General features: G+C 63.2%; 50 protein-coding genes and 2 pseudogenes. 34 read left to right on the top strand and 18 right to left on the bottom strand.

Translation table 11 applies throughout. The features are described from left to right. The 8 genes and pseudogenes from E5W70_RS11100 to E5W70_RS11065 form a co-directional block, all read left to right on the top strand. A pseudogene (locus E5W70_RS11100) lies at positions 1 to 206 on the top strand (nucleoside-diphosphate-sugar epimerase); the annotation flags it as partial. Then, positions 203 to 1,282: an NAD-dependent epimerase/dehydratase family protein gene (locus E5W70_RS11095; RefSeq protein WP_292657637.1), complete on the top strand. Its 1,080-nt coding sequence runs from the start codon at positions 203 to 205 to the stop codon at positions 1,280 to 1,282. The pseudogene E5W70_RS11100 and the gene E5W70_RS11095, both read left to right, overlap by 4 nt. Beyond that, on the top strand, positions 1,279 to 2,571 hold the full coding sequence (locus E5W70_RS11090) for a TIGR04295 family B12-binding domain-containing radical SAM protein (RefSeq protein WP_292657635.1): 1,293 nt from the start codon (positions 1,279 to 1,281) through the stop codon (positions 2,569 to 2,571). Before E5W70_RS11095 ends, E5W70_RS11090 begins: the two co-directional genes overlap by 4 nt. Further along, on the top strand, positions 2,556 to 3,656 hold the full coding sequence (locus E5W70_RS11085) for a glycosyltransferase family 4 protein (RefSeq protein ID WP_292657633.1): 1,101 nt from the start codon (positions 2,556 to 2,558) through the stop codon (positions 3,654 to 3,656). The genes E5W70_RS11090 and E5W70_RS11085 overlap by 16 nt, the downstream gene beginning before the upstream one ends. A gap of 2 nt (positions 3,657 to 3,658) precedes the next feature. Beyond that, positions 3,659 to 4,789 carry a glycosyltransferase gene (locus E5W70_RS11080; RefSeq protein ID WP_292657631.1) on the top strand — a complete coding sequence of 377 codons (1,131 nt, stop codon included), beginning with the start codon at positions 3,659 to 3,661 and terminating at the stop codon, positions 4,787 to 4,789. After that, on the top strand, positions 4,786 to 5,880 hold the full coding sequence (locus E5W70_RS11075; protein ID WP_292657630.1) for a glycosyltransferase: 1,095 nt from the start codon (positions 4,786 to 4,788) through the stop codon (positions 5,878 to 5,880). Before E5W70_RS11080 ends, E5W70_RS11075 begins: the two co-directional genes overlap by 4 nt. Then, a complete protein-coding gene (locus E5W70_RS11070) occupies positions 5,877 to 6,986 on the top strand; it encodes a glycosyltransferase (protein ID WP_292657629.1) in 1,110 nt (369 codons plus the stop codon). Before E5W70_RS11075 ends, E5W70_RS11070 begins: the two co-directional genes overlap by 4 nt. Positions 6,987 to 7,009: 23 nt before the next feature. Further along, positions 7,010 to 8,056, top strand: a complete 1,047-nt coding sequence (locus E5W70_RS11065) for a UDP-glucuronic acid decarboxylase family protein (RefSeq protein ID WP_292657628.1) — start codon at positions 7,010 to 7,012, stop codon at positions 8,054 to 8,056. Positions 8,057 to 8,299: 243 nt separating this feature from the next. Here E5W70_RS11065 and E5W70_RS11060 read toward each other — a convergent pair whose 3' ends face one another. Beyond that, complete coding sequence (locus tag E5W70_RS11060; protein ID WP_292657626.1) at positions 8,300 to 10,132, bottom strand: hypothetical protein; 1,833 nt, start codon at positions 10,130 to 10,132, stop codon at positions 8,300 to 8,302. A gap of 159 nt (positions 10,133 to 10,291) precedes the next feature. Here E5W70_RS11060 and E5W70_RS11055 point away from each other — a divergent pair, with 159 nt between their 5' ends. The 11 genes and pseudogenes from E5W70_RS11055 (at position 10,292) to E5W70_RS11005 (ending at position 19,236) form a co-directional block, all read left to right on the top strand. Then, positions 10,292 to 11,395 (top strand): inositol-3-phosphate synthase, encoded by a 1,104-nt coding sequence (locus tag E5W70_RS11055; protein ID WP_292657624.1) that lies wholly within the window; start codon positions 10,292 to 10,294, stop codon positions 11,393 to 11,395. Next, the gene (locus E5W70_RS11050) at positions 11,392 to 11,988 is read left to right on the top strand and encodes a histidine phosphatase family protein (protein ID WP_292657622.1); all 597 of its coding nucleotides are present in this window, start codon (positions 11,392 to 11,394) and stop codon (positions 11,986 to 11,988) included. Before E5W70_RS11055 ends, E5W70_RS11050 begins: the two co-directional genes overlap by 4 nt. 14 nt (positions 11,989 to 12,002) lie before the next feature. After that, positions 12,003 to 13,106, top strand: coding sequence for a glycosyltransferase (locus tag E5W70_RS11045; protein WP_292657620.1), 1,104 nt, complete (start codon positions 12,003 to 12,005; stop codon positions 13,104 to 13,106). Further along, positions 13,106 to 13,906 carry a nucleotidyltransferase family protein gene (locus tag E5W70_RS11040; protein WP_292657618.1) on the top strand — a complete coding sequence of 267 codons (801 nt, stop codon included), beginning with the start codon at positions 13,106 to 13,108 and terminating at the stop codon, positions 13,904 to 13,906. Before E5W70_RS11045 ends, E5W70_RS11040 begins: the two co-directional genes overlap by 1 nt. A 2-nt stretch (positions 13,907 to 13,908) precedes the next feature. After that, positions 13,909 to 14,670 carry a TIGR04290 family methyltransferase gene (locus E5W70_RS11035; protein ID WP_292657617.1) on the top strand — a complete coding sequence of 254 codons (762 nt, stop codon included), beginning with the start codon at positions 13,909 to 13,911 and terminating at the stop codon, positions 14,668 to 14,670. Continuing rightward, positions 14,663 to 15,595, top strand: a complete 933-nt coding sequence (locus tag E5W70_RS11030; protein ID WP_292657615.1) for a beta-xylosidase — start codon at positions 14,663 to 14,665, stop codon at positions 15,593 to 15,595. Before E5W70_RS11035 ends, E5W70_RS11030 begins: the two co-directional genes overlap by 8 nt. A 20-nt stretch (positions 15,596 to 15,615) precedes the next feature. Next, positions 15,616 to 16,680, top strand: a complete 1,065-nt coding sequence (locus tag E5W70_RS11025; protein WP_292657613.1) for a glycosyltransferase family 4 protein — start codon at positions 15,616 to 15,618, stop codon at positions 16,678 to 16,680. A gap of 7 nt (positions 16,681 to 16,687) precedes the next feature. Continuing rightward, on the top strand, positions 16,688 to 17,677 hold the full coding sequence (locus E5W70_RS11020; protein WP_292657612.1) for a GNAT family N-acetyltransferase: 990 nt from the start codon (positions 16,688 to 16,690) through the stop codon (positions 17,675 to 17,677). Then, positions 17,674 to 18,441, top strand: a pseudogene (locus tag E5W70_RS11015) (class I SAM-dependent methyltransferase); the annotation flags it as partial. The gene E5W70_RS11020 and the pseudogene E5W70_RS11015, both read left to right, overlap by 4 nt. A gap of 222 nt (positions 18,442 to 18,663) precedes the next feature. Beyond that, positions 18,664 to 18,882, top strand: a complete 219-nt coding sequence (locus E5W70_RS11010; RefSeq protein WP_023676213.1) for a hypothetical protein — start codon at positions 18,664 to 18,666, stop codon at positions 18,880 to 18,882. A gap of 177 nt (positions 18,883 to 19,059) precedes the next feature. Beyond that, entirely contained in the window at positions 19,060 to 19,236 is a 177-nt protein-coding gene (locus E5W70_RS11005; RefSeq protein ID WP_292657610.1) for a hypothetical protein, read from the top strand. A gap of 11 nt (positions 19,237 to 19,247) precedes the next feature. Here the strand turns inward: E5W70_RS11005 and E5W70_RS11000 are convergent, their stop codons facing one another. Further along, positions 19,248 to 19,832, bottom strand: coding sequence for a sigma-70 family RNA polymerase sigma factor (locus tag E5W70_RS11000; RefSeq protein WP_292657609.1), 585 nt, complete (start codon positions 19,830 to 19,832; stop codon positions 19,248 to 19,250). Between the two features lie 291 nt (positions 19,833 to 20,123). Between E5W70_RS11000 and E5W70_RS10995 the strand changes: the two genes are divergently transcribed. From E5W70_RS10995 to E5W70_RS33085, 3 genes are all read left to right on the top strand, one after another. Further along, the gene (locus E5W70_RS10995; protein ID WP_292657608.1) at positions 20,124 to 20,327 is read left to right on the top strand and encodes a hypothetical protein; all 204 of its coding nucleotides are present in this window, start codon (positions 20,124 to 20,126) and stop codon (positions 20,325 to 20,327) included. A gap of 126 nt (positions 20,328 to 20,453) precedes the next feature. Then, positions 20,454 to 20,801, top strand: a complete 348-nt coding sequence (locus E5W70_RS10990; protein WP_292657606.1) for a DUF982 domain-containing protein — start codon at positions 20,454 to 20,456, stop codon at positions 20,799 to 20,801. 69 nt (positions 20,802 to 20,870) lie between these two features. Next, positions 20,871 to 21,170 carry a DUF982 domain-containing protein gene (locus E5W70_RS33085; RefSeq protein ID WP_366509689.1) on the top strand — a complete coding sequence of 100 codons (300 nt, stop codon included), beginning with the start codon at positions 20,871 to 20,873 and terminating at the stop codon, positions 21,168 to 21,170. Between the two features lie 40 nt (positions 21,171 to 21,210). Here E5W70_RS33085 and E5W70_RS10985 read toward each other — a convergent pair whose 3' ends face one another. From E5W70_RS10985 to E5W70_RS10970, 4 genes are all read right to left on the bottom strand, one after another. Then, positions 21,211 to 21,708, bottom strand: coding sequence for a hypothetical protein (locus E5W70_RS10985; RefSeq protein WP_292657604.1), 498 nt, complete (start codon positions 21,706 to 21,708; stop codon positions 21,211 to 21,213). Positions 21,709 to 21,792: 84 nt separating this feature from the next. After that, complete coding sequence (locus tag E5W70_RS10980; protein WP_292657602.1) at positions 21,793 to 22,383, bottom strand: LysE family translocator; 591 nt, start codon at positions 22,381 to 22,383, stop codon at positions 21,793 to 21,795. Between the two features lie 49 nt (positions 22,384 to 22,432). Further along, positions 22,433 to 22,618 carry a hypothetical protein gene (locus E5W70_RS10975; protein ID WP_292657600.1) on the bottom strand — a complete coding sequence of 62 codons (186 nt, stop codon included), beginning with the start codon at positions 22,616 to 22,618 and terminating at the stop codon, positions 22,433 to 22,435. An 84-nt stretch (positions 22,619 to 22,702) separates the two neighbouring features. Then, on the bottom strand, positions 22,703 to 23,533 hold the full coding sequence (locus tag E5W70_RS10970) for an SIR2 family protein (protein ID WP_292657598.1): 831 nt from the start codon (positions 23,531 to 23,533) through the stop codon (positions 22,703 to 22,705). 308 nt (positions 23,534 to 23,841) lie between these two features. Between E5W70_RS10970 and E5W70_RS10965 the strand changes: the two genes are divergently transcribed. The 9 genes from E5W70_RS10965 to E5W70_RS10925 are packed head-to-tail and all read left to right on the top strand — an operon-like array spanning position 23,842 to position 32,229. Continuing rightward, a complete protein-coding gene (locus E5W70_RS10965; protein WP_292657596.1) occupies positions 23,842 to 25,644 on the top strand; it encodes a methanol/ethanol family PQQ-dependent dehydrogenase in 1,803 nt (600 codons plus the stop codon). Beyond that, the gene (locus tag E5W70_RS10960; protein WP_292657594.1) at positions 25,625 to 26,488 is read left to right on the top strand and encodes a substrate-binding domain-containing protein; all 864 of its coding nucleotides are present in this window, start codon (positions 25,625 to 25,627) and stop codon (positions 26,486 to 26,488) included. Before E5W70_RS10965 ends, E5W70_RS10960 begins: the two co-directional genes overlap by 20 nt. 1 nt (position 26,489) lies before the next feature. Next, the gene (locus tag E5W70_RS10955; protein WP_292657592.1) at positions 26,490 to 27,023 is read left to right on the top strand and encodes a c-type cytochrome; all 534 of its coding nucleotides are present in this window, start codon (positions 26,490 to 26,492) and stop codon (positions 27,021 to 27,023) included. 38 nt (positions 27,024 to 27,061) lie between these two features. Beyond that, positions 27,062 to 28,036, top strand: coding sequence for a cytochrome c oxidase subunit II (gene coxB, locus E5W70_RS10950; RefSeq protein WP_292657590.1), 975 nt, complete (start codon positions 27,062 to 27,064; stop codon positions 28,034 to 28,036). Then, positions 28,033 to 30,009 (top strand): cytochrome c oxidase subunit I, encoded by a 1,977-nt coding sequence (gene ctaD, locus E5W70_RS10945; protein WP_292657588.1) that lies wholly within the window; start codon positions 28,033 to 28,035, stop codon positions 30,007 to 30,009. Before coxB ends, ctaD begins: the two co-directional genes overlap by 4 nt. After that, on the top strand, positions 30,006 to 30,611 hold the full coding sequence (locus tag E5W70_RS10940; protein WP_292657586.1) for a cytochrome c oxidase subunit 3: 606 nt from the start codon (positions 30,006 to 30,008) through the stop codon (positions 30,609 to 30,611). The genes ctaD and E5W70_RS10940 overlap by 4 nt, the downstream gene beginning before the upstream one ends. A 1-nt stretch (position 30,612) precedes the next feature. Beyond that, the gene (locus E5W70_RS10935) at positions 30,613 to 30,954 is read left to right on the top strand and encodes a hypothetical protein (RefSeq protein ID WP_292657583.1); all 342 of its coding nucleotides are present in this window, start codon (positions 30,613 to 30,615) and stop codon (positions 30,952 to 30,954) included. Then, positions 30,951 to 31,835, top strand: coding sequence for a cytochrome c oxidase assembly protein (locus tag E5W70_RS10930; protein WP_292657580.1), 885 nt, complete (start codon positions 30,951 to 30,953; stop codon positions 31,833 to 31,835). Before E5W70_RS10935 ends, E5W70_RS10930 begins: the two co-directional genes overlap by 4 nt. Further along, positions 31,816 to 32,229, top strand: a complete 414-nt coding sequence (locus E5W70_RS10925; protein WP_292657577.1) for a cytochrome c — start codon at positions 31,816 to 31,818, stop codon at positions 32,227 to 32,229. Before E5W70_RS10930 ends, E5W70_RS10925 begins: the two co-directional genes overlap by 20 nt. Positions 32,230 to 32,532: 303 nt before the next feature. Here the strand turns inward: E5W70_RS10925 and E5W70_RS10920 are convergent, their stop codons facing one another. The 9 genes from E5W70_RS10920 to E5W70_RS10880 form a co-directional block, all read right to left on the bottom strand. After that, positions 32,533 to 33,462 carry a hypothetical protein gene (locus E5W70_RS10920; RefSeq protein ID WP_292657576.1) on the bottom strand — a complete coding sequence of 310 codons (930 nt, stop codon included), beginning with the start codon at positions 33,460 to 33,462 and terminating at the stop codon, positions 32,533 to 32,535. Further along, the gene (locus E5W70_RS10915) at positions 33,459 to 33,854 is read right to left on the bottom strand and encodes a phage holin family protein (RefSeq protein ID WP_292657573.1); all 396 of its coding nucleotides are present in this window, start codon (positions 33,852 to 33,854) and stop codon (positions 33,459 to 33,461) included. The genes E5W70_RS10920 and E5W70_RS10915 overlap by 4 nt, the downstream gene beginning before the upstream one ends. Beyond that, positions 33,851 to 34,579, bottom strand: a complete 729-nt coding sequence (locus tag E5W70_RS10910; RefSeq protein ID WP_292657571.1) for a hypothetical protein — start codon at positions 34,577 to 34,579, stop codon at positions 33,851 to 33,853. Before E5W70_RS10910 ends, E5W70_RS10915 begins: the two co-directional genes overlap by 4 nt. Positions 34,580 to 34,850: 271 nt before the next feature. Next, complete coding sequence (locus E5W70_RS10905; protein WP_292657568.1) at positions 34,851 to 35,324, bottom strand: DUF2269 family protein; 474 nt, start codon at positions 35,322 to 35,324, stop codon at positions 34,851 to 34,853. Next, positions 35,324 to 36,610: an SDR family oxidoreductase gene (locus E5W70_RS10900; protein WP_292657566.1), complete on the bottom strand. Its 1,287-nt coding sequence runs from the start codon at positions 36,608 to 36,610 to the stop codon at positions 35,324 to 35,326. The genes E5W70_RS10905 and E5W70_RS10900 overlap by 1 nt, the downstream gene beginning before the upstream one ends. A gap of 34 nt (positions 36,611 to 36,644) precedes the next feature. Further along, positions 36,645 to 36,983, bottom strand: coding sequence for a hypothetical protein (locus E5W70_RS10895; protein ID WP_292657564.1), 339 nt, complete (start codon positions 36,981 to 36,983; stop codon positions 36,645 to 36,647). Continuing rightward, positions 36,983 to 37,345 carry a hypothetical protein gene (locus E5W70_RS10890; RefSeq protein WP_292657561.1) on the bottom strand — a complete coding sequence of 121 codons (363 nt, stop codon included), beginning with the start codon at positions 37,343 to 37,345 and terminating at the stop codon, positions 36,983 to 36,985. Before E5W70_RS10890 ends, E5W70_RS10895 begins: the two co-directional genes overlap by 1 nt. After that, on the bottom strand, positions 37,345 to 38,565 hold the full coding sequence (locus E5W70_RS10885; RefSeq protein WP_292657558.1) for a divalent metal cation transporter: 1,221 nt from the start codon (positions 38,563 to 38,565) through the stop codon (positions 37,345 to 37,347). The genes E5W70_RS10890 and E5W70_RS10885 overlap by 1 nt, the downstream gene beginning before the upstream one ends. Next, positions 38,562 to 38,960 carry a hypothetical protein gene (locus E5W70_RS10880; RefSeq protein WP_292657556.1) on the bottom strand — a complete coding sequence of 133 codons (399 nt, stop codon included), beginning with the start codon at positions 38,958 to 38,960 and terminating at the stop codon, positions 38,562 to 38,564. The genes E5W70_RS10885 and E5W70_RS10880 overlap by 4 nt, the downstream gene beginning before the upstream one ends. 218 nt (positions 38,961 to 39,178) lie before the next feature. On the opposite strand from E5W70_RS10880, the gene E5W70_RS10875 reads away from it, so the two are divergent. From E5W70_RS10875 to E5W70_RS10865, 3 genes are read left to right on the top strand one after another with little or no spacing between them, the layout of a single operon-like run. Next, complete coding sequence (locus E5W70_RS10875; RefSeq protein WP_292657554.1) at positions 39,179 to 39,391, top strand: DUF2934 domain-containing protein; 213 nt, start codon at positions 39,179 to 39,181, stop codon at positions 39,389 to 39,391. Positions 39,392 to 39,397: 6 nt separating this feature from the next. Next, positions 39,398 to 39,526, top strand: a complete 129-nt coding sequence (locus tag E5W70_RS10870; RefSeq protein ID WP_292657551.1) for a hypothetical protein — start codon at positions 39,398 to 39,400, stop codon at positions 39,524 to 39,526. Between the two features lie 8 nt (positions 39,527 to 39,534). Beyond that, complete coding sequence (locus E5W70_RS10865; RefSeq protein WP_292657549.1) at positions 39,535 to 39,723, top strand: hypothetical protein; 189 nt, start codon at positions 39,535 to 39,537, stop codon at positions 39,721 to 39,723. Here E5W70_RS10865 and E5W70_RS10860 read toward each other — a convergent pair. The 3 genes from E5W70_RS10860 to E5W70_RS10850 form a co-directional block, all read right to left on the bottom strand. After that, complete coding sequence (locus tag E5W70_RS10860; protein WP_292657547.1) at positions 39,709 to 40,470, bottom strand: GntR family transcriptional regulator; 762 nt, start codon at positions 40,468 to 40,470, stop codon at positions 39,709 to 39,711. The two genes, E5W70_RS10865 and E5W70_RS10860, sit on opposite strands and share 15 nt — an antisense overlap. Positions 40,471 to 40,540: 70 nt before the next feature. Next, positions 40,541 to 41,323: an SDR family NAD(P)-dependent oxidoreductase gene (locus E5W70_RS10855; RefSeq protein ID WP_292657545.1), complete on the bottom strand. Its 783-nt coding sequence runs from the start codon at positions 41,321 to 41,323 to the stop codon at positions 40,541 to 40,543. A gap of 99 nt (positions 41,324 to 41,422) precedes the next feature. After that, positions 41,423 to 42,002, bottom strand: a 580-nt coding sequence (locus E5W70_RS10850) for a PfkB family carbohydrate kinase (protein WP_292657542.1), incomplete at its 5' end; no start/stop codon positions are given.

Here is a 42,002-nt window from a genome sequence, read left to right as displayed (position 1 = left end):
CGGAAATCCTCGGCAAGGCGCGCTCCGGCGATATCCGCAATTGCTTTGCCGACATCTCGAAGGCGCGCGAACTGCTCGGCTTCCAGCCGCAGTACCGGCTGGAGCATTCGCTCGGCGATTTCGTCGCATGGGTGCGCAACACGGTCGCCATCGATCGCAGCGCCGAGATGAAGCGGGAACTCGAAGCGCGAGGGCTGGTGTCATGAGACCGGATTCACCCGATTTTCGCGAAGCGCCCGTCGCCATTATCGGCGGCAGCGGCTTTATCGGCTCCAACCTCGCCGACAGTCTGTTGTCGGACGGCGAACCGGTGCTGGTCATCGACAATCTGAGCCGTCCGGGCGTCAAGCAGAACCTCGAATGGCTGACGCAAAAGCACGGCAACCGCCTCGCCGTCGAAATCGCCGATATCCGTGACGCCGAGGCGCTGATGCCGCTGGTGGCGCGTTCGAAGGCGGTTTTCCACTTTGCCGCGCAGACCGCCGTCACCACGAGCCTGGTTCGGCCGGACGAGGATTTCGACATCAACCTGCGCGGGACATTCAACGTCCTGGAAGCCGCTCGCCACGGCGGCAAGCGCATCCCCGTCGTTTTCGCCAGCACCAACAAGGTCTATGGCCGCCTCGCTGACCTCGCCATGCGCGAAGAGGATGACAAATACGCGCCTTGCGACGCGGGCATCCGGGCGCACGGCGTCGACGAGACGCGCGGCCTCGATTTCTGCACGCCCTATGGCTGCTCCAAGGGCGCGGCGGACCAATATGTCCTCGACTACGCCAAGTCATACGATCTGCCGACGGCGGTGCTGCGCATGAGCTGCATCTATGGCCCGCGCCAGTTCGGGACGGAGGATCAGGGCTGGGTCGCCCATTTCCTGCTCAGCGCCTTCTCCAACCGGCCGATCACCATCTTTGGCGACGGCAAGCAGGTGCGCGACATCCTCCACGTTGCCGATGCGGTCGCGGCTTACCGCGCCGTGCTCGACCGCATCGAGGCGGTCAAGGGCCAGGCATTCAATCTCGGCGGCGGACCGGAAAACGCCGTCAGCCTGCGCATGCTGCTGAAGGAGATTCGCGACCTAACGAAACGGGACGTTCCAATCCGTTACGACCGCGAACGCACCGGCGACCAACCGTTCTTCGTCGCCGACACACGCGCGATCGAGGCGACGCTGGACTGGAAAGCACACGTCTCATGGCGAAACGGCATCCGCGACCTCGCCGACTGGCTGCAGCGTCATCGCCTCGACCCGCATCCCGAACCGGCGAGGTACGTGGCATGAAGGTCGCTCTGGTCAATCCGTCCTGGACGTACCAGGACAGCATCTATTTCGGCTGCCGCCAGCCGCATTTGCCGCTCGAACTCGGCTATTCGAAAGCCTTGCTCGAAGCCGCCGGCCACGAGGTGCTGATGCTGGACGGGCAGATCCAGAAGCTCGACAACGCCGCGCTTGTCGATCGCGTCGCCGCCTTCGAGCCTGATATGACCGTCGTCAGCACCGCGCCGACCTACCTGTTCTGGCGCTGCGCACCTCCCGAGTTGCGGGTGCCGGCCGATTTCCTCAACCATCTTGCCGGGCGCGGCGGCCGCACCGTCGCTGTCGGGCCGCATGGCTCGGCGACGCCGGCGCCGACTTTGCGCAAGCTTGGCGTCGACATTGTCGTGCGCGGCGAATGCGAGGAAGTGGTCGCGGAACTTGCCCGGCGCGACGACTGGAGCGCAGTGCCGTCCACGGCCCGTTTCGAGGATGGAAAACTGGTCTCGAACGGCGGCGTCCATGCGAGTTCGTTCATCGATCACCCGCCGCTCGAATGGCCGTCGGACTGGATTGCCGCGCATTCGCACCACCATCACCGCTTCGACGACGACCAGGTTGGTTTCGGTGCGGAGGTCGAGGCGTCGCGCGGCTGCCCATACAATTGCAGCTTCTGCGCCAAGATCGATTTCCGCGATGCCTATCGCCGCCGGAACCACGACGCAGTGATCGCCGAGATCGACCGGCTGATCGCACAGGGCGTCGGCTACATCTACTTCATCGACGAGATCTTCCTGCCGCAAAAAGCATTGCTGGAAGCGCTGGTCGATCGCGATGTGAAGTTCGGCGTGCAGACGCGTATCGACCTTTGGAAACCGGAACTGCTGAGGCTGCTCGGCGCTGCCGGCTGCGTCTCGATCGAGGCGGGCCTCGAAAGCCTGACGGTGGAAGGCCGCGCCATGCTGGCAAAACGCTGCCGGTTGGGCACCGAGGAACTGGCCGCGTTGCTGGTCGATGCAAGGCGCCATGTACCGTTCGTGCAGGCCAATCTCATCGGCGTGGTCGAGGACGATCCCGCGCTGGTCGACTATTGGCGGAAGCACCTGATCGACAACGGCGTTTGGGCCAACGAACCGGTGCCGCTTTATCCTTATCCGAGTTCGCCGAGCTACCGCGAACTTTGGGGCGAGCCGGACGATCTCGCCTGGGAGCGCGCGCATGAACATTATCTCGCATCCTTCCGAACGTTCAGCGACATCCAGGAGAAGCGTCCGCGTCCGCTGGCCGAATTGGAGGCCACATGTTGCGGACACTGAGCCCGCCACGGCGTATCCTGATGACTGTCGATGCGGTTGGCGGCGTCTGGCGCTATGCGCTCGATCTGGCCAGGCAACTGGTCGCCGGCGGAGACAGCGTTGTGTTTGCCGGGCTTGGTCCGGAACCGTCCAGGCAGCAGGCCGAAGAGGCCCAGTCGTTCGCGGCGCTGACATGGCTCAACACGCCGCCCGACTGGATGACCCGCAACGAGCACGACCTGGACGCATTGCAGCAGGAGCTGCGCCCACTCATACGTGACTACGCTGTCGACGTCGTCCATCTCAACGCGCCGACGCAGGCCGCGGCGCTCGATGTGCTCTGTCCCATCGTGGCGGTATCGCATTCCTGCGTCGTGACATGGTTCCACGCCGTCAAGGGACAGGCGGCGGACGGCGAGTGGGCCTGGCAGAAGGACCGTAACCGGCGCGGTTTCGACAAAGCAGGCATGGTCGTTGCACCCAGCCGCAGCCATGCCGACATGATCGAAACCTGCTACGGGCCGATCACGCGGCTGAGCGTCGTCGGCAACGGCGCACGGCCCGGCCCGAAGAGCGAAAGGCGGGAATCGGTCGTTTTCGCCGCCGCGCGCTGGTGGGACGAGGGAAAGAATGCGGCGGTACTGGACCAGGCCGCCTCCCTGACGCAATGGCCGGTCTTCGTCGCCGGATCATTGCAAGGCCCGGACGGCCAGCATGTTGGCTTCAGTCACGCAGTTCCCGTCGGACCGGTGTCACATCAGGAAGTGCGCTCGCTGATGGCACGGGCCGGCATTTTCGTATCGCCGTCGCTGTACGAACCGTTCGGTCTGGCCACGCTGGAAGCCGCAATGTCGAAGACGCCCCTGGTGCTCGCCGACATCGCGACCTATCGCGAACTGTGGGACGGCGCGGCCTTGTTCTACGACGTGCGCGATCCGGGCGATCTCGCCAGATGCATCAATGGTCTTTGCAGCGACGCGCAGCGCCGGCGAGAGCTCGGCGAGGCAGCCGCCCGCCGAAGCCGCAGATTTTCATTGGCAAGACAGGCGACCGCCATGCGCGGCGTCTACGACAAGGCGGCCCTGGCCACCATGGCGGATAGTTGATCATGCGGTTTTTGTTCTACACCCATTCGATCGTTTCCGATTGGAACCACGGCAACGCACATTTCCTGCGCGGTATCATGCGTGAGCTGGTCGCGCGCGGGCACCAGGCGATCGCATTGGAGCCCGCCGACGGCTGGAGCCGGTCGAACCTGCTGGCCGAGAAAGGGTCCTTCGCGATCGAGCGATTCCGGAAGGATTTTCCCGAGTTGATGCCGGTCACCTATGACGCTGCATTCGACCACGAAGCCTGGATCTCCGATGCCGATGTGGTGATCGTGCATGAGTGGACCGAGCCGGATCTTGTCGCGCGGCTGGGCAGGGCAAAAGCAATTGGCGCCCGTTTCACGCTGCTGTTCCACGACACGCACCATCGCGCCATCTCGGCCACGCAAGCGATTTCCGCCTTGCGGCTTGAGCATTATGACGGCGTGCTCGCCTTCGGCGAGGCTCTGCGGGAAAGCTATCTTCGCGCTGGATGGGGCAAGCGGGTCTTCACCTGGCACGAGGCAGCCGATGACCACCTGTTCCAGCCACATCCTGAAATCGAGCGTAGCGCCGACCTGATCTGGATCGGCAATTGGGGCGACGACGAGCGCAGCACCGAAATCAGGGAATTCCTGGTCGACCCGGTGCATGAGCTTGGCCTGAGCGGCACTGTCCACGGCGTCCGCTATCCACGCGAGGCGCTCGCCGACCTCGCCGCCGCCGGCCTGCGCTACGAAGGCTGGATCGCCAATGCCGACGTGCCGAAGGCATTCGCGGCGAACCGCATCACGGTTCACATCCCGCGGCGTCCATATCGCGAAAGCCTGCCCGGCATCCCGACCATCCGCATGTTCGAGGCGCTCGCCTGCGGTATCCCACTCGTTTCGGCGCCGTGGTCCGATGTCGAACGTCTGTTCAGGCCGGGCACCGATTTCCTGTTTGCAAACACCGGCTTCGAGATGCGGCATCATCTTCGCGCCGTGCTGCGTGACGCGGATCTCGCCGCTTCTCTGGCGAGATCGGGCCTCGAGACGATCCGCTCGCGGCACACATGCCGGCACCGGGCGGATGAATTGTTCGGCGTGCTCGCCGAATGCGGGCACCGCCAAGCCGCCGACACGATCCTTGCAAAGGAGGCCGCCGAATGAAGATCGCATTTTACGGGTCGAGCCTGCTGTCGTCCTATTGGAACGGCGCGGCCACCTATTACCGCGGACTGCTCAAGGCCCTTGCAAGGCTCGGCTATGACATCACCTTCTACGAGCCGGACGTCTACGATCGCCAGAAGAACCGCGACATCGAGGCGCCGGACTGGTGTGCCGTCGTCGTCTACGAGGCCACCCCGCATGCGCTGATGCAGGTGGCGGCGTGGGCGGCGGAGGCAGATATCGTCGTCAAGGCAAGCGGCGTCGGTTTCGCCGACGACGCGCTGTTGCGGGCGGTGCTCGATCACGCCCGTGCCGATGCCCTCACCGTATTCTGGGATGTCGATGCGCCGGCGACGCTTGGCCAATTGCGCGACGAGCCCGACCATCCGCTGCATCGCGCGCTGCAGGAAATCGACCTGGTGCTGACCTATGGCGGCGGCGACCCGGTGGTCTGGGCCTATCGGGCAATGGGGGCCGCCGAATGCGTGCCGATCTACAATGCGCTCGATCCGGAAACGCATCATCCGGTCGACAAGGACAGGCGCTTCGCCTGCGATCTCGCCTTTCTCGGCAACCGGCTGCCGGACCGCGAGGCGCGCGTCGAGGCTTTCTTCCTCGACCCAGCCAGCCGCTCGGCCGATCAGCGCTTCCTGCTCGGCGGATCGGGCTGGGGCGACAAGCAGATGCCCGCCAATGTCCGATGGCTCGGCCATGTCGGTACGCGCGACCACAATGCATTGAACGTCACGGCCAAGGCGGTCCTCAACATTAGCCGCGACAGCATGGCGGCCAATGGCTTTTCACCTGCGACGCGCGTTTTCGAGGCGGCGGGCGCCGGCGCATGCCTCATCACCGACGCCTGGCTTGGTGTGGACCTGTTCCTGAAACCCGGCGAGGAAATCCTGGTCGCGCGCGATGGCGAGGATGTCGCCGAGATCATGCAAAGCCTTAGCGCCGAACGGGCGAAGGCGATCGGGGCATCTGCGCTTCGGCGGGTGCTTGGCGAACATACCTATACGACACGGGCCGTTTTGGCCGACGCCATTTTCAGGCGCCATTTCGAGCGTCCGACCGTGGAGGCGGCCGAATGACGAAGCCGCTCGACATCGTCTTTCTTGGCCTGTCGCTCTCCTCATCCTGGGGAAACGGCCACGCCACCACCTTTCGGGGGCTGCTTAAAGGTCTCCACGAACTCGGCCACCGCGTCACCTTTCTCGAACGCGACGTGCCGTGGTACGCAAGTCACCGGGATCTGCGCGATCCCGATTTCTGCGCGTTACGCTACTATGAAACGACCGACGATCTTCACCGAAATTTTGCGCGCTGCCTGCGCGATGCCGATATCGTGGTCGTCGGCTCCTTTGTTCCGGAAGGCCCTGAAATCATCGACGTTGTGGCATCGCTGTGCACGGGTCAGTTCTGCTTCTACGACATCGACACGCCGGTCACGCTGGCAAGGCTTTCAACCGATGATTGCGAGTATATTGCCAGGCGGCAGGTCCCGTATTTCGACGTCTACTTCTCCTTCACGGGCGGGCCGACGCTTGCCCGTCTGACGGCAGAATTCGGCGCGAGGCGGGCCGAGCCGCTCTACTGCTCCGTCGACCCGGAACGGCATCACGGAACCGGTGATCCAATCCGCTGGGATCTCGGCTATCTCGGCACCTACAGCCCCGACCGCCAGGCGACGCTGGAGGCCCTGCTGTTCGAACCGGCGCGTCGCATGCCGGAGCGCCGCTTCGTCGTGGCAGGCTCGCAATATCCGCGCGAAATCGCCTGGCCGGACAATGTCGATCGCATCGAACACCTGCCGCCGGCAGATCACGCGGCCTTTTACAGCAGCCAACGCTACACGTTGAACGTCACGCGCAGTTCCATGATCGCGGCCGGATGGTCGCCCAGCGTGCGACTCTTCGAGGCCGCCGCCTGCGGCACGGCGATCATCAGCGATAGCTGGGCCGGACTGGACAGCCTGTTTCCGGAGCGGACGATCCACACGGCGCGCAGGACCGAGGACGTAATCGGTATCCTGTCCGGGGAATCCGATGGCGCCCGGCTTGCCATGGCAAAGCAGGCGCGCGTGCTCATCCTGGCAGCTCACACAAGCATCGCAAGAGCCCGCGAATTCGTTTCGCTGCTGGCGCGGGCCAAATCGCCACGTTCTGTTCTCGATCTGGACGTCGAGAGCGCAGCATGACCCGCAGACGGGAGAAGATAGAGATGCAGCTATCAAGAAAGGCGCAACGGACCAAGACCGTGCTTGTCGCCGGCGGCGCAGGCTTCCTCGGTTCGCATCTTTGCGAGACAATGCTCCAGGCCGGCTGGCGCGTGATCTGCGTCGACAATTTCCTTACCGGCCGCATGGAGAACATAGCATCGATCGCCGATCGTCCGGATTTTCGGCTGATCAAGCAAGACATTTGCCGACCGTTGGAGCTTGGCGAACCGGTTGACGGCATCTTCAACATGGCGTGCGCGGCCTCGCCGCCGCGTTACCAGGCCGACCCGGTCCACACGACGCAGACTTGTGTCATCGGGACGCTCAATCTGCTGGATCTCGCCGCCCGCAATGGCGCCCGGTTCCTGCAGGCGTCCACCAGCGAAATTTATGGCGATCCCGAACAGCATCCGCAGAAGGAAGACTATGTCGGCCACGTGAACTGCATCGGCCCCCGCGCCTGCTATGACGAAGGCAAGCGCACCGCCGAAACCCTGTGTTTCGACTATTTGAGAATGGAAAAAGCCGATATCCGTGTCGCGCGCATCTTCAACACCTATGGTCCCAGGATGGACCCTGCGGACGGACGGATCGTTTCCAATCTGATCATGCAGGCACTCGAGAGACGGCCGCTGACGATATTCGGCGACGGGCTGCAGACCAGGTCGTTCTGCTACGTTTCCGATCTGGTCGACGGCTTGGTCCGGTTGATGGAGGTCGATCCCAATCCGCGCCAGCCGGTCAATCTGGGCAATCCGGGGGAGTTCACCATCCTGCAACTGGCGGGCCTGGTGAGGCGCATGACCAGCACCGAATCGGCCTTGAAATTCCTGCCGCTGCCGCAAGACGATCCTCGTCGTCGGCAACCCGACATTTCCCGTGCAAAGAAGCTTCTCGGCTGGTCGCCAAAAGTGCCGCTCAGGCAGGGTTTGATGCGCACGATCGGCTATTTTGCCGAGCTTGAGACGGCGCAGATGATCGACAGAAGACGTCGAATTGCCGCCACCGTGCGTTCTGCATCAGGCCGGCTGCAAAACCTGCCGGCCTGATAGCGGGGAGCGTCTGGCCGCTGCATGATCGCGCGGTCGTTGCGGATTGGTCACTTTTTCTCGTCGCGGGAACAACCCGTCCAGCTTCTGGTTCTGCCAAGGTACCGGCATGGAGACGATTGTGCATCCCAAACGATCCGCCAAAGACATCGAACAAATGGCCGCAAGAGAGACGGCTGCCTTCCTGCGGCGCGCCTCCATCACCTATCTGGAATGTTGCGTGAGCCTGATGCTGACGCATCTTCAGAGGGAGGAGGTAGCGGCCATCCTCGAAAAGGAAGCGGATATGCTTCGCCGGCTGGACTGATCCCGCTCGAGGGGCGGCAGGTCGCCTTGGCTTTCCAGGAAACGAAGCAGCGCGGCAGCGTAACGTCTTGCCGCGGCCGCCAGCCGGATCTGTTCCCGATCATCGCCAGATCGTGCAGCCATGCTCCACAAGCCAAGCTGGAAGGCGAGATAGCAGGGCTCGTAGTAGTGGACCAGATTGGCATCGACGGGACGGGAGGCTCTCGCTTCCACAGCCTTGCAAAGCGCCGCAGTCGCCGCATTGGAGAGGCTATATTCAACGCGGGCGCCGGTAATGTCCCATGCGATGTCCTGGCAGCCGATCAGATCGTGGGATCGGCAATGGTCGAGGGCGTCGGTCTTGACCAGCCTTCCACCGCGCGAAAGGATGAACTCCCACGGATGAAGCCGCCCGTCGATCTCGACCCGCTGCATGGTCTTGGGTGGAACCTGTTTCGAGAGCCAGGTTTGCAGCTCCGCCGCGCGGGTTTCGCCCAGCGCCTCACGTGTATTCTGCACGGCCATGTCGGCAAGCGCCTCCAGCGAGGCGCCCGGCTCGGACGCGGGCAGATTGGCTGCGCGCCAGGACAGATAGCGCGCGAGATGAGCGACCACCTTTTCTTTCGAATGCCTTGCCCGGTCCAGCGTCGTACCGTCGATCCAACGTTCAACGAGAAAGCCATGGCACAGCCCGGCGACGTCCGGGCCAAAGCCTGCGTCATGCAGCCTCCTGGCAGTCTCGGCCTTGTGCATTCCGATTTCACCGAGGCCGACGAATTTGACCGACCATTTTTCCCGGCCTGCAGAAGCGACGAACTTCCGCCGCTCGAAGCCGCGGTGAACGGGTGGCCAATGGTCCTGCGAGCCATAGTGCAGGCGACGCCACTCTCCGCCGGATGTTTCGGTCAGGCTGGCCGCTGTGCGGCCGATCGTCCTGGCCACCCAATCCCGCAACGTCGGGACAGCGGATCCAGCGGGGAAAGTCCGTTCGAAATCCGCGGTGTGTTTTTGGCAAACCGTCCATGCCTCACGACTGTCCGCCGATGCCTCGGGACCCGGCCCACCCAAATGGCTGGGGAACAGATGGATGCGCCCGGCATCGATGCCCAGCGCTTGCAGCCATGCGACGACGGCGTGGAACGAACTGCCTGACAGGCCCGGGCCTTCGTCGACGATGGCAAAGCGGGCCGACGGCCTCGCCCTCCAGCGACCGATCAGCTCCGGATCGGCGGCAAGCCGCCTGCGAAACGGATGGCCGGTCGGACGGAGGCTGACGGGTGCCGGCGCGCCGATGGCTGCCGCCACCATCGCTGCCAGCCCCAGGCCGATGCTGCGGATGCCGATCACGCATGTGTTCGCATCGAGACCCGACTGCCGCGCGGCGACGAAATAGCTCTCCGGATAGAGCGCGTAATGGGCAAATCCTTCAGCCGTGCCGGTCAGGATTTCGCCATCGCAATCGAGTTCGGCCAGCATTCGCGGCACTTCGGCATCGACCGGGCCGTCGATGGCGAATGCGGCCCCCCACGATCTGCCCACGTCCCGGGCCAAGCCGACCAGGAGATTTGCGCCCGCGATCCGCTGTCGGGAATTCCTGTCCATGCCGTTGGCCTCGAATTCAGCATCGGCGAGGCCCTGGACCAGTTCCGAAGCCCTGATGAACAGGCCGACCAGGGCTGCGTGGCGTTCGATCCCACTTGGCATGTCCGCAATGTGCCCGGCCGCGTCGCAGGCCGAGCCGCGAACATGTCGCGCGCTCTCAATTCGCTTGTGGTCGCCATAGACGATCATTGTCCCGTCCCGGTTGGCCTCACCCCTCGCTGCACAACTCGGCGGGCGCTACTTTGATCCACTATCGGTTGCACGATTTTTGCAGCCGGCAAGGAACAATCCGGGAGGAAGGCGGTTTGGCACGAAGAACTTACCTTCAACAGCATAGGCAGCGGTTTCGTGGGATCGAAGAAAGTTCGAATCGGTATAGTCGGCGTCGGCAACTGCGCGTCCTCCCTTGTTCAGGGCATCACCTACTACCGCGACGCAAGGAGCAATGAGCTCATACCCGGGCTGATGCATGCCGATCTTGGCGGCTATCATGTCAAGGACATCGAGGTGGCCTGCGCTTTCGATGTCGCCAAGGGCAAGGTCGGACGCGATGTGGCAGACGCGATCTACAGCGCGCCGAACAATACTTTCCGCTTTGCCAATGTGGCGCCTACCGGCGCTCGCGTCGAACGCGGACCGACGCTGGACGGCATCGGCAAATATCTGCGCGACGAGATCGAGGAGGCCGACGAGCCGGTCGCCAACGTCGGCAAGATCCTCGCCGAAAGCGGCGCCGAAATCCTGGTGTCCTATCTGCCAGTCGGTTCGGAGGAGGCAACGCACTTTTATGCCGAGTGCGCGCTCGAGGCGGGCTGCGCCTTCGTCAACTGCATACCAGTCTTCATCGCTTCGCGGCCGGAGTGGCGCCGGCGCTTCGAGCAGCACGGCCTGCCGCTGATCGGCGACGACATCAAGAGCCAGGTCGGTGCGACGATCGTCCACCGGCTGCTCGCCAACCTGTTCCGTGAGCGCGGCGTGCGCATCGATCGCACCTACCAGCTCAATTTCGGCGGCAACACCGACTTCCTCAACATGCTTGAGCGCGAGCGGCTGGAATCGAAGAAGATCTCAAAGACCCAATCCGTCACCAGCCAGATCGACGTTCCCCTGGAGCCCGGCAATATTCATGTCGGGCCAAGCGACCACGTTCCATGGCTGACCGACCGCAAGTGGGCCTATATCCGGGTCGAAGGCACGACCTTCGGCGGCGTGCCGCTGAATGCCGAGCTCAAGCTGGAAGTGTGGGATTCGCCCAACTCGGCCGGCGTCGTGATCGATGCGGTGCGTTGCGCCAAGCTGGCGCTCGACCGCGGTATCGCGGGCGCGCTGACCGGTCCCTGCAGCTATTTCATGAAATCGCCGCCCGAGCAGTTCACCGACGCGGAAGCCCGCCAGCGCACGCTCTCTTTCATCGCCGGCAAGGACGAGCCGATGCTCGATGCCGCGGAATGACGACGACGTTCTTTCTGGTGCGCCACGCCGCGCACGACAATGTCGGCTGTTACCTTGCCGGACGGATGGCTGGCGTGTGCCTTGGCGAAGCCGGCAAGGCACAGGCCTCGCATCTGGCTGAACGCATGGCACGCGAGGCGATAGCGGCAATCTTCTGCAGCCCGCGCGAACGCACGCAAGAGACGGCCAATCCGATCGCGCTCGCCTGCGATGCCGGTGAAATCGTGATCCGCGAGGAACTCGATGAGATCGACTTCGGCACCTGGTCGGGAAAGACCTTCGAGGAGCTGAACCAGGATGCCGACTGGCGAGCGTGGAACGACCAGCGTCAGCAGGCGAGAACGCCGAGCGGCGAGACCATGCTGGACGTGCAGCAACGCGTCGTCTCGCTGATCGAGCAGGTCCGCGGAACATACCAGAACCAGTGCGTCGCACTGGTCAGCCATGCCGATGTCATCAAGGCCGCCGTGTGCAAAGTGCTCGGCCTGTCGCTGGGAAACTGTTTTCGCTTCGATATCGACCCAGCGTCGATCACCACGGTTGTTTGGGGGGACTGGGGGTCGAAGCTGATCAGACTCAACGAAGCTGCCTGACGAGGAATTGCCGGATGCGCATGGTCATTTTCGGTCTTACCGTGACATCGTCGTGGGGCAACGGCCACGCCACGCTGTGGCGCGGATTGATCCGGGCGATGGCCGGGCTGGGCTGGTCCATCACCTTCTTCGAACGCAACACTCCCTACTATGCCGGGACGCGCGACCTCGACCAGTTGGATGGCGGCAGCATTGTCCTTTATCCGGACTGGCAGGACATTCAGCACGTTGCCGAGCAGGCAATGAATGTGGCCGATGTGGTCATCGTCACCTCCTATTGCCCCGATGCCGTGAGCGCGTCGCGCCTTGCCCACCAGGCCTGTCGCGGCCTGAAGGTGTTCTACGATCTGGACACGCCGGTGACGCTGGCGCGAATCGAACAAGGTGAGCCTCCGGCCTATTTCGGGCCGGAAGGGCTTCGCGATTTCGATCTCGTGCTGAGCTATACGGGAGGAACCGCGATCGACGCATTGAAGTCGATGCTGGGTGCACGCCGCGTCATGCCGCTTTACGGCCATGTCGATCCAGAGCGACACCGGCCGGCCCCGCCCAGGCCGGAGTTTGCCGGCGACCTTTCCTATCTCGGGACCTATGCGGCGGACCGCCAGGCCGGGGTCGAAAGGCTGCTGGTCAGTCCGGCTGCGCGCCTGCCGGATCGCCGTTTCATTATTGGCGGCGCACAATATCCGCAAGAATTCCCGTGGAGCGACAATATCTTCTTCGTCCGGCATCTGCCGCCGGCCGACCACCCCGCCTTCTTTTCATCTTCACGACTGACCCTGAACGTGACCCGCGAGGCGATGGCCGAACGGGGCTGGTGTCCTTCCGGCCGGCTGTTCGAAGCCGCCGCGTGCGGTGCTGCGATGGTGAGCGACACATGGCCCGGACTGGAGGCCTTTTTCCGGCCCGGTGAAGAGATCGTCGTGGCCAACAGCACCGACGACGTGGTCGCCGCGCTCGACCTGTCCGACGCCGAGCTTGACGCGATCCGCCGCCGTGCGCGCGAGCGGGTGCTGGACGAACACACCTCGGCGCGGCGGGCGAAGGAATTCGACCGCATCCTGTCCGATGCACTGCACGGCTCCACGCTTGGCGAGCCGTGGAAGGAGGCAGTTTGATGTTGGGCATCGTGCCCGCAGCCGGACGGGGAAGCCGCATCCAGCCGCTCGGCTTTTCGAAGGAGCTTCTGCCGGTCGGCAGCCGCATCGACGGCAACACCGAGCGGCCTTGCGCGGTCAGTGAATACCTGGTGCGCCGCATGGTGCGCGCAGGGGCCGATAAGATCTGCTTCGTCATCGGTTCGGGTAAGTCGGATATCCTCGAATATTATTCTGCCGGCTATGCCGACGCGGCCGCTCTGTTTGTGGTGCAGCCCTCTCCGGTCGGCCTTTGCGACGCCATCTTCCGGGCCGCACCGCTCGTCGCGGCCGACGAGACCGTTCTGGTCGGGTTGCCCGATACGATCTGGTTTCCCGAAGACGGCTTCCTGGCCCTTCCGGACGACGGCCTGTCCTTCCTGTTGTTTCCGGTGGACCAGCCGGAGTTCTTCGATGCCGTCGTTGTCGATGAGGACGACCGGGTGAAGCAAATCAAGGTCAAGCAGCCGAATGCCCAATCGAACTGGATCTGGGGTGCGTTCAAGATGCCCGGCCGCACCCTTCACCAGCTCGCCGCGCTGTGGCGGGAACGGGACCGGTGCGACGAATATATCGGCACGCTGGTCAATGCCTATCTCGCCGCCGGAGGCGAAGCCTATGGCATCAAGGCTGGCACCGCCTATGTCGACGTCGGCACCTTCAACGGCTACCGCACCGCACTTCGCCTGCTTGAAAGCGCCGCCGGTACCAAGGACGACCAAGCCGCCATTACGCTGCCCGGCCACCAGCACGTTCCTATCCTCGCAGGCGAAGGAGGCTAGCCATGCTGCATTCCGATGCCGAAATCCGCCGCCGTATCGATGCGCTCGGCCCATGGTTCCACAACATGGAACTGGCCGGCATCGAAACCGCTCCCGACCATTTCCTTGGCAACTATCCGCTGATCAAATGGCGCAAATTCGCCGACGCGATTCCCGCCGATCTTTCCGGTAAGGCGGTGCTCGACATAGGCTGCAACGCGGGCTTCTACTCGATCGAGATGAAACGCCGCGGCGCCGGCCACGTGCTTGGCATCGATTTCGATGAGGCTTACCTGGCGCAGGCGCGCTTTGCCGCCGAGGTAGCGGACTGCGACATCGAATTCCGGCAGCTCTCGGTCTACGACGTTGGCGCCCTGCATGAGCGGTTCGACATCGTGCTGTTCATGGGAGTGCTCTACCATTTGCGCCATCCCTTGCTCGCACTCGATCTGATCCGGGAGCATGTCGCCGACGACCTGATGATCTTCCAGTCGATGCAGCGCGGCAGCACCAACGTGCCGGCGCTCGAGCAGAACTATCATTTCTGGACCCACGACCTGTTCGACCGGCCGGAGTTCCCAAAGCTGCATTTCATCGAACATCGTTACGCCGACGACCCGACCAACTGGTGGATTCCCAACCGTGCCTGCACCGAAGCCATGCTGCGCAGCGCCGGCTTCGAGATCGTGCTGCAACCGGAGCAGGAGGTCTATTTCTGCCGCACCGCCGACGTACCGGCCGGCGGCGGCGCCGTCTACCCGTCGAAAGGACAGATAAATGCTTGAAGCCGCGATGATCTGGAACGAGCCCAACAATAAATCCCACTGGGATCCCGAGCTCGACCCCGACTGGAGCCGCTTCGCCACTACGGCAATCCTGGCCGCCGACGCGATCGCGTCGGAGAATCCCGCCTTGACCAAAGTCCTTGGCGGCATCTCGCCGATCGATGCCGGCTTCATGACACGGATGAAGGAATTCGGCGTGCTCGATCATGTCGACGCGGTCGCCGTGCACGGCTTTCCGCTCGACTGGAACCTCTGGCAGATCCACGAATGGCCGCAGAAGATCGGCGAGATCTCGGCTGTTACCGATCTTCCGGTATGGGTCAGCGAGGTCGGCGTATCGACCTTCGGCGCCGAGGAGGTACAGGTCTGGGGCCTGCGCCGGACCGCGGAATTGCTGATCGGCAACGCACCGCGCATCCAATGGTACAGCCTCTACGACCTGCCGCGCGAGTGGGAAGCGACGACGCGCCATCGCGAGGCGGAAGGCTCGTCTTACTATCGCCATTTCTACATGGGCCTGCTTCGCCAGGACGGCACGCCAAAGCCCGCGCTCGAGGAATTCCTGCACCACGCGCCGGCATTGGGACTGGTGCAGTGGTTCCATTTCGAAGATCGCCGGCTTGACGACGCCGTCGCCTGGATGAAACGGCTCGGCGTCACCAATCTGCGCACCGGGCTTTCCTGGGCCGACAGCTTCAGGCCCAACGCGCTTGACTGGTTCGACCGGCAGATGGAGGCTTTGGCCGACTTCGACGTGACGGTTACTTTCTGTTTCACGCCGGAACACCGCGGAATGATGCCGCACCACAGCAGTCCGCCACTGGTGCCTGAGGAATTCGCCGAGTTCTGCGCGGCAATGACGCGCCGCTATGCCGGCAGCATCGCTGTCCCTTCCGCCGGCAGGCTGCGCGCCTCTGCAGCGTGAGGAGCTTCGGCTCTCCAGCCATGACGCTCACCGTCCTCAACGTCGCCTATCCCCTCGCCCCGGTCGGGCCGGATGCGGTCGGCGGCGCCGAGCAGGTGCTGTCGATGCTCGACCAGGCGCTCGTACAGGCCGGACACCGCTCGATCGTGATCGGCTGCCAGGGCTCGAGCGCTGCGGGCACTCTCATCGAGACGCCGGCCGAGCCGGGCGTGCTCGATGAAGCGGCGAAGCGCCGGGCGCAGCGTGCTCATCGCGCCGCAATTGCTACCGCACGCGCTCGCTGGCCAATCGACGTGGTCCATTTGCATGGCATCGATTTCGATGCCTATCTGCCGGGCGACGGGCCGACATTGGTGACCTTGCATTTGCCGCTCGACTGGTATCCGGCCGACGCTCTCAATCCGGCGCGGGAGGATCTGTGGCTGCATGCGGTATCGGCGGCTCAGCAAAGGACCGCGCCACCGGGAGCCAGGCTCATCGAACCGATCCCCAACGGAGTGGACATCGATGCGCTGAGTGAGCGGCAGGCCAAGCGCGACTTTGCGCTCGTGCTCAGCCGCGTCTGCCCGGAAAAGGGCATCCATCTGGCGCTGGACGCAGCCAAGAAGGCCGGTGTGCCGCTGGTCGTTGGCGGCAAAGTCTACCCCTACGAAAGCCACACCGCGTATTTTCGCGACGAGGTCGAGCCGCGGCTGGACGACCAGCGCCGCTTCCTCGGTCCGCTCGGCTTTGTCGCCAAGCGGCGCCTGCTGAACACAGCCCGCTGCCTGGTCATCCCGAGCCTTGCCGCGGAAACCAGTTCGCTCGTCGCAATGGAGGCGCTCGCCTGCGGCACCCCCGTGGTGGCCTTCCCGAATGGCGCACTGCCGGATGTGGTCGAGCACGGCAAGACCGGGTATCTGGTCGGGGATGTCGACGAGATGGCCGAAGCCATCGCTGCCGCACCCAGCCTGGACCCCGAGGCCTGCCGGGCCGAGGCGCGGCGGCGCTTTTCACTCGACCGCATGGTTTCCTCCTACATGGACGCCTATCGGGCGCTGGCACGGCTCGGCACAAACAGCGGGCAGTTCGCGACGGCGAGGTGAGCGGGACATGCTCCGCAGTGAGATCATCGACGATCCGACGGACCTCGAAGCCCTCGAGCCGCACTGGTGGGAACTCTGGTCGCGCAGTCCCTCGGCGACACCGTTCCAGTCTCCCGCATGGTTGCTGCCATGGTGGCGGACATTCGCTCCCGGCGAGCTAGCGACGGTCGCCGTCTGGCGTGGCGACGATCTGGTCGGCCTGGCGCCACTCTATCTGGAATGCCAGGCCGCCGGGGCGCGGCTGCTTCCGCTCGGCATTTCGTTGAGCGACTATCTGGATGTCCTTTGTATTCCCGAAACCGCCGAACCGGTCGCCGTCGCCATCGCCGACACGGTTCTTTCCCTCGGCTGGTCACAGTGGATCTTGCAGGACCTGCCTCCCGGCGGCGCTGGCCTTGCCATCAGGCATGCCGCGCTCGAATCGTGCCAAGCCGTCGATCACGCCGCTTGCCCGGTGCTCGCCCTCGCCGGCGACCAGACGCTTCAAGGCTGTGTTCCGGCGCGGCGGAGGCGCCAATTGCGCCGCGCCCACAGGGCCGCGTCGAGACGCGGCCGGGTCTCCATCGAACCCGCTTTGTCCGATCCGCAGACATTCCTCGATCACCTGATCCGCCTTCACCGCGCGCGCTGGGCCGGACACGGCGACGGCGTTCTGTCCTATACCCGCGTGGAAGAATTCCACCGTCAGGCACTGCCGCAGTTGGTCGCACAAGTGCTTGCCCGATGCTGGCTTATGACCATCGGTGACGCGATCGTAGGCGCCTATTACGGGTTCCATCATCGTGGCCGCGCCTACGCTTATCTCGGTGGCTTCGATCCGGCCTATGCCGAGGAAAGTCCCGGCGCGCTGCTCATCGGCCAGGCGATAAGGCAGGCGATCTGCGAAAGCGCGGAAGAGTTCGATTTTCTGCGCGGACAAGAGGCCTACAAATACAGCTGGGGCGCCGTCGACCGGTGGACGATGCGCAAGATCTGGACGCGGAGCAAAGGGCGATGAGCGCGACCCAGCCGGGATCGCGGCGGTCGACATCGGCAAGGCGGGTGCTGGAGGACTGCATGGCAGACGGTGCCGGCGCCGAAGCCGTCATCGCCAGGCTGGCTCTCCGTTTCGAGACAGGAATCGATGCCGCAGAACTGGCGAGGATTGCGCAAAACACGCACTCGGCCGATGCGCGAAAGACGGAAAAACTACAAGGGATTGCGGACCTGCTTCAGCGCAGACCCGAGATCTTCGCCACGCTGCAAAAAACAGGTGCTGCCGTTCGGCACGAGCGTGGCGAGGGAGAGACCGACGATGCGGTCGTCAAGCGGCTGGCGGCCGGGTTTGACGCAGCGGCGGCGATCTCCCCGGCGGCGAGCGTCCAGCTGTCGTCGCTGGGAAATGAGGAAAAGCTCTCGGCCGCTACGGCTGAGATCGTTGCGTGGCTGGAGAGGCGAGGCTTTACCGGCACTGACCGCGACATACTGGATATCGGCTGTGGTATCGGTCGGTTCGAACAGGCGCTCTCCGCTCTGTCGCACCGGATCGTCGGCAGCGATATATCCCCAGCGATGATCTCGATCGCCCGCCGGCGATGCGCCGGGCTCGGCAATGTAGAATTCCGCCCTACTCGCGGTTTCGATCTTGCCGATTTTCGCGATGCCAGCTTCGACCGCGTGCTGGCCGTCGACAGCTTTCCCTATCTGGTGCTGGCCGGCCTCGCGGAGCACCATTTCGTGGAAATCGCGCGCGTGCTGAAGAGGCCGGGCATGGCCGTGCTTTTGAATTATTCATATCGCGGATCGCCGGCGCTGGATCGCGCCGATGTCCATGACTTCGCCAATGCAAATGGCATGCAAGTCCTCATCGACGGCGAAAAGCCGTTCCGGCACTGGGACGGCGATGCCTTCCTGCTTACGATTTCCGGCGGAACATTGCGGCCCAACGCTGGTTCGGATGCCGAACGGGAAAAGCCGCTATTCGACAGTATGAAGGAGGACAAGATGGCGTCCGGCAGCAAGAAGCACATCGGTCGCGGCAGTCACGGCAAAGGCGCTGGCGCTGGCGCGATGACCGATCTTCCCAAGGACAAGATCGGAGAGAACGCCGTTCTGTCCAACAGAGACAAGAAGCAGCACACCAAGGAGCGTGGGCTCGACGGCAATCGGGTCAAGTCCGAGCAGTACCAGGATCATTCAGCGGATCGGCGGCCTGAAGACTGATCGTTGCGGCAGCATGTGGCTTGCGGCCGGCGGGCAACTGAAACGCCGCGAGAGCCCAACCGCTGACGAAGCTCAAGGGACCGAAGCCGGTCGCATGGCTGGCCTGCAAATTCTTGCAAACTCGCACTGTTGCCACCAGAGTGAGGTGAAGGGACCAACATTTGCCAAGAGAACGCGATGTCTCGCTCAAGGGAAGATTCCGTCACCACGCGTGCCGATCTGACGATAGACCGGGAAATCGCTTCCTTGCTTGCGGCCATCGAACAGGAAAGGGTTCCTGACCGGCTGACCAAACTTGCGATCGAATTGCAGAACGCGCTTGTGGAAAGACGATTGCGCGAAACCAGTAATTAGCGTGACATGTATTAGCGGCGCCTTTCGGCTTCGAAGTCCAGTTGTCCTTCGGATAGATAGCTGCGCCTTTCCATCAGCGTTTGCGAGGAACTTTCGCCAAGGTATTGCAGCACGCCGGCGCGTGCGCGGTTGAGCCGGCTTTTCACGGTTCCCACCGCGCAACCGCATATTTCGGCCGTCTCCTCATAGCTGACGCCCAGCACGCCTATCAGCATCAGAACCTCGCGCTGGTGCTCGGGAAGGCTCTGGATGGCCTGGTGGACTTCCTTGCCCTGTATGGACCATTCCTGCGTCGCTTCCGAGATCGGCCGCAGGGAAGCGCAGTCGAGCAGGCCGGGCGCTTCCCTCACTGCGGCCCTGACACGCGTGTAGTAAGTGTTGCGCATGATGGTGAAGAGCCATGACTTCATACGCGTTCCAGCCTCGAACTTGTCGATGTTGGCCAGCCCCTTGGTCAGCGTCTCCTGGACCAGGTCGTCGGCATCATCGGGAGTGCGGCAGAAAGTACGCGCGAAGGCCCTTAAAGCGGGTATGAGGTGGACGATGGAAACTTCTTCGGTTTCGCGGGTCGCGAAGGCGTAGGCTGTGGGTGGCAATGGTCCAGCTCCCGTCCAGAATGAGTTCGTGAGCGCAGACCTGTTAAATGCATTGGGCGAAAGATCGTTCCGGTGGGCGAAATCACCCAACCAAGAACCGGAGCGGCTTGGCTGGGCAGCCCGGCCGGCGGCGATATTTTTGACGGAACAACCACCGGGATCGCGGAGTTCAAATCAAGGTCGTCCGACAATTCGGGGCGCCACCATTTGGCGCGTCGAAATGCGATCTCGCAGCGAGCCTTGGCCGCGACCTCAAGGACGGCCCGCCACCTCAAGAAACAGGAGGAGTCCATGACAGGAAACAAGCACGCCAAAGGCAAAACGCCGGCCGATAGCGATCTTGCCAACGATCCCGGCATCGGCAGTTCCAGGGGCACGATCAAGGAGGGCGACCGGCTCGACCAGGGCAACAACACGTTCGAAGGCGATGTCGAGAACGACACCACGCCACAAGGCGGTATCAATCCTCGCCAAAAGATGCGGACCAACAAGTGACGCCAGGACCGGCGGCGCACGATCGAACAAACCCGCTGCAACCTGTGCAGCAATCCCGCGTTAAAGAGCATGGGCCTCGTGTCCGCCCCGAGCGTTGATGCGACAGGCTCTTTCGCGGAGACACAGATGACAAAAAGATCGTTTGGCCGCCCCGTTCCAATTCTCGTCGGCCTTGGTTTCCCTCGCTATGTCGAAAACATCTGGCAGGCCTATGACGTCTTAAATGAATGGCCGAGCCGCGGTCCGGCGCACAAGGCGGCGTTCGACGCCTGTCGCGCCGGGCTAGCTGACGAGGTCGACGTCGAGACGGTGCGCGCTGCGTTCGATACTTTCGCCCGCAAGGCGGGCATTCTGGCCCACGATATCGCAGCCGAAACACCAGCACGCCCCAAAACACCTGCGAAGGCCCACGATGTTTGGCTGAAACGCCCATCGGACGGCCCTGTAGACCCTGGGGACGCCCAGCTTACTTGAAGTGGCCAGCTTGCTTGAAGTGGCCAGCTTGCTTGAACCGGCCAGCTTGCTTGAACCGGGAGGAATAAGGTGCTGAGAATAGAATTCGATACTCCTGTTTGCATCTATTTCGGCAAGCCTGGGCGATCGCGATTGGTCAGTTCCGTTTTCGAAGCAGTATATTGCCTGAAAAGCGAGAAATGGCCGGCGCGCAATGCCCCACTGGCGCTGGTGGCGGCTGATGTATTGAATCGCGCCCGGACCGGTGAAATTACGGCCGGCAAAGCGCGGCAAGCATTTGTCGATGCCGCTTGGGAAGCGAACATTCTTGTCGAAGGCGAGCCGCATGACGCGCATGCTCCGACAGCCTTCATGTCGGACAGCGGGTGAACCGGTAGGCTGCCTCCCCGCAGTTCCGTCCAAAGCTTAGTTATCCCGAATGGTTGGCGTCCTCGGCCTTTTTCTGGCGCTGCTGCCTGAGGACCTCGTCGGTTCCGACGAGCTTCTTCGATCCGCCGGGGATCGTGGTGGAGACGACGGCCGGCGGATCGCTCGCAGGGAAGGAATCTTCCAGGCCTGCCTGCAACTGGTCTTCCAGCGTTTGCGGCTCTTCAGAGCGGCCGGGGGTCCTTCGAGTATCTACGTTCTCCAGCGGCTGTGTCATGTCCGGTGAAGACTTGACTTCTCGAATCCAGCGATAGAGCTGTTCGATGGCAAATTCCTTCATCGCATCGAAATCGGCTTTGTCGTCACGCGATGCCTCGATTTGATCCACCATCGTCTTCTCGAAACGTTCAAGGCTATCGCTTCCGCAGGCCCGGCATAGACGCACCAACGCCTCTCGCAATATGAGCGGCGCAAAGTGCGCCGTCGCCTCAAGCCTGAGCTGCTGCAAACGCTCCGGGGTGGCGGCTTGGAAGTTCGACATGTTCGACCTCTCGCCTTGTGGAGCATGTCAACGAAAATTGTCGATGGATGTTCCATCGGCGGCGGCCGGTGCATCGCTCGATCCTCAGCGGTGCGCTCCACCACCGACTGCCATGCGGATACCGAGACCGACGACGAAGCAGCCTGCCACCCGCTGCTGCCAGAGCCTTACCTTCGGTCGTTTCATGATCCAGGCCCCGAGCGTGCCGGATGCGAGCGCATATGCCCCCAGCACCAGCACACCGGTCATTTTCTGAGTGCCACCGAGCAGCAGCAATTGCAGCGTGACCGATCCGCGGGCGGGATCGACGAACTGCGGAAGGAATGCCACCATAAAGGTTATCGGCCAGGGATTTATCAGATTGGCGATCATCCCTTCGCGCGCAGCCGCGAGCGGCCCAACGGCCCCAGGCTCCTCGACAGCGACGCTGTCCGACCGCAATAATACCATGCGTGATCCAAGCCAAACGAGATAGGCCGCGCCCATCCAGCGAAGCATCGCGAAGGCAAGGGGCGATGCCTGGAGCAGCGACGATATGCCGAGGGCAAGGAGCGGCAGCTGGACCATACCGGCGCCCAGGGTCATTCCGAGGACGGTGAACAAGGCAACGGCACGGCCCTGTCCGATGCCGCGCGCCATCACCAGCAGACTGTCAGGCCCTGGCGGCATCTGCATCAGGATGACCGTCCCGAGAAAGGCCGCCCACGAGGCGATATCCATGCCGCTACTTCGACCCGGTTTCGTAAGACGGCTTCGCACCACCCTTCAACCGGCCGGCATCTCGCATCATCTTGAGCGCTTCGTCCCTGGTCAGGCCGCACCTGCGGGCAAAGAAATTGATCTCATAGACCTGCTCGGCCGAGAGGCAATCTTTGTCATCGACTCTTCGTTTGTGTTTGCGTCCGCTCATACGGCGTGGTCCCGTATAACTTAGCCTTCCCCAAACTCACATCGGGCCGACCGGTTCCCGCTGCGTCGTCACTCCCGCAGATTTTCAGTCGCTGTCTGGTCGGTCGACCTTATCCTTGAGTTCGTTCAGGAATGCGAGCAGCGCGTCCTCTGGATCGTCGGCATCCTCGGTCAGCATATCGATGCCCCAGCGTCCGAGGACGGCCTCCTGGACGATGCTTGGCTGCGGCATGAAGATGAAGGATTTCGGACGGTTCTTCTCGTAGCCCGACCGCCGCCAGGTCTGCCAAAGCCGATGCAGCAGCAGACGGATGTTCATGTCGGACATGCTGTAGCCGATGAACAGGATGGTGCGCCCTAGCGCGTCGGCTCGAAATTTCACATCGAGCGGCGAATCGAACGATAGCCGTTCAAAATAATCGGTCTCCGCCAGGACCAACGATTTATCGTCGTCGAAATCGCCGTGGAATTTGATGATCTGCGTCACCTCGCCGGTGGCCTTTGGCAAGTCCTTTGCATTGGCGACTTTGACAAAGGGCCGGCCATGGATCTCGAACGCAACCTCGAGGTTGCGATCATAATTGGTGGTGTAGATGATCGGAAAATCGAGCGATACGATGAGCTTGTGGATTGCCGACCGCTGCACTTCTTCCCGCGAGACGCTCCATTCGCGATCCATCCAACTGCGCAAAGGGCCGAGGCTCCCCTGCTTCAGTCGGTAATATTCGGCAAGGGCCTGATAGCTGGCCTCCGGTGCGCCGATCATGTCCTCGTGAAGGCCGAGCTCGTTTTGCATGTGCTCGATGAGCTTTTGCCAAGACGGCAAGCCGACGCTCATCGACACGCCGGCTCCAACGAACAGGATCGCTCGTCGCTCTTTTACCGATTGAGCCAATTGCTCGACTGCAGACGCCATTCGACACAACTGCGATAGGCGCCGCTCCGTTCCAGCCGAGCCCGGACCACTGCCGGAATAGATTTACTTCCGACAACATTCGGATCGGCTGTCCCGAGCGCCCGGCCGCCGACTTTTTGGCCAACCGAATCCGACATTTATTTCGTTGCATTTGGCACTTCTGCGCCGCTCACGCGTTGGAGAGTGTTCAACAAACACGGCGCAGCTGCAGCTAATGGAGCTCTGCACGAACAACTCGACAGCAAATGAGGCAAGCGCGACCGGTGGCGGCGAAAAATAGGGTGCCTGGTAAAAGGGGAAAGAGGCCAATGGCTGCAATACTGGGATGGAGGCTGCTGGCGGGGTTTGCACTGATAACCGCGGCGGTTGCTCAGCCAGCATCAAGCCCTGCGATAAATCCGCCGGCCGCAGCTGCTCCGCCCGACGACGGCCAGTGGGCGATGCCGGCAAAGAACTACGCCTCGACCCGCTACAGCGAACTTGCGGAGATCACCGAAGACAACGTCAAAAACCTGCAGGTGGCCTTCACCTTCTCGACGGGCGTCAACAAGGGCCAGGAGGCTGCGCCCTTGGTCGTCGGCAACACGATGTACATCGTGACGCCGTTTCCCAACATCCTCTATGCGCTTGACCTTACCAAGCCCGGCGCGCCGATGAAGTGGAAGTTTGAGCCCAATCCCGAGCCCGCGGCGCAGGGCGTTGCCTGTTGTGACGTGGTCAACCGCGGTGCGGCCTTCTTCGACGGGCGCATCTATTTCAACACGCTCGACGGCCATACCATCGCCATCGATGCGGCCACCGGCAAACCGGTCTGGAACACCCATATCGGCAACATCAATATCGGCGAGACCATCACCATGGCGCCGCTGGTGGTGAAGGGCAAAGTGCTGGTCGGCAATTCCGGCGGCGAAATGGGGGTACGCGGCTGGATCAAGGCGCTCGACGCCGGCGACGGGCATGTCGTCTGGACGGCCTACAATACCGGTCCTGACGCCGAGGTGCTGATCGGCCCCGATTTCAAGCCGCATTACGACATGGACAAGGGCAAGGATCTCGGCGTGACGTCGTGGCCGCCCGAGGCCTGGAAGATCGGCGGCGGCAATGTGTGGGGCTGGATCTCCTATGACCCGGACCTCAACCTGATCTTCCATGGCACCGGAAATCCCGGTCCGTGGAATCCGGATCTGCGGCCCGGCGACAACAAATGGACCGCCGGCATCTTTGCCCGCGATCCCGACACCGGCGCAGCCAAATGGTTCTATCAATGGACCCCGCACGATTTGCACGACTACGACGGCATCAACGAACAGGTTCTGCTCGACATGACCTGGCAGGGCAAGCCCCGCAAGGTGCTGGTGCGGCCGGAACGCAACGGCTACGTCTATCTGTTGGATCGCACCACGGGCGAGGTCCTGTCGGCAGTCCCGTTCGGGCCAGTCAATTCCAGCAAGGGCGTCGACCTCAAAACTGGCCGGCTGATTGTAAATCCGGACAAGAAGACCGGCACCGGCAAGGTGGTGCGCGACATCTGCCCGACCGCGTCCGGCCTCAAGGACTGGCAGCCTTCGGCGTTCTCGCCAAAGACCGGCCTGCTCTACATTCCGCACAATAACATGTGCATGGACGAAGAAGGCGTCGAGGTAAATTACATCGCCGGCACGCCCTATGTCGGCATGAACGTGCGAATGATTCCCGGGCCGGGCGGCAATCGCGGTGCTTTCACCGCCTGGGATGTCGCCGCCGCCAAGCCGGCGTGGAGCCTGAAGGAGAATTTTCCGGTGTGGAGCGGCGCCGTCGCCACCGCTGGCAACGTCGTGTTCTATGGCACGATGGAAGGCTGGTTCAAGGCGGTCAGCGCCAGGACCGGCGAACTGCTTTGGCAGTTCAAGACGTCGTCCGGCATCATCGGCCAGCCGATCACCTATCGCGGCCCGGACGGGCACCAATATGTCGCGATTCTTTCGGGCGTCGGCGGCTGGGCCGGCGCGATCGTATCCGGCGATCTCGATCCGCGCGACGCCACCGCCGCGCTCGGCTTCGTCAACGTCATGAAGGATCTGAAGGATGTAACCACGCCGGGAGGTACGCTGTATGTGTTCCGGCTCCCTTGAGACTATCGGCCGAGTTGCGCGCGCACGGATAAAATCTTCCCGCCGGTTTGGCGCCGCGGTCGGCGCACTGGCGCTCTCTCTTGTTGCCGCCGTTGCCGATGCGCGCGAATTGAGGATCTGCGCCGATCCCAACAACATGCCGTTCTCCAATGCCGCAAGGGAAGGCTTTGAAAACAAGATTGCCGAACTCGTCGCCGGGGAGCTTGGTGCGACGGTGTCCTACACATGGTGGGCACAGCGCCGTGGCTTCGTCCGCAACACGCTGAAGGCCGGCCTGTGCGATCTTGTCCCCGGCACGCCCGCCAATCTCGAGATGCTGCGCACCACCGCGCCCTACTACCGGTCTTCCTATGTGTTCGTGACACGCAAGGATGCGCCGGAAATCACGTCCTTCAACGATCCTCGCCTGCGCGATCTGCACATCGGCGTCCAGCTGATCGGTGACGACGGCGGTAACTCGCCGCCCGTCCAGGCGCTTGGCCGTCGCGGCATTATCGGCCATCTCATCGGTTTCCCCGTCTATGGCGACTATTCGGCGCCGAACCCGCCAGCACGCATCATCGAGGCGGTCGCGAATGGCGACATCGATATGGCCGTCGTCTGGGGACCGCTGGCCGGCTACTTCGCATCCAGGCAGAAGGTGGCGCTGCGGATCACGCCGGTTTCGCCGCGCGTGGACGGCCCGCAACTGCCGATGATCTTCGACATCTCGATGGGCGTGCGCCGTGGCGACGATACGCTGCGCAGCGAGGTGAACGCCGCCCTGACCAGACACCGCGCCGAGATCGACGCGATCCTGGCGGCCTACCAGGTGCCCCGCCTCGATCCTGTCGGAGGGCCTTGAAATGAAGCGCGGTCCTCTCTTGCTGGTGTTCGCAATCCTCGCGGTTGCCGGGTGCCAGCGTGAGGAACGCGACACGCGTCCACAGTCGGCGCTCGGCTCGGGCGACCAACCGGCAGCCGTGACGGCCCTCGAGCCGGGCGGCCAACGGCCGGCCTCGTCCGACACCAAGGCCGGCGTGTTCGAGGCCAACGCCTTCCACCTCAGCGAGGGCAAGCGTCTGTTCAACTGGTTCAACTGTTCCGGCTGCCATGCCAATGGCGGTGGCGGCATGGGCCCGGCCCTTATGGACCAGAAGTGGCTCTATGGCAGCTCGATCGAAAGCATCCACGCCACGATCAGGGACGGTCGGCCAAACGGCATGCCGAGCTTCCGCGACAAGATCCCGGACGACCAGATCTGGGAGCTTGCCGCCTTCGTCCGCGCGTTGAGCGGCAACGCGCCAAAATCCGCTGCGCCGAGCCGCGACGACGACATGATGCCCCATCCATCCGAAAATCGCCTGCCGGATGCCGCGACTCTGGGGAAGTCGCCGTGAACCGCCTTGTTTGCGGGGTGTGCTGCGGCGCAGCCTGCATGCTGCTCCTTGCAGGATGCAGCGGCTGGCAATCCGCGCTCGACCCAAAAGGCCCGGCCGCGGGTGAGCTTGCGTGGCTGATCTGGTTCTTCACAGCACTCTGCACGGTGGTCTGGCTTCTGGTGATGGCCGTGCTGATCGTGCCATTGGCCCGGCGCCCGGCGCCGGTCGGCGATCCGCTTGTCCTCGACGCTGCCGCCGAGCGCAGCAAAATGCGAATTGTCGTCGCCGCACTCGCCGCTACCGCCCTGATCCTGGTCGGCCTGACGCTGCTGAGCTACTTCGCTAACCGGACGCTCGCTGCTATCGGCTCGGATGCGGTGCTGACGATCCGGGTGACCGGGCATCAATGGTGGTGGGAGGTGCGCTACGAAAACGACCAGCCGAACCGCATCCTGACGACCGCCAATGAAATCCACATCCCGGCGGGCGAGCCGGTGCGGCTTGTAGTGGCCTCGACCGACGTTATCCATTCCTTCTGGGTGCCGAACCTCTCGGGCAAGCTGGACCTCATTCCAGGCCACGAGAACGTTCTCGATCTGAAGGCGGACAAGCCCGGCGTCTATCGCGGCCAGTGCGCCGAGTTCTGCGGCGCGCAGCATGCCAATATGAGCACCTTCATCATCGCCGAACCTCGGCCCGTCTTCGACGCGTGGCTGAACGATCAGCTGCGGCCGGCGGCCGCCCCCGTGTCGGCCGAGGCCAAAACCGGCCACGACCTGTTCCTCAAACGGCCATGCGTGATGTGCCACAAGATCGGCGGCACCATCGCCGGCGGCACGGTCGCCCCCAACCTGACCCATATCGCAAGCCGGCAAACGCTCGCTGCCGGAACGCTGGCGATGAGCCGCGGCAATCTCGCAGCCTGGATAGCCGATCCGCAAGGGATCAAGCCAGGTGCCCACATGCCCGTGGTGGGACTGAACGGAGACGAGCTGAATGCGATCGTCGCCTATCTCGAGGGCCTGAAATGAGCAGCGCCGACCTGGCCCATGAGCGGGACCTCGCGCAGCAAGGCGCCGCGGCGCGAAAGGGTGACCTCGCTCCCGAGCGCGACGGTCCTCGCGATACCGGCCTCGACGATGCCAGCCTTGACCGCCGGCTGGCGCGGACATGGCGGACGCCGCCGGGCATCATCGGCGCGCTGTCGAGCGTCGACCACAAGATCGTTGCCCGGCGCTACCTGATCACCGCTTTCGTGTTCCTGTGCCTCGCTGGCCTCAGCGCCGTTGCCATGCGCATCCAACTGTCGGGGCCGGAGCGCGGGCTGATCGGGCCCGACCGCTACAACCAGTTGTTCACCATGCATGGCGTAACCATGATGTTCCTGTTTGCGGTGCCGATCGTGCAGGCGACCGGCATCTACCTCGTGCCGCTGATGGTCGGCACCCGCAACATCGCCTTCCCGCGCCTCAATGCATTCAGCTTCTGGATTTATCTCTCGGGTGGCCTCTTCGCCTGGGTGTCGTTTGCACTCGACATGGCACCCGACGTCGGCTGGTTCTCCTACGTGCCGCTGTCCGGTCCTGAATTCGGGCCAGGCAAGCGCTCCGACGTATGGGCGCAGATGATCACCTACACCGAAGTGTCATCGCTGGCCGTCGCGGTCGCCACCATCGTCACCGTCCTGAAGCAGCGCGCGCCGGGCATGTCGCTCGACAAGATTCCGCTCTACGTCTGGGCGATGCTAGTCACCTCTTTCGTAATCGTGTTCGCCATGCCGGCGGTCATGATCACGTCGACGTTCCTGATCCTCGACCGGCTGGTCGGGACCCATATCTTCAATCCCGCCGAGGGTGGCGACGTGCTGCTCTTCCAGCACTTGTTCTGGTTCTTCGGCCACCCCGAAGTCTACATCATTTTCCTGCCGGCCACCGGCATGGTGTCCTCGGTCATCGCCGCTTTCGCCCGGCGTCCGGTATTCGGCTATCTGGGCATGGTACTGGCCTTGATTGCGGTCGGCTTTCTGTCGTTCGGCCTGTGGGTCCACCACATGTTCGCAACCGGCCTGCCGAAGCTCGGCGCGAGCTTCTTCACCGCATCCAGCATGCTGATCGCCATCCCGAGCGGGCTGCAGATCTTCTGCTGGCTGGCGACATTGTGGGACGGACGACCGATAATCCGGACGCCGCTGCTGTTCGTGTTCGGCTTCTTCTTCACGTTCGTCGCGGGCGGCCTGACTGGGGTGATGCTGGCGTCGGTGCCATTGGACCTGCAAGTACACGACACCTATTTCGTGGTCGCGCATTTCCATTACGTGCTGATCGGCGGGTCGGTATTCCCGCTGCTCGGCGCGACCTATTTCTGGTTCCCCAAGATCACCGGCCGGATGATGAGCGAACGTCTTGGACGCTGGCACTTCTGGTTTGCTTTCATAGGCTTCAATGCGGCGTTCTTCCCGATGCACATTGTCGGCCTGTGGGGCATGCCGCGGCGGGTCTACACCTATCCGGTGGAGCTCGGCTGGGGCAACATCAACCTGTTCATCACAGCCGGCGCGGTCGTCCTGTTCCTAAGCTTCGTTCTGTTCACGATAAACCTGGTGTACAGCGCCTCGAGCGGCGCTCCGGCCGGGGACAATCCCTGGAATGCGGGCACGCTGGAATGGGCGACGAGCTCTCCGCCGCCGAGCTATAATTTCGCTCGGATTCCGGTGGTTACCCACGCCGAGCCGCTCTGGGCCGAACGTGACACGCTGCCTGTCGCGACCGGGCTTCGCGTCGACGCGCGCGAACTTGTTATTTCGACCGTGGCAGAGGCGCATCCCGATGTGCGCGAGAAGTCGGCGCCGCCGTCGATCTGGCCATTGTTCGCCGCGCTCGCCGTCGGCGCCACCTTTCTCTATTCGATCTTCAGCCCGTGGGCGGTGGTCTGGGGAGCCGGGCCGATCGCCATCACTTTGGTCGGTTGGTTCTGGCCGAAAGGCGATCCGGAGGATGAGGAATGAAACAACGTCCTGCCGCCGATCTTTCCGAACTCCCGACCTTCGGGCTCGGACCGCGCAGCCCGACATGGTGGGGCACTCTCGCCTTCATGGCGCTGGAGGGCACCGGCTTCGCGCTTGCCGCAGGCGCCTATCTTTACCTCGCCTATGTGTCGCCCGAATGGCCATTGGGCGTGCCGCCGCCCAACCATTGGCCGGGCACCATCGTTACGCTGTTGCTGCTCGCCAGCGTGGTGCCCAATCACATACTGAACCGCTACGCCGAAGCCTGTGCCATGGTGCCTGTGCGCATCGGCCTGATCGTCATGTCGCTGCTCGGTATCGCACCGGTTGTCGTGCGGTGGTTCGAATTTCCGGCCCTCAACATTTATTGGGATACCAATGCGTACGGCTCAATGCTGTGGGTCCTGCTCGGCCTTCACACAACGCATCTGATTACCGACGTCGGCGACACGCTGGTGCTGACGGTCCTGATGTTCACGCGCCATGGCTATAGCGGCCGGCGTTTCGGGGACGTTGGCGACAACGTCTTCTACTGGGATTTCGTGGTCGCGACCTGGATCCCGATCTATCTGTTGATCTACTGGATGCCGAGGCTTGACTGAGATGCGTGCGCTTCGCTTGGGCACATCATGGGGCGGGCTGTTGTCCGGGCCTTTGGCCTGGGCGGTGTCGACGCAGCTGAATTACGCGTTCGTGGAGTGGCAGTGCGCCCATGGTATTCCCGTCATACCAGCCATTGCGCTGGTGCTGACAGTGCTGGCCTTGCTTGGCGGCGCGCTGTCGTGGCGGGCGCGACAGCAAGGAGGCGCCGCCTTTAAACCGGATCGTACGCGCAGCACAGAGGATTTCGTCGCCAATATCGGCATTCTCAGCGCGGTGCTGTTTGCGCTGGTAATCGTCATGCAAGGCGCCGCCTCGCTCATTCTTAACGGCTGCCTGCGATGAGCTTCGACGCGCTCTTCTCGACCGCGATCTGCTACGGTGCCGGCGCCCCGCAGGCCGGTTGGACGCTGGCGTTGCCGATCACGCTACCGCTAACTGTGGTCGCACTGCTTTACGCGGCAGGCGCCTTTCGGCTGTGGAGGCGGAGCGCCCGCAGCCGCCCGTTGCGGCTGCGGCAAGCCCTGCTGTTTGCGACCGGCTGGGCCATTTTGGCGGCAGCACTGGTCACTCCGCTCCATGCGTTGGGTGAGCGCGTCTTCACCGCCCACATGATCGAGCACGAGCTGTTGATGGCGATGGCGGCACCCCTGCTGGTCGCCTCCCGTCCCGCGGCGGCGATGATGTGGGCATTGCCGGTCAAGCTGCGGCTGGAATTTGGCGCAGCCGGACAGGCGAAGGTGCTTCGAACAGTTTGGGCCGCCATCAGCCGCCCTCTAGCCGCGACCTTCCTGCACGGGGTCGCGATATGGGCGTGGCACGTTCCGGTGTTGTTCGCGGCGGCGCTTGCACAGGGTGTCCTGCATTATGCGCAACATGCCAGCTTCTTCGGTACGGGGCTGCTGTTCTGGTGGGTACTGCTGCCGCGTTCAGGCCGCGAACAAGCCTATGGCAGCGCAGTCATGCACCTCTTCTTCACCTCGCTGCACACCGGCCTGCTCGGAGTGCTGCTCCTGGTCTCGCCAAGGCTGTGGTATCCGGAAAATGGCGCAGGCACAGACCTATGGAATCTTAGCCCGCTCGAGGACCAGCAACTCGCCGGTCTGGTCATGTGGGTTCCAGCCGGCCTGATCTATGGCGGCGCGGCGTTGCTGCTGGCCGGCCTGTGGATCCGCTCGAGCAGCCGAAAGGACCGGGAGGCGTCGCATGCGCTTCACGCTGTCTAAAGCCGTAATCGGCGCTGCGGTTATTGTCGTGCTCGTTGCAGCCCTGGCCGGGATTTTGTTGTACTTCGAGCAAAGCCGTCGGGTCGAGCAGAAGGCCGACAATGCGACCGGCGGCGTCGGCGCCCGCGCCATTCCGATCATGATGGCCAATGGCTGCGCCGGTTGCCACACCATCACCGGCGTTCCCGGCGCGAAAGGGTTAGTCGGTCCACGCCTCGACGCAAGCCTGGCCACCCGGGTCTATGTCGGCGGCGTCTTGCGCAATAGGCCGGAGAACCTGATCCGCTGGATCCGTGCGGCAAGGGAGATCAGTCCGCATACGGCAATGCCTTCGACCAGGATTTCTGAGCAGGAGGCGCGAGACGTCGCTGCCTACCTCTACTCGCTGAAATGACATCGTTGCTCGCCTAGTCGAGATCAAACCCTGCCGGCGGTCTACCGATGCCGGTTTGCCGGAACCGGCAATCGTCACCGCCTTCGGCTCGATGCCTTACTTGCCGACGAACCTTTCGGAACCGGCCCGCATCGGCGAGGCTGCGCGCGATCACGTCGGACATCGCGGCCAACGCGAGCGCCCACTATGGCCCGGCAATCTGCTGTGCGGATTGTTTCGCGGGCATCTCGGATATGAGCTTCTTTGGCGAGGCAACCGCGAGGCGACCCGCGGTTGGAATAGCCACGAACGACCGCAGCGCTATCACGTCGTTTCGGGAGACTCGTTCGATTTGGGAGCCTCGTCGGTCTCCGGCAAACGATCGCGAATGGCTTCCTCGGTCTTGCTTGCCGTCTTTTTCACGACTTTCTCGACGCGGTCGACCAACGTCTCGGCGTCGCCGCTGGAACCCTGTCGGTCAGCCTCTTCCTTTACAGTCTCATATGCTTCGGCGGCGACCTGCTTGGCTTGCTCCACGCCTTCTTCAAAGACTTCTTCGGCACTGTCACGAAGCTTGTCGCGGTAAGGGCCGAGTTGCGCGTCTTCTGCGGCGGTGTGAGGCAGCATCACGCCGATGGCTGTGCCCACGGCAAGGCCCACTGCGGCCATTGCCAGAGGTTCGCGCTGGAACAGGTCCTGCGCCGACTGACGCACCCGCCCCGTGATATCGGTGGCGGCCGAGCCGACCTGCCCGGCCGTGCTTGTCAATCTTTCTTTGGCGCCGCTCGCAACGTCTGCCACAGCCTCAGTCGCACCGCCTGCCACGGAAGCAACCGAACGAGCGGCATCGGAGAGCATGGAGCCGGCGGAACCTTCGCCCTCGGCACCGTACTCATCGCCGCTTGAGTCCTGCCAGGCCCCGCCCAAGCCCCCGTGGTCAGAGAAGTTTCGGGTGCCGTCAGGCTTCCTGCCGGTCGAATAGGCACCAAGTGCTGAACTGTCTAACGACGTGCCCTTGCCAAGCATCAGCCAGGCCAGGCCCGCGCCGACCAATGTAAGCGGCAACGGATTGTCCCTGACCTGAGTCTTGAGATTGCTGAGCATGGCGGATCCCTCGCCGCTGAACATCCCGGTGAATTCGTCGATCAGTTGGCCCGGTGTCATCTTGCTGCGGATCGAGTCTGCGGTATCTGCCACTCTGGCGCGAGCAATATCAGCATCGCGTTCCAACTCGGCTGCGGATTTGTCGGTCATCTTATCTGTTCCTTGATCACGCGTGCGTCGCGTTTAAGTTGGTCTTGTGTCCGGTCGGGGGTCAACTCTGAGGGGGCCATGCTTGCCTTGCCGGAGCGCAAGAGTATGACGCCCAGTACTGCCACCACGACGCCGACGAGCAGTGAGGACCATCCGGCTCCCAGCCCGGCGCTCGCCAAGGCAATCACCAGCGCCTGCAAAAGCACCATCAGGGCGGCGAGCAGGCAAATGGCGCCTCCCATTACCTCCACGGCGCCGGCGCCGGCCTTGCTTACCTTTTCCGACATTTCAGCTCGCAACAGCCTGCTTTCGGTTTGAAGCAGTGTTGTGACCTGCTGTGCCAGATCGCTGACAAGGGTTGTCAGGCTGCGAGTGTCCTGATTGTCAGTCATGGGTTTCGCTCCAGGCTTGCATTGGCCCAGTCATCGCCGGACTGATCGGATCCTAGTGGGGCCGGCTCAACTGCCTCTGCCGATCGCCATCCGAACTCATTCGAGCTAGGACCCGTCTCGGGCGCCCGGCCTGTTCCCGACTGGCCCGGTGCTCCGGTTTGGGCGGAGGGCGGCGAGCTCTTGATGAACCGTCCCAACGCCAGGCCTGCCAATACCGAACCGGCGATCAGCGCCCCCGAGTTTTCGCGGCCGAACGACTGAATTTCGCCAAGCACCTCGTCGAACGGTTTATCCTTCAGGGAGGAGGAAAGCCGCTCGAGCCCGCCTGCGGCGTCAAGGGCGAATTTCGAAGCGGTCCGTTGATCATTGTTGGCAAGATGCTCGCTTGCCGCGCGCAATGCGCCGCTGAAGGCCTTGAGATTGGCGCTCACGTCGCGCTGCGTTCCCTCCGCCTTGTTGAACAATGCTTGCTTTGCTTCCGAAGCGTAATCTCCGGCTTTCCTGGTGATCTCGTCACGCGCATCGTGGAGCGCTTCCGTCGCGGTCTGCTTTTCCCGTTGTAGTCTTTCCGAAAGCTCGCTTCTGGCGGTCTCGAAATCGGCCGTCTGACGGCCCTGATCGTCCTGGTCCTGCATGGTATCTCCTAGTGGAATCCGAGGAAGGAGAGGATTGCAAGCACGACGACGACGAGGCCGATGAGATAAATAACACTGTTCATGGCGCAATCTCCTCCACTGCGCACCGAACTTGCCTGTGCTTCCCGTGTTCCCTCAGACGTCGTCTTTTTTGGTAAGCGAAGCCTAACCAGCCCGAAGACGGGATCTTGTCCTGTGCCGATGGCGGTGAGCGCGCGGTTGGAAATGATACGGGACCGGACTCCGGTGCGACTTGCAGGTCGAGGCGCAGGTCCGCTCCGGCAGATATTCGCGCTGCATTGGCCGGAATTTTTCCGCAGTGCTTTGACTGGGCATTATCACAGTGGGACCTGCCTGCGACCTACCAGTCGATCGCAGGCCGCGCGATCATCAGCCAGAAAATCCCGAGTACGGCAGCGAAGGCGGGGAAGCCGAAGGCGAACCACAACCAGAAGAGCCGATGATAGCGCGGCGGCAACGGCGCGGCTGCAGCGGCGGCTTGCGATGCCAGCTTGCGCATCTCCATTTGCATCCAGACGACCGGGAGCCAGAACATCCCGGTGAAGATATAGAGCGCGATCGAAAGTACGATCCAGCCCTCCGACAGCGAGTAGCCTGCCTGCCACGCGAGCGCAGCTCCCGTCAAAGGTTGCGCGACCACGGCCGTCGCGGTGAAAAGGAAGTCGGCGACGACGACGATACGCGCCACCACCGCAACCGCCGCGGCATTGCCGGTCCGGTGGGCGAGCAGCATGAAGAAGGCGATGCCGGCGCCGGTGCCGAGCAGCACGGCTGCGCCGATGACATGCAGAAATTTCAGCAGGAAATAGAGCATCAACGCTCCTCCAGCACTGCCAGGGCCACAAAGTGCAGCACCAGGATCGGCAACACCTTGAGGAACGGCCCAAGCGGGTCGTTCCACAGATCGGGGCTCAGGAAGCTTCCGACGACCAGGTAGAAGAGAGAGAGCGCGATGCCGCCATAGAGGCCTTTTCGCGTCGCCGGCCGCCAGGCTATGAGCGCGCCGACGACGATGTCGGCAAGAGCACCGGCTATCACGGTCGGCGCCGACAAGATGCCGGCCCCCGTGCTTTGCATCAGATCGACGCCGCTGCCATAGCCGGTGGTCAGCGACACGATCCCCGTCATGATCCAGAAGACGGGCAGGACCACGAATATCGCCGGCTTGATGAAGTACAGCCGGGCAAACCATTTGTCCTGCACCGTTGCCGGATTGAGCGCGAGGAAGCCCGCCAGGGTTTTCGGGCGTATGCCGGTCGCGGCGGTCCAGTCCGAGGGATCTCCAACCGCTCCTCGGGCGATCTCCCTGGCCGCGTTGGTGCGCATCGGTGGGCGCCAGCCGAACATCGCGGAAAGGTCGCCGAGTCGGTAGAGAAGCCTTGCAACAGCCGCCGGCAAGACAAACCTCGCTGCCGGAGCCCAGCCGAGCCATCGGCGATAGCTGCCGACGACCTCGTCCATGCTCAGCTGTTCGGGACCGACAAGTTCCAGCACGACGCGAGACGGACTGGCGGGATCGAGAAGGAAGACGACGGTTGAGACCACGTCATCGAGTAGTACCACCTGGAGCCGGCCGGTGCCGGGCATGGACGGCAGCACTGGCAGCGAAGCGAGACCCCGAAACAATGCGCTGGCTCCGAAGACCGGCCGGCCGAGCACCACGGACGGGCGCAGGACCACCCAATCCAGATCAAGCGCCATAAGCGCCTGGTCGCCGGCCAGTTTCGTCGCCGAGAACGTCGAAGGCTGCGCCCGATCGACGCCTATCGCCGAGAAGTGGATCACCCGGGCAACCCCTGCCCGCGCACAGGCGAGAAAGAGTGCGGCCGCCGCATCGCGATGGACTTCGCGCGTCTTTTCGCGGGGGCTGTCCTGCAGAACGCCGACACAATTCACGACGGCGTCGACACCCCTGAGATGCGGCAACCAGTCTTCGGGCTGCAGCGCCACCGCCATGTCCAGCACCAGCAATTGGTAATTGCCGGCCCGGTTTGCGCCGGGGCTGCGGACCAATCCGATCACCTCATGCCTTTCGGAAAGAAGGCGTGCGACGACGGAGGCACCGATCAGGCCGGTGGCGCCGGTAACCAGGACTTTCACTGGACCCCATTCTCCGACGGCGGGAAAGTATCGTTCATTCCGGTTTATCGCCCTCGATACGCCCCTTCATACCGGAAAGTTCTTTCTTCGTGCACAACAACCGCGGCTGCGCTGGGTCGGAGATGTCGAGCTTGTCCCAGGGAATGCGGTACATGCTGTCACGACTGCGCAGTCGAAAGGCGTCGAGGACCGCAATGCCGATGGCCGAAGCGGACAGACGCTCGAAGGCCGCGTAGATGCCGACATGGTACTCGGTAAGTACCAGGTCGTCGCCATCCGGTTCGGCGCGTAGCTCCTCGATACGGCCGATGCTTTTGCCGCGCAGCGAAAGCACATTCCTGCCAGCCAATTGCTCGAGATTGACGGTGGCCATCATCCAGCTCCCGGAATACGCCCAATGACATGATCGCGCAGCCAGTCCTGCCAGTCGAAAATCGCCGTTTCGCGGACGTTGATGTCGAACTCGATGTCGACGCCGATGTCGCGCACCTTGTTCCAGGCGATGCGGTGCGGCTCGGCATGGCGCTTGCCGCCGAGCTTTGCCGCAAGCAGGGCCATCCAGCGCCCGGGTCGCTCGCCAAGCCGACGCGCCAGCGTGATCGAGCCGAGCTCGACCGCAACGATTTTAGGCGGCTTGCCTGGCCTGAGCTCGGCCACCAGCCCGTCCACCTTGCCGATCTTGACCTGCTCGCGGTCGACCACTTGCTTGTCCAGGATGTCGCGCAGCAACTCCATCACGTGCCTCCGAATATCTGCAAAGGAATGGTCACGATCGCGAGCACGAAACCGAGCGCGATGATGAAGATGACCGCGGCATTCGCGATCATGCCATTGCGGTGCTCGCCGACATAACGCTCGTCATTCAGCAGGAAGAGGAACGGCACCACGGTCAGCGGCAGGCTGGCCGCCGTCAGCGCCATGGAAAAAATGGTGAGCTTCAGCGGATCGAGACCCAGTGCGATCGGAATGGCGGCGAGAAAGAGCGAGATTGTGTAGACGGTGCTGAAGCCGGGATCATCGCGCGGTTTCAGGTCCTCGCCCCAGGTCCAGCCGAAACCCTGCGCCACAAGGTAGGCTTGCTGCAGGCCGATTTCGAGCGCGGCACCGAAGCAGGCAATGCCTAGTGAAGCAACGAACAGGACAAATCCCCAGAAACCGAAGATCGGAATCAGCATCAGTGGCAGTTGGTGGTAGTCATCGACCTGCTCTATGCCGTGCGCGGCCAGCACCAGCGCCGCCACAATCAGCACACCGATAGCGATTGTGCCGCCAAAACTCATGCCCAGGCCGGCAATGGCCCGATTGGCTCCGAGATAGCTCTTGTCCCACTCGTCCTCGATCGCTCCCGACGAATAGAACATGAACAGATAGGGCGAGATCGACGCACCAAGAATGCTGACCGCCATGAACCAGTAGCTGGCCGCGTCGTGATCCGGCAGTGTGGGCACGGCCCCGGCCGCGACCTGCCCCCAATCGGGCTTCAGCATGACTGCGCCAACCACGAAGCACAGCGTGACCAGCCCGAGGATCGCGACGCCTTTTTCGATGAATCCGAACGTGCCTTTCCAAAGGAACAGCCATGCCAGAACCGCGACTGGCAGCGCCCACCACTGAAAGCCGATGCCGGTGGCGAGCTCGAGCGCAATGGCAACACCGCCGATTTCGGCTGCCATGACCAGGAAGTTGACCAGCAAGGCCGCAAGCAACGGCCACAGAAAGGCATTGAAGCCAAACCGTTCCCGGATCCCGTCGGCGATGGTGTGATGGCTAACGGCGGCGAACCGGCCGGCCATCTCGACAAGGAAGATGATGCAGATCGTGCCCAGGACGACGGCCCAAATCAGCTGGAACCTGAACGCCGCGCCGGCCTGAGCTGCGGTCGCCATTGATCCGACCTCGAGAAAGCCGCCAACGCTGGTGACGACGCCGAGCGATATTTCGAGCAGCTTCTTCATGATTTCGGCGCGAAATATTTCGCGTAGGACGTGCCCAGATCGGCGGCGGCGGCCCGAAGATCCTGCTGCGCATGTTCCACTTCCGAGCGGTTACCGTTCTGCACGGCCGTCGCCGCGCGAATTACCGCTGCCGAAAGCCGTCCAACCGCCATCGTCAGACCGGCTTGCCCGCTGGGCTCAGGCGACTTGACGGACTGGATTTGCGCACCGGCATCGGCGAGCGCCTTCCCGACCGATTGCAAAGTGCGCGACGTGTATTCCGACGGGGCTCCCCCAGCGATCCAGCTCTCCAGGACCAGCGATGCGGTCTGTGTGGCGGAAGCCGCGGTTTTCGACTGCTGCTCGACCTGGTCGGAAGGCGAGCATGCCGTCAGGACAAACATTATCAGCAGCAAGCACAGGCGGTCTGGTCGAAGGCCGACGGCTGTAACGGCATTTACAATAGGTGCTTGTAGCGTTGCTGCCACACGATTGTTCTCCCCGCACCAAACGACTTCGGCGCGAAGTTGATCTAGAGCGCTGGGTGATCAGGTCAACCGAACCGCGATGAACGGCGCTGGCAGGGCGGAACAAACCAGCGATCGCCGGATTAGGGGATGAGGAGGCAAAGGCCATGGACAGGGAAGAGCGTATCAGGCAGCGAGCCCATGAGATCTGGGAACGCGAAGGCCGCCCGCAAGGACGCGAGCGCGAACATTGGGATCACGCCGTGCAGGAGATCGAAGCTGAGGGTTCCGAGGCCGAACGCGGCCCGGTCGTGCCCGATCCAACGGTCGAGGCCGGCTCCGATCAGGAGGCACGCGGCAGCAAGCGGCGGGGGAAGTGAGGCCCGATGCCTCGTCTCGTCGCCTGGATCGTGGTCGTACTGGTCGTGCTGTTCGCCGCCTGGCTGATGCTCGGGCGCGACAGAACCGGCGGCGCAGGTCAGCCCACGCCGCACGCAATTGATCAAAATGGATAGGAGCCGACATGACGGGAACCGATACTCATCCTGAACAAGACCCGGCGGAAGGATCGCGATCGATAGTGGAAAAGCAGCTCCGCAAGGAGCAAGGCGGCGAGGGTCAAAATCGCAAAGCCGAGCCAGCTTCCGACAAGTCCGGCAGCAAGACCAAGACGCCTTCGGAAGCGCGCAAGAAAGGCTCAGGCTTGGATTGAGCCGGCCGACGGCGGGCTCACACTGCCGTTTGCCTCGAAATAATGGGGATAGCGCTCCTGGACGATTTCGAGCACCTCGAAGATGCGGCGAAGATGCGTTCGCATCGCTTCTTCCGCCGCAAGCGCGTCGGCCTGCTCGAGCGCATCGACAATCCGCCGATGCTGGCCGAGGACCACCGACATGCTGTCGAGGCGCGGAAAAGACAGGAAGCGGAAGCGGTCCATGTGCAGCTTCGCCGCGCTGATGTCGGCCCAGATGCCGGGGAACCCGGCATGGCTGGCGATGTGCTGGTGGAACAGCTCGTCCGACCTGAAGAAGCGCCTGTCGTCCGCGATGGAGGCGAACGTCTCCTGGACCGCCAGTTCGCCTTTGAGCATGGCAAGCAGGTCGGCACGGCGCGGGTTCTCGACCGCGCGCTTGATCAGGCCGACTTCGAGCGATTCGCGCAGGAACTGCGATTTCTCAAGGTCGGCGATCCGGAGCGGCGCCACCATGCTGCCGCGCTGCGGATAGATGTCGATCAGGCCAAGACCGGCCAGCCGGGCGAGCGCCTCCCTGACCGGCGTGCGGCTCACGCCAAGGGCTTCCGACATCGCCTTTTCAGAAATCAGCTCGTGCGGCTTCAGGCGGAAGGTCAGGATCTGGTCGAGCAGAACCTCGAACGTCCTCGCCGCGACCGACGCGCCGGGGCCGGTTTCGCCCAACCGCCCCTCGGTGATGGTCCGCATTCCCAAAAGCCCTGCCATCGGCAATCCCCTTAAGGCTCTGCAGTTTCAAGCCGTTCATGAAATGCCTGCGCAAGCAGCAGCGCCGGCGTTACTCCTTGCGCGGAGAACCGCCGATGCGCGCCAGCAGCCCGCCATCGACGCGCACGACCTCGCCGGTGACGAAGGAGGCATCGTCGGACAGCAGGAAGGCAACGACTGCGGCAATCTCTTGCGGCCGGGCGGTACGGCCGAGCGGATGCATGTCGTCGAGGATGCGCAGGATCTCGTCGGGCTTATCGTTGAGCTTGACCGCATCCCGCAGCATCGGTGTGTCGACGGCTCCCGGAGCGACGGCATTGACGCGCACACCGAGCGGCGCATAGTCGACGGCCATCGATTTGACGAGGCCGATCAGGCCGTGCTTGGCCGTGCTGTAGGCCAGAACCCCTTCCTGGCTGGCCAGACCCTGCACCGAGCTCATATGGACGATGGCGCCGCGGCTTTGCCGCAGCAGCGGCATCGCCGCGCGCGACAGCAGGTAGGCAGCCTTGAGGTTGACGTCCATCACCTCGTCCCAAAGCGCCTCGTCCGTGGTCTCCACCGTTCCGTAACGCTGGATGCCGGCATTGTGGGAAAGCATGTCGAGCCCGCCGAACGCGGACCGGGCAAGCTCGACGGCGCGGCCGCAGGCTTCAGTGTCGGCGGTCGAGCCAAGCACGGTGCGCACGGTCACGCCCCGCGCCGAAAGCTGTGCCGCGACCTCGTCCAGCTGATCGCCCGCCCGGTCGAACAGGATCAGATCGACGCCTTGCTCGGCCAGCCTTTCAGCGACGGCACGGCCGATGCCCATGGCCGCCCCGGTAACGAGTGCGCGTTTTTTGAATTCAGCCATTTATCCTCCCAAGAACAGTTGCCGATCGATTACCATGGTAGTCCATCGGCGCCATTTGACGCGCTCTTTTCCGCGGAGCCGGCCCAAGCGTGTCCGGCATCATGCCGATCCTTGCATGAAAGCCAGCGTTTCCGCACGCGTCGGTGCGCCAAGACGTCCGCCAAAGCGCAGGCATTTCAGGGCGGCGGCGGCGCTGGCCACTGCTATGGCCCGCTCTTCGTCCCAACCTTCGGCCAGACCGAGGGCGAAGGTGCCGTGAAACACGTCGCCTGCCGCCAGTGTGTCGACGGCTTCGACCCGCGGCGACGGCAGATGACGGACGTTGCTGCCCGGGTGCCGGAACGCGGTGCCGTTCGCCCCATCGGTGACGGCCACGAAGGCGCCGGTCCGTTCGCCGAGAATGGCGACGGCGGAATCGGCGGATATCTCCGGACCGCAAAGGATGCGTGCCGCCGGCAGCGAAGCAACAACATGCGAGGCGAGCGGCAGCAGCCGGTCGAGCACTGGTCGCGACGCGACATCGGCATCAAGGACCGCCGGAATGCCGTATTCACGAGCTTTCGCCAGCGCCAGGGCGGCGGCTCCGGGCCAGCGGACATCGACCAGCACGGCGTCGAAGCGGGAAAAATCCGCGGACGGAAGGCGGTCCGGATCGGCTTGCGTGACAGCATCGTAGAAG

Source organism: Mesorhizobium sp. (assembly GCF_005063415.1).
Lineage (GTDB): Bacteria > Pseudomonadota > Alphaproteobacteria > Rhizobiales > Rhizobiaceae > Mesorhizobium.
This window is presented reverse-complemented; position numbering and strand designations above follow the sequence as displayed.

Excerpts from the sequence above, each read along its gene's own strand:
- E5W70_RS11005 (WP_292657610.1), top strand. The coding sequence starts at position 19,060 with ATGTCTCGCTCAAGGGAAGATTCCGTCACCACGCGTGCCGATCTGACG.
- E5W70_RS11065 (WP_292657628.1), top strand. The coding sequence starts at position 7,010 with ATGCAGCTATCAAGAAAGGCGCAACGGACCAAGACCGTGCTTGTCGCC.
- E5W70_RS11080 (WP_292657631.1), top strand. The coding sequence starts at position 3,659 with ATGCGGTTTTTGTTCTACACCCATTCGATCGTTTCCGATTGGAACCAC.
- E5W70_RS11095 (WP_292657637.1), top strand. The coding sequence starts at position 203 with ATGAGACCGGATTCACCCGATTTTCGCGAAGCGCCCGTCGCCATTATC.
- E5W70_RS11025 (WP_292657613.1), top strand. The coding sequence starts at position 15,616 with ATGACGCTCACCGTCCTCAACGTCGCCTATCCCCTCGCCCCGGTCGGG.
- E5W70_RS10855 (WP_292657545.1), bottom strand. The coding sequence starts at position 41,323 with ATGGCTGAATTCAAAAAACGCGCACTCGTTACCGGGGCGGCCATGGGC.
- E5W70_RS10955 (WP_292657592.1), top strand. The coding sequence starts at position 26,490 with ATGAAGCGCGGTCCTCTCTTGCTGGTGTTCGCAATCCTCGCGGTTGCC.
- E5W70_RS10925 (WP_292657577.1), top strand. The coding sequence starts at position 31,816 with ATGCGCTTCACGCTGTCTAAAGCCGTAATCGGCGCTGCGGTTATTGTC.
- E5W70_RS10870 (WP_292657551.1), top strand. The coding sequence starts at position 39,398 with ATGCCTCGTCTCGTCGCCTGGATCGTGGTCGTACTGGTCGTGCTGTTC.
- E5W70_RS10915 (WP_292657573.1), bottom strand. The coding sequence starts at position 33,854 with ATGACTGACAATCAGGACACTCGCAGCCTGACAACCCTTGTCAGCGAT.
- coxB (WP_292657590.1), top strand. The coding sequence starts at position 27,062 with ATGCTGCTCCTTGCAGGATGCAGCGGCTGGCAATCCGCGCTCGACCCA.
- E5W70_RS10960 (WP_292657594.1), top strand. The coding sequence starts at position 25,625 with ATGTGTTCCGGCTCCCTTGAGACTATCGGCCGAGTTGCGCGCGCACGG.
- E5W70_RS11070 (WP_292657629.1), top strand. The coding sequence starts at position 5,877 with ATGACGAAGCCGCTCGACATCGTCTTTCTTGGCCTGTCGCTCTCCTCA.
- E5W70_RS10875 (WP_292657554.1), top strand. The coding sequence starts at position 39,179 with ATGGACAGGGAAGAGCGTATCAGGCAGCGAGCCCATGAGATCTGGGAA.
- E5W70_RS10970 (WP_292657598.1), bottom strand. The coding sequence starts at position 23,533 with ATGGCGTCTGCAGTCGAGCAATTGGCTCAATCGGTAAAAGAGCGACGA.
- E5W70_RS11010 (WP_023676213.1), top strand. The coding sequence starts at position 18,664 with ATGGCGTCCGGCAGCAAGAAGCACATCGGTCGCGGCAGTCACGGCAAA.
- E5W70_RS10965 (WP_292657596.1), top strand. The coding sequence starts at position 23,842 with ATGGCTGCAATACTGGGATGGAGGCTGCTGGCGGGGTTTGCACTGATA.
- E5W70_RS11040 (WP_292657618.1), top strand. The coding sequence starts at position 13,106 with ATGTTGGGCATCGTGCCCGCAGCCGGACGGGGAAGCCGCATCCAGCCG.
- E5W70_RS10920 (WP_292657576.1), bottom strand. The coding sequence starts at position 33,462 with ATGACCGACAAATCCGCAGCCGAGTTGGAACGCGATGCTGATATTGCT.
- E5W70_RS10975 (WP_292657600.1), bottom strand. The coding sequence starts at position 22,618 with ATGAGCGGACGCAAACACAAACGAAGAGTCGATGACAAAGATTGCCTC.
- E5W70_RS11020 (WP_292657612.1), top strand. The coding sequence starts at position 16,688 with ATGCTCCGCAGTGAGATCATCGACGATCCGACGGACCTCGAAGCCCTC.
- E5W70_RS11085 (WP_292657633.1), top strand. The coding sequence starts at position 2,556 with ATGTTGCGGACACTGAGCCCGCCACGGCGTATCCTGATGACTGTCGAT.
- E5W70_RS10860 (WP_292657547.1), bottom strand. The coding sequence starts at position 40,470 with ATGGCAGGGCTTTTGGGAATGCGGACCATCACCGAGGGGCGGTTGGGC.
- E5W70_RS10865 (WP_292657549.1), top strand. The coding sequence starts at position 39,535 with ATGACGGGAACCGATACTCATCCTGAACAAGACCCGGCGGAAGGATCG.
- E5W70_RS11060 (WP_292657626.1), bottom strand. The coding sequence starts at position 10,132 with ATGATCGTCTATGGCGACCACAAGCGAATTGAGAGCGCGCGACATGTT.
- E5W70_RS10890 (WP_292657561.1), bottom strand. The coding sequence starts at position 37,345 with ATGGAGTTGCTGCGCGACATCCTGGACAAGCAAGTGGTCGACCGCGAG.
- E5W70_RS10930 (WP_292657580.1), top strand. The coding sequence starts at position 30,951 with ATGAGCTTCGACGCGCTCTTCTCGACCGCGATCTGCTACGGTGCCGGC.
- E5W70_RS10985 (WP_292657604.1), bottom strand. The coding sequence starts at position 21,708 with ATGTCGAACTTCCAAGCCGCCACCCCGGAGCGTTTGCAGCAGCTCAGG.
- E5W70_RS11045 (WP_292657620.1), top strand. The coding sequence starts at position 12,003 with ATGCGCATGGTCATTTTCGGTCTTACCGTGACATCGTCGTGGGGCAAC.
- E5W70_RS11090 (WP_292657635.1), top strand. The coding sequence starts at position 1,279 with ATGAAGGTCGCTCTGGTCAATCCGTCCTGGACGTACCAGGACAGCATC.
- E5W70_RS11030 (WP_292657615.1), top strand. The coding sequence starts at position 14,663 with ATGCTTGAAGCCGCGATGATCTGGAACGAGCCCAACAATAAATCCCAC.
- E5W70_RS10940 (WP_292657586.1), top strand. The coding sequence starts at position 30,006 with ATGAAACAACGTCCTGCCGCCGATCTTTCCGAACTCCCGACCTTCGGG.
- E5W70_RS10995 (WP_292657608.1), top strand. The coding sequence starts at position 20,124 with ATGACAGGAAACAAGCACGCCAAAGGCAAAACGCCGGCCGATAGCGAT.
- E5W70_RS10990 (WP_292657606.1), top strand. The coding sequence starts at position 20,454 with ATGACAAAAAGATCGTTTGGCCGCCCCGTTCCAATTCTCGTCGGCCTT.
- E5W70_RS10885 (WP_292657558.1), bottom strand. The coding sequence starts at position 38,565 with ATGAAGAAGCTGCTCGAAATATCGCTCGGCGTCGTCACCAGCGTTGGC.
- ctaD (WP_292657588.1), top strand. The coding sequence starts at position 28,033 with ATGAGCAGCGCCGACCTGGCCCATGAGCGGGACCTCGCGCAGCAAGGC.
- E5W70_RS10895 (WP_292657564.1), bottom strand. The coding sequence starts at position 36,983 with ATGGCCACCGTCAATCTCGAGCAATTGGCTGGCAGGAATGTGCTTTCG.
- E5W70_RS10905 (WP_292657568.1), bottom strand. The coding sequence starts at position 35,324 with ATGCTCTATTTCCTGCTGAAATTTCTGCATGTCATCGGCGCAGCCGTG.
- E5W70_RS11050 (WP_292657622.1), top strand. The coding sequence starts at position 11,392 with ATGACGACGACGTTCTTTCTGGTGCGCCACGCCGCGCACGACAATGTC.
- E5W70_RS10935 (WP_292657583.1), top strand. The coding sequence starts at position 30,613 with ATGCGTGCGCTTCGCTTGGGCACATCATGGGGCGGGCTGTTGTCCGGG.
- E5W70_RS11035 (WP_292657617.1), top strand. The coding sequence starts at position 13,909 with ATGCTGCATTCCGATGCCGAAATCCGCCGCCGTATCGATGCGCTCGGC.
- E5W70_RS10980 (WP_292657602.1), bottom strand. The coding sequence starts at position 22,383 with ATGCAGATGCCGCCAGGGCCTGACAGTCTGCTGGTGATGGCGCGCGGC.
- E5W70_RS11075 (WP_292657630.1), top strand. The coding sequence starts at position 4,786 with ATGAAGATCGCATTTTACGGGTCGAGCCTGCTGTCGTCCTATTGGAAC.